This is a genomic window from Pelagimonas varians, from assembly GCF_003208435.1.
Taxonomy (GTDB): domain Bacteria; phylum Pseudomonadota; class Alphaproteobacteria; order Rhodobacterales; family Rhodobacteraceae; genus Pelagimonas; species Pelagimonas varians.
Genome location: NZ_QKMF01000005.1, coordinates 171,748 through 228,320, shown reverse-complemented (window position 1 = coordinate 228,320; position 56,573 = coordinate 171,748). Strand labels below are relative to the sequence as shown.

58 protein-coding genes (2 of these 58 only partly in view) are annotated in these 56,573 nt (G+C 55.6%); 29 read left to right on the top strand and 29 right to left on the bottom strand.

Going from position 1 to position 56,573, the window contains the following annotated elements; translation table 11 throughout:
- From C8N36_RS08890 to trmD, 8 genes are all read left to right on the top strand, one after another.
- Positions 1-20, top strand: the 3' portion of a protein-coding gene (locus C8N36_RS08890) for a GNAT family N-acetyltransferase (protein ID WP_245910771.1). The gene continues 574 nt to the left of window position 1, outside the view; only the last 20 of its 594 coding nucleotides appear in the window; the start codon falls outside the window, past its left edge; the stop codon is at positions 18-20.
- Positions 20-622 (top strand): GNAT family N-acetyltransferase, encoded by a 603-nt coding sequence (locus C8N36_RS08885; RefSeq protein ID WP_097804352.1) that lies wholly within the window; start codon positions 20-22, stop codon positions 620-622. The genes C8N36_RS08890 and C8N36_RS08885 overlap by 1 nt, the downstream gene beginning before the upstream one ends.
- Positions 615-920 (top strand): chorismate mutase, encoded by a 306-nt coding sequence (locus C8N36_RS08880; RefSeq protein ID WP_097804351.1) that lies wholly within the window; start codon positions 615-617, stop codon positions 918-920. Before C8N36_RS08885 ends, C8N36_RS08880 begins: the two co-directional genes overlap by 8 nt.
- A gap of 49 nt (positions 921-969) precedes the next feature.
- Complete coding sequence (gene rpsP / locus C8N36_RS08875) at positions 970-1,335, top strand: 30S ribosomal protein S16 (protein WP_097804350.1); 366 nt, start codon at positions 970-972, stop codon at positions 1,333-1,335.
- A gap of 73 nt (positions 1,336-1,408) precedes the next feature.
- The gene (locus C8N36_RS24130; protein WP_170125841.1) at positions 1,409-1,558 is read left to right on the top strand and encodes a hypothetical protein; all 150 of its coding nucleotides are present in this window, start codon (positions 1,409-1,411) and stop codon (positions 1,556-1,558) included.
- The gene (rimM, locus tag C8N36_RS08870) at positions 1,551-2,060 is read left to right on the top strand and encodes a ribosome maturation factor RimM (protein WP_097804349.1); all 510 of its coding nucleotides are present in this window, start codon (positions 1,551-1,553) and stop codon (positions 2,058-2,060) included. Before C8N36_RS24130 ends, rimM begins: the two co-directional genes overlap by 8 nt.
- A 405-nt stretch (positions 2,061-2,465) precedes the next feature.
- Positions 2,466-3,461, top strand: a complete 996-nt coding sequence (locus C8N36_RS08865; RefSeq protein ID WP_170125840.1) for a hypothetical protein — start codon at positions 2,466-2,468, stop codon at positions 3,459-3,461.
- 65 nt (positions 3,462-3,526) lie between these two features.
- Positions 3,527-4,327: a tRNA (guanosine(37)-N1)-methyltransferase TrmD gene (trmD, locus tag C8N36_RS08860; protein ID WP_097804347.1), complete on the top strand. Its 801-nt coding sequence runs from the start codon at positions 3,527-3,529 to the stop codon at positions 4,325-4,327.
- 133 nt (positions 4,328-4,460) lie between these two features.
- Here trmD and C8N36_RS08855 read toward each other — a convergent pair whose 3' ends face one another.
- From C8N36_RS08855 to C8N36_RS08840, 4 genes are read right to left on the bottom strand one after another with little or no spacing between them, the layout of a single operon-like run.
- Positions 4,461-5,795 (bottom strand): aspartate aminotransferase family protein, encoded by a 1,335-nt coding sequence (locus tag C8N36_RS08855; RefSeq protein ID WP_097804346.1) that lies wholly within the window; start codon positions 5,793-5,795, stop codon positions 4,461-4,463.
- A 1-nt stretch (position 5,796) separates the two neighbouring features.
- Positions 5,797-6,222 (bottom strand): GNAT family N-acetyltransferase, encoded by a 426-nt coding sequence (locus tag C8N36_RS08850; RefSeq protein WP_097804345.1) that lies wholly within the window; start codon positions 6,220-6,222, stop codon positions 5,797-5,799.
- Positions 6,219-6,977 (bottom strand): beta-keto acid cleavage family enzyme, encoded by a 759-nt coding sequence (locus tag C8N36_RS08845; RefSeq protein WP_097804344.1) that lies wholly within the window; start codon positions 6,975-6,977, stop codon positions 6,219-6,221. The genes C8N36_RS08850 and C8N36_RS08845 overlap by 4 nt, the downstream gene beginning before the upstream one ends.
- A 3-nt stretch (positions 6,978-6,980) precedes the next feature.
- Complete coding sequence (locus C8N36_RS08840) at positions 6,981-9,368, bottom strand: GcvT family protein (protein ID WP_097804343.1); 2,388 nt, start codon at positions 9,366-9,368, stop codon at positions 6,981-6,983.
- 145 nt (positions 9,369-9,513) lie between these two features.
- Here C8N36_RS08840 and C8N36_RS08835 point away from each other — a divergent pair, with 145 nt between their 5' ends.
- From C8N36_RS08835 to rpmE, 6 genes are all read left to right on the top strand, one after another.
- On the top strand, positions 9,514-10,401 hold the full coding sequence (locus tag C8N36_RS08835) for a MurR/RpiR family transcriptional regulator (RefSeq protein WP_097804342.1): 888 nt from the start codon (positions 9,514-9,516) through the stop codon (positions 10,399-10,401).
- A gap of 94 nt (positions 10,402-10,495) precedes the next feature.
- Positions 10,496-11,467, top strand: coding sequence for a TAXI family TRAP transporter solute-binding subunit (locus tag C8N36_RS08830; RefSeq protein ID WP_097804341.1), 972 nt, complete (start codon positions 10,496-10,498; stop codon positions 11,465-11,467).
- An 87-nt stretch (positions 11,468-11,554) separates the two neighbouring features.
- Complete coding sequence (locus tag C8N36_RS08825) at positions 11,555-14,155, top strand: TRAP transporter permease (protein WP_097804340.1); 2,601 nt, start codon at positions 11,555-11,557, stop codon at positions 14,153-14,155.
- Complete coding sequence (locus C8N36_RS08820) at positions 14,152-14,580, top strand: universal stress protein (RefSeq protein ID WP_097804339.1); 429 nt, start codon at positions 14,152-14,154, stop codon at positions 14,578-14,580. Before C8N36_RS08825 ends, C8N36_RS08820 begins: the two co-directional genes overlap by 4 nt.
- 290 nt (positions 14,581-14,870) lie before the next feature.
- Positions 14,871-15,251, top strand: coding sequence for a 50S ribosomal protein L19 (gene rplS / locus C8N36_RS08815; RefSeq protein ID WP_097804338.1), 381 nt, complete (start codon positions 14,871-14,873; stop codon positions 15,249-15,251).
- A gap of 11 nt (positions 15,252-15,262) precedes the next feature.
- Positions 15,263-15,484 carry a 50S ribosomal protein L31 gene (gene rpmE, locus C8N36_RS08810; protein ID WP_097804337.1) on the top strand — a complete coding sequence of 74 codons (222 nt, stop codon included), beginning with the start codon at positions 15,263-15,265 and terminating at the stop codon, positions 15,482-15,484.
- Between the two features lie 61 nt (positions 15,485-15,545).
- Here rpmE and C8N36_RS08805 read toward each other — a convergent pair whose 3' ends face one another.
- A complete protein-coding gene (locus C8N36_RS08805) occupies positions 15,546-16,850 on the bottom strand; it encodes a sensor histidine kinase (protein ID WP_170125839.1) in 1,305 nt (434 codons plus the stop codon).
- Positions 16,851-17,073: 223 nt separating this feature from the next.
- Here C8N36_RS08805 and C8N36_RS08800 point away from each other — a divergent pair, with 223 nt between their 5' ends.
- Positions 17,074-18,423, top strand: a complete 1,350-nt coding sequence (locus tag C8N36_RS08800; RefSeq protein WP_097804335.1) for an aminotransferase class III-fold pyridoxal phosphate-dependent enzyme — start codon at positions 17,074-17,076, stop codon at positions 18,421-18,423.
- Between the two features lie 125 nt (positions 18,424-18,548).
- Positions 18,549-20,303 (top strand): SulP family inorganic anion transporter, encoded by a 1,755-nt coding sequence (locus C8N36_RS08795; protein WP_097804334.1) that lies wholly within the window; start codon positions 18,549-18,551, stop codon positions 20,301-20,303.
- Here C8N36_RS08795 and C8N36_RS08790 read toward each other — a convergent pair.
- From C8N36_RS08790 to paaI, 7 genes are all read right to left on the bottom strand, one after another.
- Entirely contained in the window at positions 20,223-20,966 is a 744-nt protein-coding gene (locus C8N36_RS08790; RefSeq protein ID WP_097804333.1) for a metallophosphoesterase family protein, read from the bottom strand. The genes C8N36_RS08795 and C8N36_RS08790 overlap by 81 nt on opposite strands.
- Before the next feature lie 121 nt (positions 20,967-21,087).
- Entirely contained in the window at positions 21,088-22,683 is a 1,596-nt protein-coding gene (gene serA / locus C8N36_RS08785; protein ID WP_097804332.1) for a phosphoglycerate dehydrogenase, read from the bottom strand.
- Positions 22,684-22,754: 71 nt separating this feature from the next.
- Entirely contained in the window at positions 22,755-23,900 is a 1,146-nt protein-coding gene (locus tag C8N36_RS08780; RefSeq protein WP_097804331.1) for a phosphoserine transaminase, read from the bottom strand.
- A 173-nt stretch (positions 23,901-24,073) separates the two neighbouring features.
- Entirely contained in the window at positions 24,074-24,643 is a 570-nt protein-coding gene (locus tag C8N36_RS08775; protein ID WP_097804330.1) for a TetR/AcrR family transcriptional regulator, read from the bottom strand.
- Between the two features lie 77 nt (positions 24,644-24,720).
- Entirely contained in the window at positions 24,721-26,025 is a 1,305-nt protein-coding gene (paaK, locus tag C8N36_RS08770) for a phenylacetate--CoA ligase PaaK (protein ID WP_097804329.1), read from the bottom strand.
- A gap of 48 nt (positions 26,026-26,073) precedes the next feature.
- Complete coding sequence (gene pcaF, locus C8N36_RS08765; RefSeq protein WP_097804328.1) at positions 26,074-27,264, bottom strand: 3-oxoadipyl-CoA thiolase; 1,191 nt, start codon at positions 27,262-27,264, stop codon at positions 26,074-26,076.
- Complete coding sequence (paaI, locus tag C8N36_RS08760; RefSeq protein WP_097804327.1) at positions 27,257-27,694, bottom strand: hydroxyphenylacetyl-CoA thioesterase PaaI; 438 nt, start codon at positions 27,692-27,694, stop codon at positions 27,257-27,259. Before paaI ends, pcaF begins: the two co-directional genes overlap by 8 nt.
- A gap of 122 nt (positions 27,695-27,816) precedes the next feature.
- Between paaI and paaZ the strand changes: the two genes are divergently transcribed.
- From paaZ to C8N36_RS08745, 3 genes are read left to right on the top strand one after another with little or no spacing between them, the layout of a single operon-like run.
- Positions 27,817-29,835: a phenylacetic acid degradation bifunctional protein PaaZ gene (paaZ, locus tag C8N36_RS08755; protein ID WP_097804457.1), complete on the top strand. Its 2,019-nt coding sequence runs from the start codon at positions 27,817-27,819 to the stop codon at positions 29,833-29,835.
- Positions 29,836-29,874: 39 nt separating this feature from the next.
- A complete protein-coding gene (locus tag C8N36_RS08750) occupies positions 29,875-30,666 on the top strand; it encodes a PaaX family transcriptional regulator C-terminal domain-containing protein (RefSeq protein ID WP_097804326.1) in 792 nt (263 codons plus the stop codon).
- 39 nt (positions 30,667-30,705) lie between these two features.
- Positions 30,706-31,047 (top strand): DUF2794 domain-containing protein, encoded by a 342-nt coding sequence (locus tag C8N36_RS08745; protein WP_097804325.1) that lies wholly within the window; start codon positions 30,706-30,708, stop codon positions 31,045-31,047.
- Positions 31,048-31,050: 3 nt separating this feature from the next.
- Here C8N36_RS08745 and speB read toward each other — a convergent pair whose 3' ends face one another.
- From speB to C8N36_RS08725, 4 genes are all read right to left on the bottom strand, one after another.
- Positions 31,051-32,007, bottom strand: coding sequence for an agmatinase (gene speB, locus C8N36_RS08740; RefSeq protein WP_097804324.1), 957 nt, complete (start codon positions 32,005-32,007; stop codon positions 31,051-31,053).
- Positions 32,008-32,100: 93 nt separating this feature from the next.
- On the bottom strand, positions 32,101-32,964 hold the full coding sequence (locus C8N36_RS08735; protein WP_097804323.1) for a C40 family peptidase: 864 nt from the start codon (positions 32,962-32,964) through the stop codon (positions 32,101-32,103).
- Positions 32,961-34,346, bottom strand: a complete 1,386-nt coding sequence (locus C8N36_RS08730; RefSeq protein ID WP_097804322.1) for a leucyl aminopeptidase family protein — start codon at positions 34,344-34,346, stop codon at positions 32,961-32,963. The genes C8N36_RS08735 and C8N36_RS08730 overlap by 4 nt, the downstream gene beginning before the upstream one ends.
- 63 nt (positions 34,347-34,409) lie before the next feature.
- Positions 34,410-34,790: a hypothetical protein gene (locus tag C8N36_RS08725; RefSeq protein ID WP_245910770.1), complete on the bottom strand. Its 381-nt coding sequence runs from the start codon at positions 34,788-34,790 to the stop codon at positions 34,410-34,412.
- Positions 34,791-34,947: 157 nt separating this feature from the next.
- Between C8N36_RS08725 and C8N36_RS08720 the strand changes: the two genes are divergently transcribed.
- Positions 34,948-35,595 carry a carbonic anhydrase gene (locus C8N36_RS08720; protein ID WP_097804320.1) on the top strand — a complete coding sequence of 216 codons (648 nt, stop codon included), beginning with the start codon at positions 34,948-34,950 and terminating at the stop codon, positions 35,593-35,595.
- A gap of 102 nt (positions 35,596-35,697) precedes the next feature.
- Here the strand turns inward: C8N36_RS08720 and C8N36_RS08715 are convergent, their stop codons facing one another.
- A complete protein-coding gene (locus C8N36_RS08715) occupies positions 35,698-36,027 on the bottom strand; it encodes a hypothetical protein (protein ID WP_245910769.1) in 330 nt (109 codons plus the stop codon).
- A 212-nt stretch (positions 36,028-36,239) separates the two neighbouring features.
- On the opposite strand from C8N36_RS08715, the gene C8N36_RS08710 reads away from it, so the two are divergent.
- A complete protein-coding gene (locus C8N36_RS08710) occupies positions 36,240-36,638 on the top strand; it encodes a hypothetical protein (RefSeq protein ID WP_141468019.1) in 399 nt (132 codons plus the stop codon).
- 566 nt (positions 36,639-37,204) lie between these two features.
- Here C8N36_RS08710 and C8N36_RS08705 read toward each other — a convergent pair.
- Positions 37,205-38,227, bottom strand: a complete 1,023-nt coding sequence (locus tag C8N36_RS08705; protein WP_097804318.1) for an aspartate-semialdehyde dehydrogenase — start codon at positions 38,225-38,227, stop codon at positions 37,205-37,207.
- Positions 38,228-38,558: 331 nt separating this feature from the next.
- Here C8N36_RS08705 and C8N36_RS08700 point away from each other — a divergent pair, with 331 nt between their 5' ends.
- Entirely contained in the window at positions 38,559-40,433 is a 1,875-nt protein-coding gene (locus tag C8N36_RS08700; protein ID WP_097804317.1) for a polysaccharide biosynthesis protein, read from the top strand.
- Positions 40,434-40,452: 19 nt separating this feature from the next.
- On the opposite strand, the gene C8N36_RS08695 is transcribed toward C8N36_RS08700, so the two are convergent.
- Positions 40,453-41,295: an LOG family protein gene (locus C8N36_RS08695; RefSeq protein WP_097804316.1), complete on the bottom strand. Its 843-nt coding sequence runs from the start codon at positions 41,293-41,295 to the stop codon at positions 40,453-40,455.
- A gap of 123 nt (positions 41,296-41,418) precedes the next feature.
- On the opposite strand from C8N36_RS08695, the gene dapD reads away from it, so the two are divergent.
- Both dapD and C8N36_RS08685 read left to right on the top strand, forming a co-directional pair.
- Positions 41,419-42,246: a 2,3,4,5-tetrahydropyridine-2,6-dicarboxylate N-succinyltransferase gene (gene dapD, locus C8N36_RS08690; RefSeq protein ID WP_097804315.1), complete on the top strand. Its 828-nt coding sequence runs from the start codon at positions 41,419-41,421 to the stop codon at positions 42,244-42,246.
- A 151-nt stretch (positions 42,247-42,397) separates the two neighbouring features.
- The gene (locus C8N36_RS08685) at positions 42,398-42,748 is read left to right on the top strand and encodes a hypothetical protein (RefSeq protein ID WP_097804314.1); all 351 of its coding nucleotides are present in this window, start codon (positions 42,398-42,400) and stop codon (positions 42,746-42,748) included.
- Here the strand turns inward: C8N36_RS08685 and C8N36_RS08680 are convergent.
- Positions 42,745-43,818 carry a Hint domain-containing protein gene (locus C8N36_RS08680; protein ID WP_097804313.1) on the bottom strand — a complete coding sequence of 358 codons (1,074 nt, stop codon included), beginning with the start codon at positions 43,816-43,818 and terminating at the stop codon, positions 42,745-42,747. The two genes, C8N36_RS08685 and C8N36_RS08680, sit on opposite strands and share 4 nt — an antisense overlap.
- A 207-nt stretch (positions 43,819-44,025) precedes the next feature.
- On the opposite strand from C8N36_RS08680, the gene dapE reads away from it, so the two are divergent.
- From dapE to C8N36_RS08655, 5 genes are all read left to right on the top strand, one after another.
- Positions 44,026-45,171: a succinyl-diaminopimelate desuccinylase gene (gene dapE, locus C8N36_RS08675; protein ID WP_097804312.1), complete on the top strand. Its 1,146-nt coding sequence runs from the start codon at positions 44,026-44,028 to the stop codon at positions 45,169-45,171.
- Positions 45,168-45,593, top strand: a complete 426-nt coding sequence (locus tag C8N36_RS08670; protein WP_097804311.1) for a GNAT family N-acetyltransferase — start codon at positions 45,168-45,170, stop codon at positions 45,591-45,593. Before dapE ends, C8N36_RS08670 begins: the two co-directional genes overlap by 4 nt.
- Positions 45,590-46,168, top strand: a complete 579-nt coding sequence (locus C8N36_RS08665) for a TIGR04282 family arsenosugar biosynthesis glycosyltransferase (protein ID WP_097804310.1) — start codon at positions 45,590-45,592, stop codon at positions 46,166-46,168. Before C8N36_RS08670 ends, C8N36_RS08665 begins: the two co-directional genes overlap by 4 nt.
- Positions 46,169-46,225: 57 nt before the next feature.
- Positions 46,226-48,517 (top strand): ribonuclease R, encoded by a 2,292-nt coding sequence (gene rnr / locus C8N36_RS08660; protein WP_097804309.1) that lies wholly within the window; start codon positions 46,226-46,228, stop codon positions 48,515-48,517.
- Positions 48,518-48,598: 81 nt separating this feature from the next.
- Positions 48,599-49,297, top strand: a complete 699-nt coding sequence (locus tag C8N36_RS08655; RefSeq protein WP_097804308.1) for a helix-turn-helix transcriptional regulator — start codon at positions 48,599-48,601, stop codon at positions 49,295-49,297.
- Between the two features lie 71 nt (positions 49,298-49,368).
- Here the strand turns inward: C8N36_RS08655 and C8N36_RS08650 are convergent, their stop codons facing one another.
- From C8N36_RS08650 to C8N36_RS08610, 9 genes are all read right to left on the bottom strand, one after another.
- Positions 49,369-49,851, bottom strand: coding sequence for a hypothetical protein (locus C8N36_RS08650; protein WP_097804307.1), 483 nt, complete (start codon positions 49,849-49,851; stop codon positions 49,369-49,371).
- Positions 49,851-50,333, bottom strand: a complete 483-nt coding sequence (locus C8N36_RS08645; RefSeq protein WP_097804306.1) for an RNA pyrophosphohydrolase — start codon at positions 50,331-50,333, stop codon at positions 49,851-49,853. Before C8N36_RS08645 ends, C8N36_RS08650 begins: the two co-directional genes overlap by 1 nt.
- Before the next feature lie 131 nt (positions 50,334-50,464).
- Positions 50,465-51,802, bottom strand: a complete 1,338-nt coding sequence (locus C8N36_RS08640) for a S41 family peptidase (protein WP_097804305.1) — start codon at positions 51,800-51,802, stop codon at positions 50,465-50,467.
- A gap of 6 nt (positions 51,803-51,808) precedes the next feature.
- Complete coding sequence (locus C8N36_RS08635) at positions 51,809-52,924, bottom strand: murein hydrolase activator EnvC family protein (protein WP_097804304.1); 1,116 nt, start codon at positions 52,922-52,924, stop codon at positions 51,809-51,811.
- Positions 52,921-54,429: a 2,3-bisphosphoglycerate-independent phosphoglycerate mutase gene (gene gpmI / locus C8N36_RS08630; protein WP_097804303.1), complete on the bottom strand. Its 1,509-nt coding sequence runs from the start codon at positions 54,427-54,429 to the stop codon at positions 52,921-52,923. The genes C8N36_RS08635 and gpmI overlap by 4 nt, the downstream gene beginning before the upstream one ends.
- Positions 54,430-54,577: 148 nt before the next feature.
- A complete protein-coding gene (locus C8N36_RS08625; protein WP_097804302.1) occupies positions 54,578-55,195 on the bottom strand; it encodes a hypothetical protein in 618 nt (205 codons plus the stop codon).
- Complete coding sequence (locus C8N36_RS08620; protein WP_245910768.1) at positions 55,195-55,488, bottom strand: hypothetical protein; 294 nt, start codon at positions 55,486-55,488, stop codon at positions 55,195-55,197. Before C8N36_RS08620 ends, C8N36_RS08625 begins: the two co-directional genes overlap by 1 nt.
- 281 nt (positions 55,489-55,769) lie before the next feature.
- A complete protein-coding gene (locus C8N36_RS08615) occupies positions 55,770-56,378 on the bottom strand; it encodes a pyridoxamine 5'-phosphate oxidase family protein (RefSeq protein WP_097804301.1) in 609 nt (202 codons plus the stop codon).
- Positions 56,379-56,406: 28 nt separating this feature from the next.
- Positions 56,407-56,573, bottom strand: the 3' portion of a protein-coding gene (locus C8N36_RS08610; RefSeq protein ID WP_097804300.1) for a nuclear transport factor 2 family protein. It continues 301 nt past the right edge of the window; 167 of the gene's 468 nt are visible here — the last part of the coding sequence; the start codon falls outside the window, past its right edge — the gene reads right to left on this strand; the stop codon is at positions 56,407-56,409.

Here is a 56,573-nt window from a genome sequence, read left to right as displayed (position 1 = left end):
ACGCACAAGGAGCCGCCTGATGGGACATCGCGATATTCCAACCCTCGAAAGCCGCCGATTGGTCTTGCGCGGCCCCGATCCCGAGGACTACCCGGATTTCAAAGCTACATTTTCGTCTTACCGGTCCCGTTACATGGGGGGGCCGCTCAATGCCTATGAAACATGGATGCTCTACGCCGCAGAAATCGGCCATTGGGAAATCCGTGGCTATGGCATGTGGATGATCCACCTGAAAGACACAGACGAAACCGTTGGTATGGCCGGTGGCTGGTTCCCGGCCAAATGGCCTGAACGTGAAATCGCATGGATCATCTGGCCTGACCAGTCGGGCCATGGATACGCACTTGAAGCCGCTGACTGCGTGCGCCGCCATTTCTACCACGATCTCGGCTGGACAACCGCCGTGAGCTATATCGATCCCAAGAACCTCGACAGTATCCGGTTGGCCGAACGTCTTGGCTGTACCAAAGACCACAATGCTGCGACGGTTGACGGCCATGACGCCGTCTATCGCCACCCCACGCTGGAACAACTGCAAAGCCAGTTGGGCCATGGCATCGATATGGAAATCGCGCATTACGCCGATCCTCTCTTTAAACCGAAAGGTTGGGCTCTTGACTGATACAACTGACACCGTCGCCCGCGCCGCCGAGGTGCTCAAGGAGCACCGCGATAGCATTGACCGGCTTGACGCCATTCTTGTCTATACCTTGGGCGAGCGTTTCAAACACACTCAGGCTGTGGGGGTGCTGAAGGCAACTCATGACCTCCCGCCCTCCGACCCCGCGCGCGAAGCCAATCAGATCGCGCGGCTAGAAGACCTTGCGGACCAGGCCAATCTTGACCCGGAATTCGCTAAGAAATTCCTGAATTTCATCATTCAGGAAGTCATCCAACACCACAAACAACACCAATCTTGAATTCGGGCTGCGCCCTATGCAGCCCAAACGCCATCTAAGGAGATCAACAATGGCTATTAAAATTCGTCTCGCCCGCGGCGGTTCCAAAAAGCGCCCCTTTTACCGGATCGTTGCTGCGGACAGCCGCATGCCACGTGACGGCCGCTTTGTAGAAAAGCTGGGCACATACAACCCCCTGCTGCCAAAAGACAGCGAAGAGCGTGTGAAAATGAACGTTGAGCGCATCCAGTACTGGCTCGGCGAAGGCGCTCAGACCACTGACCGCGTATCGCGCTTCCTCGAAGCGGCTGGCGTTGTTGCCAAAAAAGAGCGTTCCAACCTGAAAAAAGGCGAGCCAGGCAAAAAAGCCAAAGAGCGCGCCGAAGAAAAAGCATCCAAAGCTGCTGACGCCGCTGAAGCTGCTGCCGAGGCATAAGCCTCACTCGATTTGTGTACCGGCGGGACATTCTCGCCGGTACATCAATAGGTTTGCCTGAAGGGGGCGTTTCATGTTCCGCCTGATCCGGCTTGTGGTCTTTGTGATGCTGGCATTTCTTGCCGGAATCTTATTTGAACGTGACAATCAAAAAACCATTTGCGATCAAGCAGGCGGGTCTTGGACCCGAGGGCTTTGCAATGTTGGAGGCAACAATGGCTGATATGATCTGCGTAGGAACAATCTCTGGTGCATTTGGCGTCCACGGAGAAGTGCGCATCAAAAGTTTTACCGCAGACCCCCAAGCTATCGCCAGCTATACGCCCCTGTTCACCAAGGACGGATCGCACAGCTTTGACGCCATTCAAATCACGCGGTCGTTGAAAAACGGTTTTGCAGCCCGCATGTCGGGTGTCGGAACCAAGGAAGAGGCCGACGCCCTGAGCGGAACAGAATTGCACGTTCCGCGCGAAGTCCTCCCCAGCCTACCCGACGATGAATACTATTATACAGATCTGATGGGGCTTGAGGTGGTCGACACCGGCGGCAACATTCTGGGCCGCGTGCATGCCGTCCACAATCACGGGGCCACAGACCTACTGGAACTGACCGTTCCAAGCCAAAGCAAAACTGTTTTGCTCCCTTTCACAATGGCCGTGGTGCCGACGGTTGACTTGTCGGTGGGCCGTATTGTCTGCGATCCTCCTGAGGGTCTGTTCGACTAAAACCCCGACCCTAGTCTGCAAAATTTGGACCGTCATGTTTTGGCGCGCTGCATACGAACACCAACATCCAATTGCCGCATAGATTCCTTAGTTGCGCCCTGACTCCAATGCGCGTGAGCCCTATTGACCCGACTATGGGAAACAATAGGCGGCGATACCCGCGTATTTTCCACGCCTCAGCTTCATAATCGTGAAAATTGGAAGTTTCCTACCAACATAGCGCCACAATTTTAGTCCAATTTTAGCCGTAATCGAGAAATCGAATTATTGGTAAGTGGACGTAAAGTGTATCGGATTTTATTGACAGGAATGGCCCTAGGCCCCGCCCTTGCTGCGGCACTCCCTCTCTCCGGGATTGCCGTCGCGGTGAGTGGCCTTGGAAGCGCATATGCACTGATGGCATCAATGCGCCTTGAACCAATCCGCATCCGTAAGTTCACATCTGGGGGGCGGCGCGCCGAAACTTTGCTACAATCCGATTTGTCGAATGCACAAAAGAGAAAGCTTCCCAACCAGGATTTCATGTTGCGTGAGTTGTTGCGGGTCATGTCTGTTGGGAGAGAGTTCCAGCCGCCGGGTGCTCCTCCGTGCCGTGACAACGTCATCGCACTTACCCTACGCGGTTTGATGCTGGGCTGGAAAACCAAGGATTTGACAAAACTTAGCGAACTTCAGCGCTGCGAGTTGTATTTGATCAATACTTTGCTCCGCTCCGATCCCGGCGAAGCGGGGCGCATTGCACAGCTGTTTGCCCGCCCTGAAACTATGCTGGACCTGCGTGATGAAATCGACGCAATCGCCCTGCGCCGCACAGCTTTTGATCGTGACTATGGTGCCTTTGTTGCCACGCGGGACCTGTGGACAAACGGTGCGGATACGGCCCGACCTATGATCGCTCTACTTCAGGGGCTGGGGGCTGCGGACATAGATCTTTGGCACCATGTTGTGACCCGTCACGACCTGTCGAACCCCGATCAGCGCCGCGCCGCAGTGTGGTGTTTGCAGCAAAAGGACGTGAACAGGTCCACCGTCGCCGCATTTTTCGGACGCCTCGCAAAAGAACAGGCACTGCGCACGGCTTTGGCCCAAGGCGATACAGAATTTTTGACCGCGGTTCAGGGTTTGATCGGCGCATGGAATGACAGTTTTTATAAACTGTCCGAGTTGGCTTTAAGTCCGGCTCTGGATGTCCGAACACTAAAACCGCTCTTTGAAGATGAGCTTGAGTACATGCAAGAACACGCGGGCGGTGGCGGTTGGATTGCGCCGCATTGCCTGTTTGTCGAATATGATGGTCGGGCCCCGCGCAATCGCGACCTGTGGGATTTGCACAGGTCGTGCCTGACACAGCCGCCACGCCAAGCGGATTGTTTTGAGGCTGCGTTTGAATCCCTATCATGACAGCGGCGATCTGCTTGCCCCAACCCCGACTTGCGCGGTAGGACAGGCGCAAAGCAAGGCACCCTATGTCAGATCAGAATCCTTCGAAGCACACCAAAAGCCATGGCCGTAAAACCATGCGCCCGACCTTAAAGCCACGCGAGTTGATGACCCATCAACCCGATCTTGCCCGTGCATGGCAGGCGCAGGTCATTACCCTGTTCCCCGGCGCATTTCCCGGTGTCTTAGGCGAAAGCCTGACAGGCAAAGCCCATAAGGAAGGCAAATGGCAGCTATCAACTGTTGATTTGCGTATTTTCGGCGAAGGCAAGCATCGCAATGTAGATGACACGCCAGCGGGTGGCGGGGCTGGAATGGTCATGCGTCCGGATGTTATGGGCCACGCGATTGAGCACGCTTTGCGTCGCGCGCCCGGTCCGTTGGTGTACCTGTCACCACGCGGCAAACGATTTGATCAGCAGATGGCACGCGACTGGGCCGAACTGCCCGGCATCACGATGATTTGCGGCCGGTTTGAAGGCGTCGACCAACGGGTTCTCGACCACTACAATATTGCCGAAGTGTCACTGGGAGACTTTGTTTTGACCGGCGGTGAAATCGCGGCCCAAGCGATGCTGGACGCCACCGTTCGCCTCCTACCCGGCGTGCTCGGAAATGCAGAAAGCACAGTCGACGAAAGCCATTCAGACGGGCTTTTGGAGCATCCTCAATATACCCGTCCCGCAGATTGGGAAGGGCATGAGATTCCTCCGGTTTTGATGTCTGGTCATCACGGAAAGATCGCCGAATGGCGTCGAGAGAAGAGCGAAGAGCTTACTCAACAGCGTCGTCCGGACCTTTGGGCCAAACACAAAGACCAAGAGTGACCGAAACCAGTCAAATGCCACAACCCAGTTCAAGATCTATAATCAGGAACAACATATCAGAAACCTAGACTGTCGCCGCTGCATATAACGCCCCCATCCCTGCCCCAATAACGCAGGGATGGGGCTTCTTTCCCTAAGTCTGGATGGCTTCCAAAGTCTTTTCCAAAGCGCTTTGCAACATGTCCAATGCTTGGTCCAACTCGGCCTCACTAGCTATAAAGGGCGGTGCCAGCAGGATATGATCCCCCACACGGCCATCGCGCGTGCCAGGCATCGGGTAGCAAATCAACCCTTCGGCAAAGGCTGCTTTTTTAAGCTTCCCGGCCAGTCCCAAGGATGGATCAAAAGGCGCTTTGGTCTGGCGATCCGCAACCAATTCCACCCCCCAAAACAACCCGCGCCCCCGAACATCGCCAACATGTGCGTGTTGTCCAAAGCGGTGTCGTAGCTGCGTCTCCAAATACGCGCCCCGACTGTTGACCTGTGCAATAAGGTCGTGATCCAGCATTTCTCGAACCACTGCCAGCGCAGCGGCGGCAGCAACCGGATGACCCAGATAGGTATGGCCATGCTGAAAGAACCCTGACCCCTGCGCAATCGCATCATAGATCGATTTGCTACAGAGCATCGCGCCAATCGGCTGATATCCGGCCCCCAACCCTTTGGCGACACAGAGGATATCCGGTTGGACATTGTCTGCATTGCAAGCAAACAAATGCCCCGTCCGGCCCATGCCACACATCACCTCATCCAAGATCAACAGCACGCCGTATTTATCGCAAATCTCGCGGATACGGGCGAAATAGCCGGGGGCGGCGGGCACAGCACCAAGGGTCGCGCCGACAACCGGTTCGGCAATAAAGCCCATGACGGTCTCTGGACCCAGACGCAAGATTTCGTCCTCTAGCTCTTGGGCGACACGTTGGCCGTAATCTTCCAGACTTTCCGTCTCCAACCGCTCTGCATATTCATAGCATGGTGCGATATGGCTCATCTCTACCAACAAAGGTGCAAATTGCTGGCGCCGCCATGCATTGCCACCGGCGGACAGCGCCCCAAGCGTATTGCCGTGATAACTTTGACGGCGGGCAATCAAGTGACGGCGCTGCGGCTCTCCGTTTTCCAAGTGGTATTGGCGCGCCAGTTTTATCGCGCTTTCCACGGCTTCGGATCCCCCTGAGACAAAATACACCCGATCCAGATCGCCTGGTGCGTGTTCGATAAGCAAATCGGCCAAAGCCTCGGCCGGTTCCGAGGTCAAAAAACCGGTATGCGCAAAGGCCAGTTTATCGACTTGGTCCTTGATCGCTTGGCGGACGCGCGCATTGGAATGACCCAGACAAGAAACAGCCGCACCGCCGGAGCCGTCAAAATAGCGTTTGCCATCGGCGTCAATGAGATAGCACCCATCACCGGCGACGGCGGTTGGCAATTCGGAATGACAGTGGCGGGGAAAGACGTGGCTCATGTTATTGGCCTCCGTTAAGGGCGAGAACAAATTGTTTGCTGAATCCGGTCATACCGTGAGCTTCATAAAACCGATGAGCATCCACACGGGTCAGGCCGCTGCACAGGCGGATGTGATCGCATTCCAGTTGATGGGCGGTTTGGGTGGCGTGACCAAGCAAAGCCCCGCCAACCCCGTGGCCACGTCCCAAAGCAGTGACCACGAGATCATCGATGAAAAACGTTTGGCCCCAGCAGATGTCATGCACAATTCTGTATCCCAGAACGCCAACAACATCCTCGGCCTGAAACGCCGCCATCATCTGATATCCAGCCTTTTGGGCTGCCTGTAGACGGGTTTGAAACGTCTTTTCTCCAATTGTGCCGCGCAATTCTCGAAGAACTGGCAAAGCCGGTGTAGGATCCTCAAGCGTTTCGATACGGATCATGCCGCAATTCCTTGTAGTCGACGGTTCAGGGCCGCGACCGAAGCCCCATTATCTGAATAAATCAGACCGTCTGTTCCGTTAAGACTGTTTTCAAACCCCACCCTCAGATCACCGCTAAAAGCCGCCGCAGCCAATAGGCATTGGTGTTCATACCGGCCAAAAGCGCAGACCATCCAGCTTTCCCGACCTTCATCCGCATCTAGAAAGGGCATCAAGTCGGCAGGATCGGATGCCTGCCCTTTTGAATATCGCCCAAGCACATAAATCACCCCGGTCTGGTCAGGCCGAACGATGCCTTGTGCCTGCCAGCTTTTCAGTAGCTCGACATCCTGAGTGTCATACAAAATATGTTGTACCGCTGTCCCGTTTGCGGCGCAGGTGCCGTAGATGCGATCCGCCAATGCAGGATTGCGCGCGATTTCGCGAATCGAGACCGAAGCCCAGTCAGGGCGCACCTGCTCTAAACAGGCAAGCTGCTGCGACGTGTCAAACAAATTCGCAGATTCAGTGGTAATCTGCACCCGAAGGTCAGGCACGGCCGAATTCAGTTCCCCAAGCGCCTCAAGATAGCGGCCGGAATCCAACGAATGCCTGCCCGCCTCATCGCGAATGTGTAAATGGATGCCCTGCGCACCCGCAGCATAGCAAGCCACAGCCGTGTCCACCGTCTCGGAGATCGAGATCGGTATTTCGGTGTGATCTGCCTTGCTGCGGCGGGCACCATTCGGGGCCACCATGATAAACGGATTTGCCATCGTTTAGGTCTTCATCCGGCTGCCCGCCGGATCAAACAGCGGCCCCAGCGTGACGGTTGCAGAATACAATTGGCGGGCGATATCCAGTTGGACAGTAGTCCCGTCCGCAACCGGCAATGACACATGACCCAAAGCAATCGGTTTTCCAACGCGATATCCAAAGGCACAGGTGCTGGTCTGACCAACTATCTTGCCGTCCAGATAGATCGGTTCATGCCCGACCGGAACCGCCTGATCATCGTCCAGAACCAAGGAAATCACCCGATTGATCGCCCTCTCTGCACGCCGCGCTTCCAGGGCCTCGAAACCGGTAAATCCGCCCTTTTTCCGCGTCGCAAAATCCAGACCGCATTCGATCGGATTGATGTCACTGTCCAGTTCGTGCCCCATCGCGCAAAAGCCCTTTTCGACCCGCATGGATGTCTGCGCGAACAAGCCCGCAGGACGTGCGCCCAGCTGCGTCATGGCGGCGTAAAGCACCGACGCTTCGCTGGCCTTACAGGTGATTTCCCAGCCCGCTTCGCCAACGTAAGACAAACGCGCGGCCCGCACCGCGATACCCGCCAATTGGCCCTCGGCATGTTTGAAGTAACCGATTCCATCCAAATCACCGCCCAGCTCTTTGGCGATAGCCGCAGCCTTGGGTCCCATCAGTCCTAAAACCGCCCAATCTTCGGTCACGTCGGTCAATAATACATCAAAGCCGTGAGAGGCGCGCTTGAACCATGACAGGTCGCGCTTGATCGCATTTGTCCCGACAAACAGGCGGTAGTGGTCCGCTGCCAAGCGGTGAACCGTGATGTCGCTTTCAAAGGTGCCGCGGTCATTCAAGACAGCGCTATAGATTACTGACCCCGGTGCCCGGCCCATGTAGCCTGCACAAGTTTTAAGCAAAAACGCTTCTGCATCTTTGCCTGTGACATCAATCTTACCAAAAGGAGACGCATCAAAAATCGCGGCCTCTTCATGCGCTGCCTTTACTTCAGCCCCCACGTTTTCAAACCAGTCGGGGCGGCCAAACTTCAAAACAGGCTCGCTTGTCTTGCCGAAATAGAGCGGCCGCTCCCAGCCATAAACCTGCCCCATATGTGCTGCCGCTTCGCGGTATTCACTGTCCAGAGGCAGTCCGCGCATATTCCGGCCTGTCGCAAGTTGCTTGCCCGGGTAGGCAATATCATAGTGCGTTCCCAAGATTTCCGGCGCGCGGGCCATCAAATGCTCGACCGAATTGAACACAGGTGCAAACCGCTTTGCATCTGCTTCGGACAAATCATAGGCCGTGTGACCGTGGACAATGCAATGCGCAAGGTTCATCCCCGCGCCGCCGCCCGATGCCATTCCGACCGAATTCATGCCACATCCAAGAAACAGCCCGCGTGTTTCAGCAGTTTCGCCCAGCATGAATGTTCCGTCCGGAGTAAAACTTTCAGGGCCGTTCAGCAGCATTTTAACCTCGGCTGTTTCCAGCGCGGGAAGCCGGTGCAAAGCCAGCTCCATCATCGGTTCAAAATGATCCCAGTCCTCGGACAGCAGGCCAAATTCAAAGGCTTCGTCCAGAATGCCGGGGGCAATCGGTTTGCCCATGGGTTCAAAGCAGCCAACCAGCAAACCGCCGCTATCATCCCGAACATAAAGATGATTATCGTGGTCACTGAGTGTCGGCATGTTGCCAGTTATGCCGTCAATCGGCTTGGTCAATAAATAGAAATGCTCGCACGCCAAAGCAGGAACTTCGGCACCGGCCATTGCCCCGACTTCGCGGGACCACAATCCGGTGCACAGCGCTATGGCATCACACATGACTGTGCCTTGCGATGTCTCTACGCCAGTAATCTTGCCATTTTCTGTCAGAATGCCGGTGACCCCGGTGTTTTCAAACAGTTTCGCGCCCAGCCCTTTGGCCGCTTTAACCAAGGCCGCACACACATCAGACGGTGACACGCGGCCATCTTCCGGCGACCAAACCGCGCCCAACACGTCCTCCGCATACATCAGCGGCCAGCGCTCCTTGGCCTCACCGACGCTGATGGATTTCGCGTCAATACCGTAAGCATGGGCCAATGCCTCTTGGCGTTTGATATGCGTAAGGCGATCGGGATTGGTCGCAATCGACAGAGATCCTTTTTGGATCCAGCCAACGTTCTGACCCGTTTCTTGCTCAAGCTGGCTGTACAGGTCGACGGAATACTGGATCATCCGCGTCAGGTTGTGCGAATGCCGCAAAGCCCGCACCTGCGCTGCAGAATGCCAAGTGGTTCCTGATGTCAGCTTGTTGCGTTCCAGCAAAATCGCATCCGACACCCCCATTTTTGCAAGGTGATATAGCGTTGAGCATCCCATGATGCCGCCCCCGATAACCACTACCGAAGCCTGCGCTGGAAGATTGGACATTGTGTTTCCTAAACGTCTTTGGCCGAAATAGGCCGATATAGTTTTTTATTTCCCGTCAGAAGTTTCCATAATTACAAAGTTAGTCAATACTCAGAAAAAATAACATTTGTTTTGCACCTCGACGATTTGAAGGAATCGATTCAGAATGGACCCGACGCTAAAAAACAAAACAATATCAGCGCTTAAGGACGGTTATTCATCCATGCCGCCCCGCCTGCAGCGTGTTGCCAAATACGTTCTCGACCAACCGTCCGACTTTGGACTGGATTCGATTCGGGAGACGGCTCGCAAATGCGAGGTCAGCACCTACACCCTTGTGCGCATGGCAAAAACACTCGGTTTTGACGGTTTTGAAGATCTCCGCACGCCGTTTCGACAAGCGCTGGTTGCCTCCTCCCCCATGGATGCGCAGCCCGAATGGATCGATGCGCTGCGCAGCAAGGGGCAGATTGGCGAAGTGCTCGCAGACGCCGGAACAAATGCCATCGGACTGGTACACAAATCATTGGAACGGCAAACACTGGAGAAAATGGAACGGGTCGCCGACTTGTTGCTGTCCGCCCCCAACGTCTATTTGACCGCTGTACGCGCCAGCTATGCGATGGCCTACTATTTCCACTACGTTGGCCGTATGGCATTGCCATCATTGCAATTAATCCCGCGACACATGAACAGCGCAGTCGATGAGTTGAACACAGCCAGCGACGGCGACGTAATGATCGCTATCACCTTTTCCCCCTATTCGCGCGAAACAATCGAGGCCTGCAAATTCGCGCGGGCACGTGGTGTCAAAGTCATTTTGATTTCAGACAGTGACGTGGTGTCAACTGAGTTCACGGCTGAGGAAACGCTCATCGCTTCTGTTATCAGTACCCACCACTTTGGTTGCTATGCTGGCGTAATGGCAATATTAGAGAACCTGTTAGCGCTACTTGTCCGCCTTGGCGGCGATGCAGCAAAGACAAGAATCAAATCGTATGAAGACTTACGCAAAGACAACAACGCGTACTGGACTGCTAATAAAAAACATTAGTTTTTGAGTGACATCCAAGAAAACATCTTCATGCTTCGGTTCACACTCAAAAGCGCGTTAAGCGCGAAATATCAGTCTGGGGAGACTTACTAGTATGGCTTTCAAACAAAACATGTTCGCAGCAATTGCCCTTGCTAGCATGGGCTTTGCAGGTGCTGCATCAGCTGCAGACCAACAGTTCATCACAATCGGTACCGGCGGCGTAACCGGCGTATACTATCCCACCGGCGGCGCGATCTGCCGTTTGGTCAACAAAGGCCGCAAAGAGCACAACATCCGGTGCTCGGTCGAATCCACTGGTGGTTCGGTTTACAACACGCGGACCATCCGCGCCGGTGAACTTGATTTCGGCGTAGTGCAGTCAGACGTTCAGGCCGCTGGCTTGGCAGGTACCGGTGCCTTCGAAGCAGACGGCCCATTCCCCGAGCTGCGCGCCCTGTTCTCGGTCCACCCTGAGCCAATGCACGTCATGGCCCGCATGGACAGCGGTATCACAGATGTTGCCAGCATGGCCGGCAAAAAAGTGAACATCGCGAACCCCGGTTCCGGCACCCGCGTTCTGGCCGAAACACTGCTAAACTACAGCGGTCTATCGTCCGACGATTTCGCCCTTGCGGCCGAGCTGAAATCATCCGAGCAGTCCGCTGCTCTGTGTGATGGCAAAATCGACGCGACAATCTGGGCCGCTGGCCTGCCAAACGGTTCCAGCCAAGAAGCAACATCGTCTTGCGATGTGAAAATTCTTGCCTTGACCGGTGAAGGCATCGACAAGCTGCTGGCCGAAAACAAAGCCTATGCGGCGGCGACGATCCCCGGCGGCATGTACCCTAACAACCCTGATGACATCGCATCATGGGGTCCAAAGGCGACATTCGTTACCTCAGCCAACACACCCGACGAAGTTGTCTATGCGGTTGTATCAGCCGTTTTCGAAAACTTTGACGACTTCAAGAAACTGCACCCTGCCTTTGCCCGCCTGAAAGAAAGCGAAATGATCGTTGACGGTCTTTCCGCTGACATTCACCCCGGCGCAATGAAGTACTACGCCGAGCGCGGTTGGAAGTAATCCTGTCTGACTAGGAACAAATATAGCCTCCGGCGGTCCACGAACCGGCGGAGGCGTTTTTTTTAGTAGAAACATTCAGGGGGCGTCATGACACAACCGGATACTACCGAACCTAACGACAGCAGTCTTGAGGACTTTGTCGCCGACAGCGATACGGGCGGACGGCTTCCTAAAGATGCATTTGGGCGCAACGCGCTTTGGTACATTCCATTGTTTTGGTCGCTGTATCAGCTTTGGATCGCGTCTCCTTTGCCGTTCATTCTGGGCGTCGGCGTTTGGAACGATACACAAACGCGCGCGATTCACTTGGGCTTTGCTGTATTGCTGGCATTCATTGCGTTCCCCGGTTTGAAAAACAGCCCCCGGCACCACATTCCAATCGCCACTTGGGTGATTGCAATCATCGGCGCGCTTGCGTCTTCCTATTTGTTTTATGCCTATAGCGGCGTCGCGGCGCGGTCTGGTGCGCCCAACACCCTTGATGTTGCGGTCGCCGCCGTCGGGATTGTGCTGCTGATGGAGGCCGCACGTCGGTCCCTTGGCTTCCCGCTGATGGGTGTCGCGCTCTTCTTCCTTGCGTATGTTTTCTTTGGATCATGGTCAGGGCTTCCTGACGTTGTTCAATGGAAAGGCGCTTCGCTGAACAAAGCCATGAGCCACATGTGGCTGACAACCGAAGGTGTTTTTGGTGTCGCTCTTGGGGTGTCATCGGGTTTTGTCTTTTTGTTTGTGTTGTTTGGTGCCCTGCTCAATCAGGCAGGCGCGGGCAACTATTTCCTCAAACTGGCGTTTGCATCTTTGGGCCACCTACGCGGCGGGCCAGCCAAAGCTGCGGTTATCGCAAGTGCGGCTACGGGCCTGATTTCCGGTTCTTCCATTGCCAACGTGGTGACCACCGGTACGTTCACCATTCCGCTTATGAAAAAGGTGGGCTTCCCATCCAGCAAGGCGGGCGCGATCGAAGTGTCCTCGTCCATCAACGGGGTTCTGACCCCACCTGTAATGGGCGCTGTTGCGTTTTTGATGACTGAATATGTCGGCATTTCCTATGTCGAGGTGGTCAAAACTGCCATCGTTCCGGCTGCGATTTCCTATATCGCACTGGTTTATATCGTTCACCTCGAAGCGTTAAAGATGAACATGCCCGGCACAAGCCGCATGCATCCGGTCAAATTCATGCTGGGCGCGATTTTCATCATCGCGATTTCCATTGTGATCGCTGGCGGAACCCTGTTCCTGTGCGGTGTGATCGTTGACACAGCCCAATCGCTCTTGGGGGGCGCAGCCACCTGGACCATCGTTTTGGGCATGGCCATTGCATATGTTGCTGCGGTGCGGTTTGCCGCCAAAGGTCCGGATCTGGAAATGAGCCTGGATAGCATGCAGCATCTACCGCCAACCCGTGAGATCTTCAAAACCGGTATTCACTACCTGATGCCGATCTTGCTCTTGATGTATCTGCTGATGATCGAACGCAAATCGCCGGGGCTTTCGGCCTTTTGGTCGACCATCGCGATGCTGGTCATTCTAGCCACGCAAAACCCGCTCAAGGCATTCTTTCGCGGCCAAACGGATGTGGCGGCCCAGTTGCGTAGCGGCTTTGCCGACATCGCCGAAGGCCTGATCATCGGCGCGCGCAACATGATTGGCCTTGCCGCCGCGATGGGCGTCGCGGGTATCATCGTTGGCGCTGTTACACTGACAGGTATCGGTCAGGTCATGGCGGAATTTGTCGAATTCCTCTCTGGCGGCAATCTCTTGGCTATGCTGTTCTTTGTGGCCGTTATCTCGATCATTTTGGGGATGGGTTTGCCGACAACTGCAAACTACATCGTCGTAAGCTCACTTATGGCGGGCGTTGTGGTTGAGCTTGGCGCGCAAAACGGCCTGATCGTGCCTTTGGTCGCGGTACACATGTTTGTCTTCTACTTCGGCATTATGGCAGATGTGACACCGCCTGTTGGATTGGCCAGCTTTGCGGCTGCGGCGATCTCAAAGGGCGATCCGCTGAAAACCGGTTTCCAAGCGTTCTTTTATTCGATCCGCACCGCGTTGCTGCCGTTCTTGTTCATCTTCAACACGGATCTGTTGTTGATCGATGTGGGACCTTATCAAGCAGTCTTTATCTTTATCATCGCCACCATTGCGATGCTGCTGTTTGCGGCAGGAACGATGAATTACTTCATGGTCAAATCCCGCCTTTGGGAAAGCGCCGCTCTCTTGCTTGTTGCCTTCACACTCTTCCAACCTGCGTTCTTCCTTGATCGTCTGCAGCCAGAGTTTGAAACCCGTGCATCCACCGAAATCTTTGACCTTGCAAAATCCGCACCTGAAAATGGATCTGTTAGGGTCCGCCTGACAGGGGAAAACCTGAATGGGGACCCGATTGATGCCCGTTATCTTTTGCCCTTGGGTGAAGTTGGAGCGGAAGGCGTTGATCGGCTTTATGACGGGGCCGGAATCGAATTTCGCAGCGAAGACGGTGCGCTATTCGTCGACAACCTGAACTTTGGTGGCCCGTCAGAGCAACTTGGCATCGATTTTGACTGGGAGCTGGTCGAAGTAGAAGTCGCATCAGAACGGATGCCAAAAGAGCTGTTCTACCTTCCCGCCTTCCTTCTCCTTGGCTTTGTCTACATGCTTCAGATGCGCCGCAAACGTAAAACGACGGAAGGGGTTCCAGCATGACCAAGCACATTTTATGCGCAGTTGATCTGTCCCATTTGGAAACAGAGGTCAGCATTCTCAGAACCGCCGCTGAACTGGCGAAATTCCACGGGGCCTCGCTCAGCGTTGTCACGGTGGTGCCCGACTATGGGATGACGATTGTCGGTTCATTCTTCAAAGAAGGCACCATGAAGTCCGCAGTCAAAGCGGCAAACGACAAGCTGCATGAATTTGTGGCCGAGACCCTTAAAGACTTTGGAAAGGTCCAACATATCGTTGAAATCGGCACCCCGTATGAAATGATCTTGGAGGCAATCAATGTCTCCAAAGCCGATTTGGTCATTTTGGGGGCTCACAAACCGGATCTGGTGGACCGGCTTCAGGGACCGAATTCAGCCCGAGTTGCCCGATACGCACCCTGCTCGGTTCTTGTCGTACGTGACTGAATTTGGGCGATGGCCAGCGCTGCCGTTCAGGCGGCTCGCTGGCCATCTAATCTCCGCTTGAGTTTTGGGGAGCCCGCCGTCGTTTCACCCTTGCTTTTAAGGGGTTTGCGCCCTAGAAGGGCGCATCTTACTGGCACTGGGGCGACTCAGTGCCTTTGGGTATGCAGCGATCGTTTCGGGGGTCATGCAAACAACAAAGAATAGCTGGTGTATCTTTTATCCTTTTGGATCAAAGCTCTGACTAGAAATTATCCGCGGGCAAACCGCGACGTACATGAAGGAGAGATCAGATGAACCTGATCGCACAGCTCGAAGCGGAGCAAATTGCTGCGCTGGGGAAAGACATCCCCGACTTCAAAGCCGGCGACACCATTCGCGTAGGCTTTAAGGTGACCGAAGGTACACGTAGCCGTGTACAGAACTACGAAGGTGTTTGCATCAGCCGTAAAAACGGCAAGGGCATCTCGGGTTCGTTCACCGTTCGCAAGATTTCCTTTGGTGAAGGCGTGGAACGTGTGTTCCCACTGCATTCCACCAACATCGAATACATTGAAGTTGTTCGCCGTGGCCGTGTGCGCCGCGCCAAGCTTTACTATCTGCGTTCGCGTCGTGGCAAATCTGCCCGTATCGCAGAAGATTCAACCTACAAGCCCCTCAAGGCCAAGTCATAAGGACCGACGAGATGAAAAAAGATCTGCATCCCGAGTACCACCTCGTCACCGTCAAAATGACCGACGGTTCCACCTTCGAAACCCGCACCACATGGGGCAAAGAAGGCGACACATTGGTGTTGGACATTGATCCCACCGTGCACCCTGCATGGACCGGCGGCAACTCGCGTCTGCTCGACCAAGGCGGCCGTGTTTCCAAGTTCAAAAAGAAATACGAAGGCCTGGGCTTCTAAGAACCCTTGCTTTTACACGTTTCGAAACGCCGTCCTTTTGGGCGGCGTTTTTCGTTTGAGGTCAAGCCCGCGCGCCCAAGCAAGGCAGCCAGACTGCGGCCTCCGTTCCCGACGGGGAGCTGACAAGTTGTAGTGCCCCGCCGTGGTCACGTGCAAAGCCCAAAACCATCGACAAGCCCAACCCTGTTCCTTTGCCTGTGGGTTTGGTGCTGTAGAACGGCTGCACCACCTTGTGCAAATCCTGCTCTGAAATCCCCATGCCAGTGTCGCACACTCGGATCACTGCGTAGTCGCCGACTGGCAAAACGCCGCCGTCTGCCATGCTGTTTCCCGTTTTGGCCCTTTCGAGGCTGGTCACAATCCGAAGTGTCCCTCCCTCGGGCATCGCGTCCACTGCATTTACTACCAGATTAATAAGGGCAGTCATCAATTGCGAATCGTCCACCCGCACCCCAAGCGAGGATTGAGGGGACTTCAAGACGACTGTCACAGATGCAGGGATCAACCGCTGCGCCAACCCCATCATCCTCGCAACGGCGACGTTTATATCCATGTCTGTGTGGAATGCCGGGGCCTTTCTGGAATAGATCAGCAACTGTTTCACAACAGCTTCCGCCCGCTTGGCAGAATTATGGGCTTCGTTCAAAACCGTTTGCCGCTCATCCTCATCTGGCAACTCGCGAGCCAATTCCAAATTGCCGATTATGGCGGTCAGCATATTGTTGAAATCATGTGCGACCCCACCAGCGAGTGCGCCCACCGCCGACATTTTTTGCTCTTGCATGGCCCGTTCAGTTGCGGCGACGGCCCGCAGTCTGGATCTTCGCGAAATCAACAAAGCCTGTGCCAGATATCCAACCAAAACCAGATTTGCGATGAGCACACCCCATGTCGCTACGGGATCCGCGCCATCAAATGGTCGAAACCAAAACACTGCCAGATACATGCAACAAACGACCAGAACCCCGCCCAGCACAAAAGGCCAGGCTGTATCGCCACGCCTCACCAAAAAAACCATCGCAGTTGCCATCAACGTGGAGCCTGCGAACACCAATACAGTGTCGTTCTGGCTTGCCATTACAGCCGGCATCCAAAGAAACGAGGTTAAGATTAGTAAAAACAGCCCTGCGGCGATCTTGCAGTCGCCTTCTGTACAGATCTCGTTGCGGGTTTTCAAAAACCCGTAGTACTGCGCCTGTGCAACAAAAAAACCCAATGGCCAGAGCCAAGCTATCGCCCAACCGGTATACAAAAAAAGCAATACAGATCCAAAGCACAGACCAAGGAACCGCAAAACCAGTTCGGCTGTTTCCCCGTATTCGATCCGGATCAAACGATCGATTTCCTGCCTGTACTCGCTACTCATTCTTGTACCCAAAACGGTTTTTTCTGGAACACATGGCGGGCGTTCCATTGCACTGTCTCACCCCAATGACATAGAGCACTAGCTTTACGTGTAAAGCCCTACCTCCACACACCATTATCGTGCGCAATAATCCGATCAAAACGATAGAGCACGGTGCGCTGCGTCTGGACAGAACCGCAAACCGGTGCCAAAATTTGATCAAATTTTTGCAGGGAGTCGCAAAATGAATGATCAAAACTTTCTAAAGGAAAACAACGCGCGTCAGCTTTGGCATCCCATGGGGCATCCGGCCGAAGCGCAGGCGAATCCGCCAAAAATCATCACCAAGGCACAAGGCACCAAGATTACGGATATCGACGGCCACGAAGTAGTCGATGCCGTTGGTGGGCTTTGGTGCGTGAACTTGGGGTATTCCAATGACCCGATCAAAGATGCCATCAGCAGCCAGTTACAAGAATTACCCTATTATTCTGCCTTTGCGGGGACGTCCAACCCGCCCGCAATCGAAGCGGGTTTCAAGGTTCAGGAGTTCTTTGCAGAAGACGGGATCGAACGGGTCTTCTTTACGTCCGGCGGCTCCGACAGTGTCGAAACATGTCTACGGTTGGCACGCCAGTATCATCGGCTTCGCGGAGAACCAAACCGGACCAAGTTCTTTAGCCTGAAAAAGGGCTATCATGGAACACATTTTGGCGGGGCTTCGGTCAATGGGAACAACCGGTTCCGCGTCAATTACGAACCGCTTTTGGCAGGCTGTTTTCACTTGCCCGCCCCTTACCCATACCGAAATCCATTTAACGAAACCGATCCGGCAAAGCTGGCGCAACTGATCGCACAGGCCTTTGAGGACGAGATTGACTTTCAAGGGGCAGGATCAATTGCGGCATTGATTATGGAACCCATTTTGGGTGCCGGCGGCGTGATCGTCCCTCATGCCAGCTTTATGCCAATGATGCGTGATATTTGTGATCGCCATGGTATTTTGCTCATTTCCGACGAGGTTATCACCGGCTTTGGCCGCACTGGAGACTGGAGCGGGGCACGGCACTGGGGGGTCAAACCCGATATGATGTGTACAGCCAAGGGCATCACATCCGGCTACTTCCCGGTTGGTGCCGCTCTGATCTCGGGCAAGGTGGCGGAGGTCTTTGAAACCGCAGGCCCCGATGGCGGAATTTATCACGGCTATACCTATTCGGCTCATCCTGTCGGCGCGGCTGCGGTCAGTGCCTGTCTAGACGAAACAGTGCGGCTGGATACAAAAACCAATGCAGCGGCGCGCGGTACACAGCTTTATGAAGGTGTTCTGGCTTTGGCAAAGAAACACGCCATCATCGGTGATGTGCGCGGCGGGCATGGATTGATGACCGGGATCGAGCTTGTGTCAAACCGTGAGGCCAAGACGCCCATGGACATGGATACGATGAAACGTGTCCACCAGACCGCCTACGAAGCTGGGGCTATGGTGCGTTTGGGCGCACATAACGTTTTGATGTCGCCTCCCCTGACCATTACCGAAGCGGAGGTGGATGTCATCTTGTCCGCTTTGGACGCGGGGTTTTCCGCTGCATAACAATCTTTGGCCCGACCTCTGTGTTGGGCCATTTTTCCTGTTGATCAGAAAAGCCCTTCACAAATTCATCTTTTAGAATATATGTAGTGCAACTCGAGGCCCAATGGCCCCCAAAGGATTGCACAATGCATCAGATCAAACGCTATTTGCCTATTCTATTCTGGGCCAAGACCTATAACCGCCAAACTGCGACTTCGGATCTTGTTGCTGCGTTGATCGTCACGATCATGCTTATTCCACAATCATTGGCCTATGCGCTATTGGCCGGTCTTCCGGCTGAAATGGGGCTCTACGCATCCATCCTGCCTTTGGTTGCCTATGCAATTTTTGGTACCAGCCGCGCCCTATCAGTTGGGCCGGTCGCGGTTGTGTCATTGATGACCGCCGCCGCGATTGCGAACCTCGGACTTAGTGATCCGGTGGAAATCGCAATGGCCGCAGTAACCTTAGCCTTTATTTCAGGATTAATTTTGCTGGCTATGGGGTTTTTCCGCCTCGGATTTTTGGCCAATTTTCTGAGCCACCCGGTAATCGCAGGCTTTATCACCGCCTCCGGCATCCTGATTGCCGCCTCTCAGCTGAAACACATTTTTGGTGTTCAAATGCACGGCCATACCCTGCCTCAAGTATTGGGCGATCTGGTTGCGCATATCGGCCAGACAAATCTAATCACTGTGGCAATTGGCATTTTTGCCGTCTCGGTTCTATTCTGGGTCCGCAAAGGGCTGAAACCCTTGTTGCTTTCCTTTGGTCTTACCCCGCGAAACGCCGATATTCTGGCCAAAGCCGGGCCGGTGGCCGTCATAGTTGTCACCACATTGATCACATGGCTTTTCAACCTAGGTGAGCACGGCGTAAAAATTGTCGGCCAAGTGCCAACCGGCCTGCCGCCGCTGACCCTTCCAAATTTCAACCCCGGCCTTTGGAACCAGTTGTTTGTGTCTGCTCTCCTGATTTCCATAATCGGATTTGTCGAATCCGTGTCCGTGGCGCAAACGCTGGCTGCCAAAAAGCGCCAGCGCATTGAACCCGACCAAGAGCTGATCGGCCTGGGTGCATCGAATGTGGCCGCCGCTGTCAGTGGCGGGTATCCGGTCACAGGCGGGTTTTCCCGCTCCGTGGTCAATTATGACGCTGGCGCAGAAACACCCGCTGCTGGGGCCTTTACTGCTGTGGGGATCGCTGTTGCCACACTGTTCATGACACCCTTGCTGCATTTCTTGCCAAAAGCGACCCTTGCCGCAACAATCATTGTGGCCGTTTTGTCTTTGGTCGATTTCTCGATTCTAAAAAAGGCTTGGGGCTATTCCAAGGTTGATTTCGCAGCGGTCGCCGCAACAATTGTGCTGACCTTGGCCTTTGGCGTCGAAGTCGGCGTTTCTGCCGGGGTGATTTTGTCCATCGCATTGCATCTTTACAAGACATCGCGGCCCCATGTCGCCGAAGTGGGTCTGGTTCCGGACACCCAGCATTTCCGCAACATCCTGCGCCATGACGTTGAAACACACCCCCATTTGGTTACGTTGCGGGTCGACGAAAGCCTGTATTTCGCCAACGCACGATTCCTTGAGGACTATGTCTTGAATCGTGTGACCTGCGACCAACCCATCGAGCATGTCATTTTAATGTTCCCAGCCGTGAACGAAGTCGACATGAGCGCGCTTGAAACCCTAGAGGAGCTGAACCGCCGCCTGACGGATATGGGAATCGCACTTCACCTGTCCGAAGTCAAAGGCCCTGTAATGGACCGCCTCAAACGTTCTCATCTGCTGACTGATCTGAGCGGGCAGGTCTTCTTGTCACAGTACGAGGCTTGGCAGTGGCTCAAGGTGCCTACGCCCGAAAGGACCGAGCAAGAAAGCATCGCGACCGATCAATAGGACGGGATACAAAGGCCGACCAAAGCCCGCTCCACCGTCAACATTGACCCGGTTGCCACGGTGTTCGGGCACCTTGATCGCGGTGTGTCCATGCACGACCAAACGCCCGTGATCGCGCGGATCGTTCAAAAACTCCTGACGGATCCAGATCAGATCTTCAGGGTCTTGTGCGCCCAACTCCACACCCGGGCGAATACCTGCATGGGCAAAAATGTGATCCTCAGTTTCGTACAGGCGTGGCAGGCCTGACAGCCAAGTCACATGTTCCTCAGGGATCGCTTGCAATGCCTTGGCGCGAAGGGTTTCGTTGTCATCTTGCGCTGTGACATCGACCCCATAAGAAGCGAGCGTTTCAAAGCCGCCGATTTGGGGCAACAACCAACGGGTATGGCTTCCATCCTCGGGAAAGTTCGGGGTTGGCCCCACAAAACGCACCAGATAGTCGTCATGGTTACCCAGCAGACAGGTCCAATTCTTGCCCTCCGCCTGCCCGCGCATCAATGTCTCGATCACTGCACCGCTATCAGGCCCTCGGTCGATATAATCCCCAACAAAAACCACCGGTGCACCGGCACAGTCATCGCGATCAATCATCTCTAGCGCGCTGGACAGCTGATCCAACTGCCCATGAATATCGCCGACAACAAAAACTGGTTCGGGCATGGGAATATCCTTAAACAAAACGATTGATATGAGGCTGTAATCTTGGGCCAGCCTTTATGCAAAGAAAAACGCCGCCCGAAAAACGGGCGGCGTTCAAATTCTAGCATGCAACGAGCAGCGTTTAGGAAACGTCGAATTGCAGTGGCTTAACCTGCTTGAACATGTTGGTTGTTGTCAGCTTGGCAATCACCTCAGATGCAACAGGAGCATCTACATACAGCAAGGCAATGGCACCGCCGCCAACTTCGGAGCGGCCAAGGGTAAAGTTGGCGATGTTCACGCCGTTTTCACCCATTGTCTGACCCAACGTCCCGATAATACCCGGTACGTCTTTGTTGGTGGTGTACAGCATATGCGCGCCAACTTCGGCGTCGATGTTGATGCCTTTGATCTGGATAAAGCGTGGCTTGCCATCACTGAACACAGTGCCCGCAACCGAACGTTCCTGCTTGTCGGTCACAACCGTGATCTTGATATATCCATCAAAGCTGCCAGCTTTGTCCTGATTGGTCGTGCTGATCTGAATGCCGCGTTCTTTGGCGACAACAGGGGCAGAAACCATGTTCACATCAGGATTGGCCTTTTTCATGATCCCGGCGATAGCACTGCAGTTCAGCGCCTCAAGGTTCATTTCGGCGGCCGCACCGTCGTACAAGATGTTGATGGCTTTGATTGGCTCGTCGGTCATTTGACCGGCGAATGCGCCCAAGTGATCGGCCAGCTTGATCCATGGCCCCATCACTTTGGCCTCTTCGGCTGTCACAGACGGCATGTTCAACGCGTTCTCAACAGCGCCGGTCAACAGATAGTTGGACATCTGTTCGGCCACCTGCAAGGCAACGTTTTCTTGGGCTTCTGTTGTAGAAGCGCCCAAATGCGGTGTGCAAACCACGTTGGGCAAGTTGAACAGAACGTTTTCTTTAGCAGGCTCAACCGCGAATACATCAAGCGCCGCACCAGCAACGTGACCAGACTGAAGCATTTCGGCCAGCGCTTCTTCGTCGATCAAACCACCACGGGCACAGTTGACAATGCGCACACCTTTTTTGGTCTTGGCCAGGTTTTCGCGGCTTAGAATGTTACGAGTGCCATCCGTCAGCGGCACATGCAGCGTGATGAAATCAGCGCGGGCCAGCAGGTCTTCCAGCTCGACTTTTTCAACATGCATTGCAGCGGCTTTTTCTTCGGACAAGAAGGGGTCAAACGCGATGACCTTCATCTTCAGGCCGCGCGCACGATCACAAACGATCCCGCCGATGTTGCCTGCGCCGATAACGCCCAATGTTTTATTGGTCAGCTCGGTGCCCATGAACTTGGACTTTTCCCATTTGCCAGCATGGGTCGACGCCGACGCTTCGGGGATCTGGCGTGCCACTGCAAACATCATTGCGATGGCATGTTCGGCTGTGGTGATCATATTGCCGAAAGGCGTGTTCATGACGATCACACCCTTTTTGGATGCGGCTTCTTTGTCGACGTTGTCGGTGCCAATACCTGCACGCGCCACAACTTTGAGGTTGGTCGCGGCTTCAAGGATGGTTGGCGTGACTTTTGTCGCCGAGCGAATAGCCAGACCGTCATACTGACCAATCAATTCGGCCAGTTTGTCTTTGTCTTTGCCAAGGTCGGGCATGAAATCTACGTCAATTCCACGGTCGCGGAAAATCTGAACAGCTGTTTCGGAGAGTTTGTCGGAGACGAGTACTTTGGGCGCCATGATAGAGGTCCTTAGAATATAGGGAGGGAACGGGGCCGCACGTGGGGCCCCGCGTTTTCACCAAAATGTGCTTAGGCTTGCGCGTCGATCTCGGCGTCAAAGGCCCATTCAAGCCACGGCAGCATCGCCTGCAAATCTGCAGTTTCAACTGTACCACCACACCAGATCCGCAGACCGGCAGGCGCATCGCGGTAAGCGCCAACGTCCAGTGCAACACCTTCTGCCTCAAGACGTTTTGCAATCGCTTTAGCGAAGGCTGCGCCGTCTTTGATGCGGTCGTCGGTAAACTTAAGGCAGACACTTGTGTTCGAACGAGTCGCCGGATCAACCGCGAGGTTGGCAATCCAGTCATGCGCGTCGCAGAAATCCCAAACAGCTTGGGCGTTGGCTTCGGCGCGGGCGATTATGCCCTTCAGGCCACCTTCGGAACGGGCCCAGTCAAGCGCAACCAGATAGTCCTCAACGCAGAGCATTGATGGCGTGTTGATCGTTGCACCGGTAAAGATACCGTCGATCAGCTTCCCACCTTTGGTCAGGCGAAAGATTTTTGGCAGCGGCCATGCAGGTGTATAGCTTTCCAGACGCGCAACGGCACGCGGGCTCAGGATCAGCACGCCATGCGCCGCTTCTCCGCCCAGAACCTTCTGCCAAGAGAAAGTCGTTACGTCCAGTTTGTCCCATGGCAGATCCATCGCAAAGGCTGCCGATGTGGCATCGCACAGCGTCAGACCATCACGGTCAGCGGGGATCGCGTCGCCGTTTGGAACCCGCACACCCGAGGTGGTGCCATTCCAGGTAAAGACAACGTCGTTGTTAAAATCGATCTCGGCGAAGTCAACAATCTCGCCATAATCGGCGGTCTTGACCTCGGCGTCGATCTTGAGCTGCTTGACCACATCAGTGACCCAGCCGGACCCGAAGCTTTCCCAAGCAACCATCTCGGCCTTACGTTCGCCCAGCATCGACCACATCGCCATTTCCATCGCGCCAGTGTCAGACGCAGGAACGATACCGATTTTATAGTCAGCGGGGATGCCTAGCAGGTCGCGCGTCTCTTCGATCGCGGCTTTCAGCTTGGATTTGCCGACAGCGGCACGGTGCGAACGGCCCAACGGCGCATCTGCAAGTTTATCCAGCGAAAATGTGGGGATTTTGGCGCAGGGGCCGGAAGAAAAACGCGGGTTTGCGGGCCGCGTTGCGGGTTTAGTCATAGCCATTGATGCTATCCTTACAGATAATCGCCCTTCGTTGGGGAAGGGTGTCCCGCCGCTGGATCTATCCGTAGCGCTGACTTCTCACAAGTCGTAAAATGGGGGCAGATGGCCGTTTTTTGATTGTTACGGCACCCGCTTTGGAGCGCATCGGAAACAAGAGCTGCGCTTGCACGGGGTTAAATCCGCTCCAATCCCCCTTCGACAAAATCCGCCGCCAACTCTGCATATGCTTGACGTGACATACCTTTTCCAGGCCGGTGCCACATATAATACCAGTTCAAAATGCCATAGATTGTCATGGTCGCGGCTCTCAGCCGTTCAGGCTCCAAACCGGGTTTAACCGCCTCTATCGCGGTGCTCATCGCCTCTACCAGATACCGCTGGGCTGCCAACAAGGGTGCCTGCATGTCCATTGGCAAGGCAGACAACGATTCGAGCTGCAGCTTATGTTCGGCGTCCGCATCTTCATAGGAATCCAGAACCGCAGCGATCAGGGCACGCAAACCCTTGGGCGCGCTTTCCTCCACAACTGCGACCAGCTCTGTTAAATGCCCCTCAAGAATATCGAACAACAACGCCTCTTTGCTGTCGTGGTAGTGATAGATCAACGCCTTTGACACGCCAATTTCCCGCGCAGCCCCGCTCATCGATGCACGGTCAAACCCGTGCCGCGCAAAATAGACCGCAGCGCCTTTGCGCAACGCTTCTCGTTTTTCATCATGGTTCCGGCCAATTCCGCGCGGCATAATCAGCCCTCTCTAAACAGCACCCCGATGGGACGGTGGGTGGGGCGAAGGCGCAGCCCAGCGCCAGCCCCGTTCCATCAATCCTTGGGCCGGTTATCGACAATCCGGACAGCTTTGCCTTGGCTACGCACCACACCACCCGGCGAACTGACATCCACCTTGATAGAAATCCCGACCACCTGCTTAACCTTTGCAGCCAGTTCCTTACCAGCCATATCGCCAAGTTCCACGGTATCTTGCAAGGTTTCGACCCTGACCCGCATCTCGTCTTTGTGACCCACACGGTTCAATTCCAGTTGGAAATGCGGGGCCAGTGCAGCCACCTTCATCAACTGCTCTTCAATTTGCGTCGGGAAAACATTCACACCGCGCAAAATGATCATATCATCGCTGCGTCCAGTCACCTTTTCCATCCGCCGCATCGACCGTGCCGTGCCGGGCAAAAGCCGCGTCAAATCCCGCGTGCGATAGCGAATGATTGGAAAGGCCTGCTTGGTCAGAGAAGTAAAGACCAGCTCCCCCATTTCCCCGTCCTCAACAACCTCACCCGTCTCCGGATTGATGATTTCCGGATAGAAATGATCTTCCCAAATGTGTAGGCCGTCTTTGGTCTCCACGCATTCGTTGGCAACGCCGGGACCAATCACTTCGGACAAGCCATAGATATCCACCGCGTGCATATCAAAGGCCTCTTCGATCTCCAGCCGCATGGCATTTGTCCACGGCTCCGCCCCGAAAATCCCGACTTTGAGCGGACTTTTACGTGGATCGAGCCCCTGCGCCGCATATTCATCGATAATCGAGAGCGCATAAGACGGCGTAACCGTCATGCCAGTCGCACCGAAATCCTCGATCAGACGCACCTGTCTTTGCGTCATCCCGCCGGACACCGGCACTGTGGTCAGCCCCAGCTTTTCCGATCCGCCATGAATTCCCAAACCGCCGGTGAACAAGCCATACCCATAGGCATTGTGCAACACATCTCCGGGCCGCAGGCCCGACGCCCGCAGGCAGCGCGCCACAACTGATGACCACATATCCAGATCATCGCGGGTATAGCCAACAACTGTCGGCTGGCCGGTGGTGCCCGATGACGCATGGACGCGGATCACTTTTGATCGCGGGACTGCAAACATTCCGAACGGATAATTCGCCCTTAAATCCCCCTTCACCGTAAACGGGAACTTCGCCAGATCCGACAATGTGTGCAGGTCATCGGGGTGAACCCCGGCCGCATCAAAGCTGGCTTTGTAATGTGGAACGTTGTCATAGGCATGACGCAGCGACCACTTCATCCGCTGCAATTGCAGTGCTGAAATTTCATCACGCGATGCAATTTCAATTGGGTCCAGATCCTCTTTACGAGGTGTCAGATCCTCCATGGCGCGTCCTCCTCCGACTTGCCGTTATTCCAAATGATTGGCCGGAACTCAGCCAAGCCGTTCCATTACCAAGGCAATCCCCTGCCCCACACCGATACACATTGTGCACAGCGCGTATTTTCCACCCGTTTCGGTCAGCGTGTGCCCTGCAGTCAGCGCCAAACGCGCGCCAGACATGCCCAAGGGGTGCCCCAGCGCAATGGCCCCGCCGTTGGGGTTCACATGCGCCGCATCATCCGCCAATCCAAGATCGCGAGTCACCGCCAGCCCTTGTGCAGCAAAGGCCTCGTTCAGCTCGATCGTGTCCATCTGCCCGATCTTCAATCCCAGTCGGTCCAACAGCTTTTTGGACGCGGGGGCCGGACCAAATCCCATGATCCGTGGCGGTAAACCTGCCGTGGCCCCACCCAAAATACGTGCGACGGGTGTTAGCCCATGTTTTTCGGCCGCCTGAGGCGAGGCGACAATCAGCGCCGCCGCTCCATCATTCACCCCAGAAGCATTGCCCGCTGTCACACTGCCGCCTTCACGGAAAGGCGCGCGTAGACTGGCCAGTTTCTCAATCGATGTCAGTCGTGGATGTTCGTCCGTATCAAAGGCAAGGGCATCCCCTTTGCGCTGCGGGATCAACACAGGCGTGATTTCGCGCGCCAAACGCCCCGAAGCAATGGCCGCAGCGGCCCGCTCTTGCGATCTGAACGCAAAGGCATCTTGGTCGGTACGGGAAATGTTGAAATCTTCGGCAACGTTTTCAGCCGTGTCAGGCATCGAATCCACGCCGTATTGCGCCTTCATCTGCCGGTTCACAAAGCGCCAGCCGATGGTTGTATCATACATCTCGACCTTGCGGGAAAACGCGCTGTCGGCTTTGCCTTGGACAAATGGCGCGCGCGACATGCTTTCGACACCGCCCGCAACCACGATTTCGGCTTCGCCGCACTTAATCGCCCGTGCTGCCATCATCACCGCATCCAAACCCGAACCACATAACCGGTTTACCGTCACGCCTGGAACGTCATCGCCCAAACCCGCCAGCAGAGCAGACATACGCGCCACGTTGCGATTGTCTTCGCCTGCCTGATTGGCGCAGCCCATGATTACCTCGTCCACAGGCAGTCCTTCGGGCACGACCGCCCGCATCACACCGGCCAGCAGATCATCAGGCCTAACGCCGGACAATGCACCGCCATAGCGGCCAATTGGTGTTCTACTGCCTTGGCAAAGCCATGCTTCACGCATCTGCATTCTCCTCAAAGAGCTGTCCTTTAATGGTGCGAGACAGGCCCCGCATCAGCGCCACCTTACGCCCGTCTGCGCCGGTGATTGTCACATCATAAACTCCGGATCGTCCGGGTCTGGCTTGTTCAATCGCCGTTGCAACCAACCGTTCGCCCACCAGTCCCGGTGCGAGATAGGTCACCTGACACTCCTGAGCGACGGTCACCGCGTTGTAACTGTTGCACGCAAAGGCAAAGGCGCTGTCCGCCAGTGTGAAGATGAAGCCGCCGTGGCAACTGCCATGTCCGTTCAAGTGACGCGGTTGAACCTCCATCGACAGCACAGCACGACCCGGACCGATATCATCAATCCGCATTCCCATCTCTTGGCTGGCTGTGTCTGTGGCCCACATCGCCTCGGCTGATCGGCGTGCACGGTCTTGTGGTGTCATGAAGCGTCCTCCTGTCCCTTACGATGCACAAAACCGACCGGTCGGTCAAGTATGTTGATTTTCGTTTTTATCTGTACCATGGTGCCACACAACCATGGCCGCCATCGGCCAAAACCGGAGGAATCATCATGCTGGAACCACATAGCTTTGCCCATGGGCGCTGGATTGCACCGGGTGCGAATGCCAAAACCATCGCCAGCCCGGTAACCGGTGCTGCCATTGCCCGCGCCGGCGGTAGCGATCTCGACTTTGGCGCGATGGTATCCCATGCCGTTCAAACCGGTGGCCCGGCTTTGCGCGCCATGACATTCCATCAACGCGCAAAAATGCTCAAAGCCCTCGCCGTTTATTTGGACACACGCAAGGAGGGGCTGTATGCGATCAACCCCCTGACAGGGGCAACGCGGCGCGACGGCGGCATCGACATAGATGGCGGAATCATCACCATGATGGTCATTGCCTCAAAGGGGCGGCGCGAAATGCCCGACGGGCATGTCTATATTGACGGGGACATCGAACAGACAAGCCGCAAGGGAACCTTTCTGGCCCAGCATATTGCGACGCCTTTGCAAGGGGTTGCGGTTCATATCAACGCCTTCAATTTTCCGGTTTGGGGTATGTTGGAGAAACTGGCCCCTACATTGCTGGCCGGTGTCCCTGCCATTGTGAAACCCGCCACCCAGACCTGCTTTTTAACCGAAGCCTGTCTTCGAATGATGATCGAATCCGGACTTTTGCCGGAGGGTGCCATCCAGTTGATCGTCGGCGGCACCGGTGATCTTCTTGACCGGCTCGGGGCGCAAGATGTGGTTGCCTTTACCGGCTCAGCCGATACGGCGCTGATGCTGCGCAGCAACCCCCACATCATGCGCAATTCCACCCGTTTCACTGCCGAACAAGACAGCCTGAATGCATCGATCCTAGGTCCGGACGCGGCCCCCGGCACGCCTGAATTTGATTTGTTCATCAAGCAAGCCGCCAGCGAAATGACCGTTAAAGCAGGGCAGAAATGTACGGCAATCCGCCGGATGATCGTGCCGCAAGCCCAACTTGATACCGTGTCAGAGGCACTGACAGAACGCCTTAGGAAAACCACCATTGGCGATCCGGCAGATGACCCGCGGATGGGGGCCTTGGTGTCCGCCGGCCAAAAAGCCGACGTGTTGGAAAAGGCCGCCATGATTGGCATCGAAGCAGAGCAAATCCTTGACGCAAGCGCCTTTGATTTGCCGGACGGCCCCGGTTTTGTTGCGCCGATGCTGTTTCGCTGCAACGATCCGGATGCCGCGCAAAATATTCATGCGGTCGAGGCTTTTGGTCCGGTTTCCACGCTGCTGCCTTACCGCGATACGGCACATGCGGCCGAACTGGCCAATCGTGGGCAAGGCTCTCTTGTCGCCTCGCTGATCACCCATGATCCTCAGGTCGCGCGCGAGGTTACGCTCGCCAGTGCCGCGTGGCATGGCCGCTTGTATATATCGGATCGCGACAGCATGGCCGAAGGCACCGGCCATGGTTCCCCCCTGCCCCATCTGGTCCACGGCGGCCCCGGCCGCGCGGGTGGCGGCGAAGAATTGGGCGGCGTGCGCGGCGTCTTGCACTATATGCAGCGCACTGCAATCCAAGGCAGCCCGGATGTTTTAACCGCAATCACCGGCCAATGGGTGCCGGGGGCGACAGAAAAGCCAGCGCCGCAACATCCGTTTCAACGCACCTTCCGCGAGATCGAGATTGGCGAAACGATCACCACCGATCCACGCGAAGTCACCTTGGCGGATATCGAACACTTTGCACATTTCACCGGCGATACATTCTATGCCCATATGGATGACGACGCCGCCAAGGCGAACCCGTTCTTTCCGGGCCGTGTCGCGCATGGTTATTTGCTGCTTAGCTTTGCGGCAGGTCTATTTGTTCAGCCCGACCCCGGTCCGGTTCTGGCCAACACCGGCTTGAACAGCCTGAGCTTTCAAAAACCCGTCAGCCCCGGTGACAAAATCACTGTCCGGCTGACCGCGAAACGCAAAACGCAGCGTACCGACGATTACGGAGAGGTCGCTTGGAATGTCACCCTCTACAACCAGGACGCCGATCAGGTTGCCCAATATGAACTGCTAACGATGGTTTCATATGAGCGCTGACACTTTGCCTTTGCACGAATAGCCATTTATGACAGGGGCATGGACCCGCTTTTACCCCTGATCACCAATTTGAACGCCGACGGGCGGCCCCGCGTCTGGTCGCTGGTCATAACGGTGTTTGGTGATCTTGTGCAGCACCGCGGTGGCCGTGTCCAAACGGTTCGCCTCAATCAACTTTTGGGACGGGTTGGCATAGAATCCGGGGCGCTGCGCACCGCATTGTCGCGGTTGTCGCGTGACGGATGGGTTGAGGGCCGCAAAACCGGCCGTACCAGCAGCTATAAACTGACCCCGTCAGGCGTACAGGAATTCGGACCGGCAACGGCGCGGATATATGCACCGCCTAGAAAAGGTCCAGTACAAACATGGTGCTTTTCTTTGGCCGATGCGCCAGGTGCCTTACGGGTTGCAGGCGGCTGGCTGCATATCAACGGGGCAGTGTCATCCAAAGGGTTCGAGATCACTGGAACCCTCGGCAAACATAGCGGTACAGCGATTTGGGATGGCTTGGCCACTGAACACAAAGAAGCCCTCAATCGGCTGGCTTTGGACCTGCTCGCCCTGACCAACGCAGACCTTCCTTTGATCGACGCCGCCGCGGCCCGCATTTTACTGATTCATCGTTGGCGCAGAATTGTTCTACGCTACCCCGAAGTACCAGCCGAGTTTTTCCCAAAGGATTTTCCGGTCCAAGCGCTGCACCAACAAGTTGCGGCGACCTATCACCGGCTGACCCCACAAACCGAAACCTGGCTCGACACTGCAGCGGGTGAAATGCCGGCCATGCCCAGCGCAAAAACAGCACAAGCCAATCGTTTCGGATTGTCGTAAAACGCTTGATCACGCGGGAAAACGGCGCAATTCTAAGCTATGAATAGTATTACCCCCTTCTCTGGCAGCCCGCATTCCAGCGACGTCGTTGCCTTTCAACGCCCTGAACTGGGTGTGATAATGTCGCTCTATGGCCGGATGGTGGCCGCAGGCGAATGGCGCGATTACGGCATTTCCAACCTACGCGATGTCGCTGTATTTTCAGTGTTTCAGCGGACCGCCGAACACCCGCTCTACCGGATCGAAAAGCGGCCAAAACTGCGGGCACGCCAAGGCGAATACGCAGTCTTTGGTACCGACGGACAGGTCTTGAAACGCGGACACGACCTAAAAACCGTTTTGCGCGTGCTGGAACGTAAATTGATCCGCGCCGTAAAGTAGCCTTTAGCGGGCTAGCATCGCACAAAGCAGTTCAAACATAATCGAAGCGCCCAAGAACGCAGTCCCGCCGCTTTCATCAAAGGGCGGCGACACTTCGACCATATCAGCCCCTACAATATTCAGCCCGTAAAGCTCCCGGCAGACCTGCAAAGCCTGAAAACTGTTTGGGCCACCGACTTCGGGCGTTCCGGTGCCGGGCGCAAAGGTTGGATCGACGAAATCAATGTCATAGCTGACATAGGTTGGAGCAGAGCCGACAATCTCGCGGGCCTCGATCATGACGTCGGGGATACCGCGTGCAAAAAACTCTTCTATCGGGATGATTCGAATGCCCGTGGCCGCAGCAAAATCGCGATCTTCACTGTCGTACATCGTGCCCCGAATGCCAATCTGTACAATGCGTTTGGGGTCCAAAAGCCCCTCTTCCACGGCGCGGCGAAAGGGGGTGCCATGGGTAAACATCGTGCCGCCGAAATAGGAATTGAACAGGTCGGTGTGGCTGTCGAAATGCACCATGCCCAACGCCGAGTCTTTGGCCAAAGCCCGCAACACAGGCAGGGACGTCAAATGATCTCCGCCCGCTGTTAGGGGCCGCATCCCCGCCGCATGTAAAGTGGTGTAAAAATCCGTAATCCGAGTCATAGAATCCTGAATATCCGCCGGATTTGGCCCAACATCCCCCAGATCTGCGCAATTGACCTGCTCAAACGGGCGCATCCCCGACACAGGGTGCTGCGCGCGGATCATTGTAGATGCATCGCGCAACTGGCGAGGCCCATGGCGCGGTCCCGGACGGTTTGTGGTTCCACTGTCCCAAGGCACCCCGACAAGGCCCACATCAACATCACTGAAACGAGGGTGATCAGGAGCCACATGCGGCAAGCGCATGAATGTCGGCACACCTGCAAAGCGCGGCAAATCAAACCCGGAAACGGGGTGGAAAAACGGATCGGAAGTCATGGATCACCTATCGGCTGGTTCAGGTTATGATTGCAGGTTCTACGCGTGCAGCAACATTTAAACACGGCGCAACGCCTAAAAGCGTCGTTTGCGTCACGGCTTGTCCCAGTTAATCCGAGCATGCCGCGTCACAGGCCCATCCCCCTGTTCCTCGATCCGCAAGATCGCATCAGAGATTGGTTCATACGACACAGACATATGATGGGCGTTAGCATGGATCATCGTTTCGCTGTCGACGGCCATTGCCACATGCCCCCTCCAAAAAAACAAGTCTCCGGATTGCGCCTGCGTCCCTTCGGGAACCGTCTCCCCAAGCGCCGCTTCTTGCAAATCGCTGTCACCGGGGCATGGGACACCGCACGCATGGCACGCCGCCTGAACCAGACCTGAACAATCGATACCAAACCCTGAATTGCCCGCCCACACATAAGGTGTCCCAAGAAACTGAGCGGCAACCGCGACCGGATCAACACGGCGATCTGCGATCGGGGCCAGATGGGCAACAGGAACAAATGCCCGATGGGCCGCAATCAATTCCCCTCCCGCAACTGAAATCTGCGCCCACTTTCCATCATGATCCACCACACAAACAAAGCTATTGAAATGCAGTTCATGCAGAGCGGGCTGTTTGAAACCAGCCACCGGATAGGCCCAAGTCGTGCGCACATCGACACGGTGCGTGAGCGTCTGTGGTTCAGTCAGAGGATGGTGCACATACCCGACATAGCCGTCCTTTAGGGACTGTCCGAACACCCAATCATTGCCTTGATCATAGACCCGAAATGCATCCCCCCATAGCAGTTGCCGATCACGGGAACCGCGGGGTTCACGATGTAAAAACGGCGCGTCAATGACCTGCTGCAAAACCCCATCGACAAACCGTTCCGCCTGAATCTGCCCGCGCAAACCAGTCGCCGCCACCCGCCCGTTGGCCGGTGTAAGACGCCTGTCGTTCACAGTCCAAGCGCCTTGGGCAAGGCTTCGAAAATTGCGCGTGTGCCTTGTCCAAAACCGCCCTTGGTACGTGCAGGTGCAGGTTTCGGTTGCCAGCCGTAAATGTCGAAATGCACGTAGCGCGGGGTTTCGGTGACAAAGCGGCGCAAAAATAGCGCAGCGGTGATACTTCCAGCAAAACCGCCTGCCGGTGCGTTATCAAGATCGGCAATGCCGGGCTCGATCATTGCCTCATAAGGCTCCCAAAATGGCATACGCCAAAGCGGATCAGCGACCACCCCTCCTCCAGCAGACAATTGAGCAGCCAGTTCGTCGTCATCACAATAGAATGGCGACAGGTCAGGCCCAACTGCAACCCGCGCCGCGCCGGTCAACGTCGCCATTGAGACTATCATATCAGGGTTGTCTTCATCCCCAAGCGCCAATGCGTCCGCCAAAACCAAACGCCCCTCTGCGTCTGTATTGTTGATTTCCACGGTCAAACCCTTGCGAGACATCAAAATGTCGCCCGGGCGAAAGCTATTACCGGAAACGGCGTTTTCAACGGCCGGTATCAAAACGCGCAACTGTACAGCCAAGCCCGCCTGCATGATCATCCGCGCCAAAGCAATCACATTCGCCGCGCCGCCCATGTCCTTTTTCATCAAGCCCATGGATGCGCCGGGTTTCAAATTTAGCCCCCCAGTGTCAAAGCAAACACCCTTGCCCACTAACGTCAGCTTGGGTCCCACTTCCCCCCAACGCAGATCAAGCAAACGCGGGGCTTGCTGTGCCGCTCGGCCAACCGCGTGAATCATCGGCAAGTTGCTTTCCAACAGATCATCACCTTTGGTCACTGTGATCTGTGCCCCAAATTGACTGGCCAACGTCTGAACCGCATTTTCCAAGGCATCCGGCCCCATATCCGCGGCCGGGGTGTTGATAAGGTCGCGGGTTAACGCCTCGGAGATGGCAAAAGATTGGATGCGCTCAGCATCGACACCTTTGGGTGCGATCAATTGACGAAGCTTTCCGGATTGTTTGCGATACGTCTCAAACTGATAGGATTCGAGCAGCCACCCCAAACACTCTGTTTCCAGATCATCGTCTGCAACGCCACCTGCCAATGCATAAACCCCCGGAGCCAGCTTTGGCACCGAGGCTGCCAGATTAAACCGCCCCCGTTTTCTAGATGCAGCTGCCCCATACCCCACGACCGCAGCGACGGCTTGACCATCGGCCCCCGGCAGCATCAAGGCAGAGCCGAGAGACGCGGTAAACCCATTGGTTTCGATCCATGCCCGAACCTGATCGCTTTGATTTTGCAGCCACCCGTCCAGCCTGTCGGACGACAAAACGTGAAGAGGGATGGCTGGCGTATCTGGAGTGGCAAAAGTCAGTGTCATTGAGGGCGTCCTTGTAAACAGCACACCCAGCCTAAACCTCAAATTGCCAACCGCAAGGGGGATTTACCCCATCAGATCATTGTGATCCCACATCGAGGTTAGCGATTTCTCGCCTGTTCTTGCCAAACGGGCCAATGTCGCCGCCTCTGCAATGACATCCCCCAATTCAACACAATTTATCACATCGCGGGCCACACTGGACAAACCGTTCATTCCAATCTGCTCAGCAATTGCGCTCAGGGCACGCAGCCCTTTGTGCAGGTCCTTTCGCGGGCCATGCACAGCAATTTCCTGGATATGGCACAGCCTTTGCGCCAATTCTTCCATTGCCCGACACACAACATCTTCGGCGGCATGAGGCCCCAAATCTGCGCATAGCGTTTCAATTTGGTCGGCGTCCATGCTCGGACGCTCCACCGGTGCAAGGTACGTTACCTGGTTCACATCTCACCCCATTCTTATTGCCCCCACGGCTTGGCCAATTTGTCAGATCAGGGTTGGCAAAAGGTTATTCCCAAAGAACGTTTTATCTGCCTTTTCTCTCGAATTTCAGACGAATCCCCACTAGTAATTTCAGAGCATCATCTAATCGGAGGTTCGGATGGATCACGTTCACCCTTTACCCGCGTATCTTGTCCAGCGTTACAAAGGCTGGAAGGCAACCAAGTATGAGGAAAACAGCGCTTGGTATCGCCGTTTGGCCGACGAAGGGCAGCGTCCGCGCGCCATGGTGATCAGCTGCTGCGATTCCCGCGTGCACGTGACATCGATCTTCGGAGCCGATCAGGGTGAGTTTTTCATCCACCGCAACATCGCCAATCTCGTGCCGTCGTATGAACCAGACGGAAATCAGCACGGTACGTCAGCGGCCATCGAGTACGCTGTAACCGCTTTGAATGTGGCCCATGTTATCGTTTTGGGGCATTCCCAATGCGGCGGCGTCCAAGGCTGTCTCGATATGTGCCACGGGCGCGCGCCTGCATTAGAGGAAACCACATCGTTTGTTGGCCGCTGGATGGATATCCTTCGCCCGGGCTTCGATCTGGTCAAAGACGTGCCAGAAGAAAATCAAGCGCGTGCGCTGGAGAAAGAGGCCGTCGTTGTTTCGCTGAAAAATCTAATGACTTTTCCATTTGTTCAAAGCGCCGTCGAAGCCAAGCAACTGTCTTTGCACGGCCTATGGACAGACATCGGAGAAGGTGGGTTGGAAAGCTATGAACCCGCCACGAACTCGTTCGTCAAAGTTTAAGCAGCCACAACGAAAGGCACCTGTTCCAATAAGAATCGGGTGCCTTTTTTACAACATTGAGATGCAATTGGGACAAGCTGTTGGGCCTGTGCCTTTTCCAATTCAACCAAGTTCTCCGGATATGCCATCAATCTGGGCACGAATGCTTGGGCGGCCAATGCGTTCAGCAATTGCTGCCAATGGAACACCCAGACCGCGCCCGGTGCTGACGGCATCGCCGTGTTCGTTGAGAATGACCAACCGCCCTAATCGAAAGCTGATTCTGTAACCTTTTTTGCCAAGCCGGTCTGAGATCTCTCGCCAATTGGAGGCGGTTTCAAGAATTGGACTGAGGAACAAACGCAACAAGGCTTGTGTTTCACAATCGAGCGGGGCGGGCATCGCATTTTGCGCGCTGGTCCAGGTGGCTGGTGGGTCTTTGTGATACGTCATGGATAAATTTCCTTGCCTAATATCACTACGCTGGCCGCAAAATTGGGCGAAAATTGGGCCGAACCGGATGGAAACATGACCTGTGTCCAAGAACACACACGCCTAATGGGATGTTAACTTGATCACTGCACCATAGGTGCATGACGCACCGCACACTCACGCTTACTTTGCCCAAGCACATTTGGAGCGCGTTGAACCAAGGGGATTGCCCGGTGGAGGACGCCATCGCAATGGCTGTGCAAGCCTATTGCTCAAGTGGGGCTGTGATTGCGACTGCCCCTCAATCACACTCAGCAGTGCCTGCGCTGTCCGACGATTTAGAGCGCGCCAAAAGTTGGCCAGAGCTCCAAGGGCGGCTCAAACTGGCAGGCTATTTGCTTCGACATGGTCAAAACGGTCTAGTGATTTGCGACGCCCGAACCCGTCAACGTGTTTGTAGCCTTTCCCAAACAGGCCACACGGAGACTGAACTGGCCTCTCGCTTTGGTCGTGCCTTCCCAGCATCCGGTCTTCGGTGGGATATCGACAACCAGCTGGAGACAGGTCAAACGAAAGAGGTGACCACATTACACCGCGAACAAACTCTTCGAACCGTTCCGCGGCAGGGTTGAAAACAACCGGGTCCTGTTTGGCCGGTCACTGCGAGGACGTGTCAGGGCGTCCAAAGCGCGAATGCGACGGGCCCGAGCTGTTTCAATCAAACTGCTGATCATTTTCTGGTCCTTTTCAGCCTAATTTTTCGGGTCACCCGAATGGCGGTCCTAAGCCGCTTGAGTTCACGCTAGTGGCGATTCAAGGCAGAAAGCGGACAAATAGATGAAATTTTGAGGGATTCCGGTTCTGGCCAGACGAATACGACTGCGATCCAATTTGAGAGAGATGAGAGAGTGGACCGCAGTCGCTATGTCTGCATTGGACTTTTTCAGCACCCAATGCGGCGTATAGCCATGCGCAGGTGATCTGCGCACAAGAGAATATCCAACCAAAGAGTAACCACTCACGCGGTCGGGACATACCCTGAATTTCTTAAAGCTGTTATAGCACCCGCCTTGATTTCGCCACAGTGTTTCGAGGCATAGGATTTCAGCCCTTTGGAACAGCAACGCCTATCCTAAGGAATAGGCCAAAAAAAACGGCAGGGAAAACCCCGCCGCTTTTGTTTCTCAATGTGAAAAAGTTAGCCCTTTTTCAGGGCTTTCTGCCCCAAAACTTCCGCAATCTGCACTGCGTTCAAGGCAGCGCCCTTGCGAAGGTTATCGGACACGCACCACAGGTTCAGACCATTATCAATGGTGCTGTCCTGGCGGATTCGGCTGATGAAGGTTGCAAAATCACCCACACATTCCTTGGGAGTGACATACCCACCGTCTTCGCGCTTATCGATAACCATGATGCCTGGCGCTTCGCGCAAGATGTCACGGGCTTCGTCTTCGTCCAGAAACTCTTCGAATTCGATATTGATCGATTCCGAATGACCAACGAAAACCGGAACACGCACACAGGTCGCAGTAACCTTGATCGACTTGTCGATGATTTTTTTGGTTTCAGCGACCATCTTCCATTCTTCCTTGGTCGATCCGTCTTCCATGAAGACATCGATGTGCGGAATAACGTTAAAGGCGATTTCCTTGGGGTATACCTTGGCGGGAACCTCATTGATGGGGTTATAGACCGCCTTGGTCTGCTCCCACAGCTCTTCCATCGCTTCTTTGCCCGAGCCAGAAACAGATTGATAGGTCGACACAACAACGCGTTTGATCTTGGCACGGTCATGCAGAGGCTTGAGCGCAACAACCATCTGAGCTGTCGAACAGTTCGGATTCGCGATGATGTTTTTCTTGGTATAGCCCATTACCGCGTCTGCATTGCACTCGGGCACGATCAACGGAACATCCGGATCATAACGGTAGAGCGAGCTGTTATCGATGACCACACAGCCTTGCGACGCGGCAATCGGGGCAAATTCCTTGGTGGCTTCGGAGCCAACAGCGAACAGCGCCATATCCCAACCAGTGAAATCAAACGTGGCCAAATCTTTGGTCTTTAACGTCGTATCGCCGAAAGTCACCTCAGTTCCCAGCGACCGACGCGATGCCAGCACTGCGATTTCGTCGACGGGGAATTCCCGCTCAGCGAGGATGTTCAGCATTTCGCGGCCCACATTACCTGTGGCACCAACGACAACGACCCTATAGCCCATTTGGCCCTCCTTAGGATTCAGTCCCGCACAAGGATCAGCCCTGCGCAGATAGCGCTCATTATCGCAGCAGCTGACCTTGGGAAAGGGTTTAAACGTTTGAATTTCGAGCGATGTGTTCCTGAGCAACAACGTTTTGGTCAATTTTGCACCGTTTGACTGAAAAAATGGCGGATTTCCGCGATATTATGAATGGCAGCTTGCCTGCCAATCGTTCCTTAAATTAAGCAGGGACCATGCAGACTATTGAAACAGCTATTGGTTGCAAAAGCTGGGGAAGTAATCTAGCCGCACAATAAATTGCAAAGAGGCTAAGCCTCTGGGGACTGGAACAATGTTTTTTGAACTCGTGACAACCATGTCTCGCACACAAAAGTCATTGTTGTTTGCGGCAATTGACGCTGCGGTCATCCCGGTTGCTCTTATGATGTCTTTTTTGCTGGCGTTGCCCAGCTCTTACGACGGTGTATCGTTTGCAGCCCTTGCACCACTTGTCGCGACCCTCGTTGCCGTTTCTATTGGAACAGGGTGGTGGCTTGGCCTGCCTCAGACGACGCTGAACGCCTATGAAATGCGCGGCGTCATCCGCACCGTACCCCAATCAATCTTTCTGGGTGTCGCCTGTTTTCTCCTGTCCACGACCACAGGCTCTGCCATTCCGGTGGGCGTTTGTATCATTTTCAGCCTTCTGTATTTGGTGATGAGCGCGTCTTGGCGGGTGGTCTTGCGGCAAGTCACACTCGAGATCTACCGGCGCGGCTCTGATCGCATGCGGGTTCTGGTCTACGGTGCAGGCAAAACAGGCCAACAGCTGGTGGCGGCACTTCGGCAGGACAGTCTGGTTGTTCCCATTGCCTTCATTGACGACAACCCGACGCTGCAAAGCAGTGTGATCGCAGGCATGCGTGTTTACGCTCCATCCAATATCCCAGATCTGGCGAAAAAACAGCCGGTCGACCGGATCGTCTTGGCCATGCCTTCGCTCAACCAGCCCGCTTTGGCCCGAAAAGCCCACGCATTACGTCAGTTCGGTTGCGAAGTGCACGCCCTTCCATCCTTCGCCTCGCTCGTTGGGAACGGCCCCCTGAAAAAGAGCGTGTCCGCAGTATCACTTGATGATCTTTTGGGCCGAAACCAACTTGAAGACGAACTGCCCAGCGTCAGCGAAGCCTACAGTGGCCGGCGAATTCTGGTCACCGGTGCCGGAGGCTCGATCGGTTCTGAACTTTGCCGGCAGTTGATTGCCTGCAAACCGGCCTGTGTTGTGTTGGTCGATCATTCGGAATTGGCCCTTTACAGCATCGACAAAGAACTGCGTGAGCTGAGTGAGGGTCTACACATTGCGCCCGTTCTCGGATCTGTCTTGAACGAAGACCTGATGAAAGACGTGCTGCGCGACCACAAGATTGAAGTTGTCTTGCATGCAGCTGCCTACAAACATTTACCGCTGGTCGAATGCAATCCGATTGCCGGACTGACCAACAATGTGATCGGGACCAAGGTCATTGCCGACGCCGCCCGCGAGGCCAATGTTGAACGCTTCATTCTGGTCTCGTCGGACAAAGCAGTCCGGCCAACCAATGTTATGGGCGCATCCAAGCGACTTGCTGAACTGGCGATTCAAGATTTGGCCACGCGCAACTGCGGCACCCAATACGCCATGGTCCGGTTTGGAAATGTACTTGGGTCCAGCGGTTCGGTGATTCCGTTGTTCGAAGAACAAATCGCACGCGGCGGGCCCGTGACACTGACAGATACAGCTGTCACCCGATATTTTATGACAATTTCCGAAGCGGCCCGCTTGGTTCTTTTAGCCGGATCATTTTCGCGCGGTGGCGATGTCTTTGTGCTGGATATGGGCGAACCTATTCCAATTCGGAAATTGGCGCGCCAGATGATCGAAGCCGCCGGATACACGGTGCGCAGCGAACAGACGCCCGACGGTGACATCGAGATTGCCGTTACAGGTCTGCGCAAAGGCGAAAAGCTGCATGAAGAACTGCTGATTGCCCCTGATATGCTGACCACACCGCACCCAAAGATCCTGCGCGCCCAAGAAGGGTATTTGTCCGAGTTCGAGATCGCGACAGCCCTGCGCGAATTGCGTCTTGCCATCGCGGCGCGGGATGAAGACGCCGCGCGACTCGTCATTTCGCGCTGGGTTGAACGCAAGAAAGAGCATGAACCGGTTCAAGACGGCTTGGCCTGAACCGGCTCGGGAACTTACCCTAGCGGCCCGGAATATCACTTCTTGCCGGAGCAGGCTGCCAGTTCTCAATAATCTCTGCAGCCTCTTCGCCCGTTTCTACGAAACGAAACAGGTCCAAATCTTCTGCGCTGATGGTGCCTGCATCTGACAATGCCTCCCAATTGATGATCTTTTCCCAAAACGCCCGTCCAAACAGCAAGAATGGCACCCGCTGCATGCGGCCGGTTTGTATCAGGGTCAGCGCCTCGAACATCTCATCCAGCGTTCCAAACCCGCCGGGGAACACACAGATGGCCCGCGCCCGCATCAAGAAATGCATTTTGCGGATCGCGAAGTAGTGAAAGTTGAACGCCAATTCAGGCGTCACATAGGGGTTCGGGGCCTGCTCGTGCGGCAGGACGATGTTCAACCCGATTGAAACGCCGCCTTCGTCTTGCGCTCCGCGATTGCCTGCTTCCATAACGCCGGGTCCGCCGCCGGTAACCACCACAAAGTCACGGTTCTGGGTGGCCAGCGCCTTGCGGGTCATCAAACGGGCGAATGCGCGCGCTTCTTCGTAAAAATGCGACAGCTCACCCAAGGTTTTGGTCCGCGCTGACTCTTTGTTTGCCGGAGACGGAATGCGCGCCCCGCCAAACAGAACGATCGTCGATTCAATCCCATGCTCATCCAGAATCAGTTCGGTTTTAAGCAATTCGAGCTGCAATCGCACCGGCCGCAAAGCATCCCGACACAAGAATTCTTCGTCGGCAAAGGCCAAGCGGTAAGACGGTGACCGCGTTTGCGGTGTATCTGGAATATGCTCTACGGTGTCCCGATCTGTATGGGCATCGCGGAACCGGCTAAGGCGGTCTTCTGTCATCACTCATTCCTCATAGTGCAATCTACAGGAGTAGCCTTTTGCAAAAGGATACACCAGCGACGTGACACGGGCCCGGACTTTAGGTATCACGCTGCAAAATCTATGAAACCGGAGCGTTCCCCCATGTCTAATGCACAGCTTGAAACAGCCATCGAAGCCGCGTGGGATGCCCGCGACACCATCACGCCTGCGACCACCGGCGAATCCCGTGACGCCATCGAAGATACGCTAGCAGCGCTGGACAGCGGCAGCCTGCGGGTTGCTGAAAAACAAGATGATGGCAGCTGGCATGTAAACCAGTGGGCCAAAAAAGCGGTCCTGCTGGGCTTCCGTATCAAGGACATGGAACAGCAAGACGGCGGCCCACAAGGCGGCGGCTGGTGGGACAAGGTCGACAGCAAGTTCAAGGGCTGGGGCGACAACCAGTGGCGCGCTGCGGGTTTCCGCGCGGTACCAAACGCAGTTGTGCGCAAATCGGCCTTTATCGCCCCCGGCGTTGTTCTGATGCCCTCTTTTGTCAACCTCGGCGCTTATGTTGACGAAGGCACGATGGTCGACACATGGGCAACCGTTGGCAGCTGTGCGCAAATCGGCAAGAACGTACATCTGTCCGGCGGTGTCGGCATTGGCGGCGTTCTGGAACCCATGCAGGCTGGCCCGACCATCATCGAAGACAACTGCTTTATCGGTGCACGTTCAGAAGTTGTTGAAGGCTGTATCGTCCGCGAAGGCTCTGTTTTGGGCATGGGCGTGTTTATCGGCCAGTCGACCAAGATCCTGGACCGCGAAACCGGCGAAGTGATGTATGGCGAAGTGCCGCCCTATTCGGTTGTTGTGGCCGGTTCGATGCCTTCCAAAAATGGTGTGCATCTGTATTGCGCAGTGATCGTTAAACGCGTCGATGAAAGAACCCGCTCCAAGACCGGCATCAACGAACTGCTGCGGGACTAACCCGCAGGCTTTCGCAAAAGCCCTACAGTTTGGGAACAAGGGCATCGGTCACCGGTGCCCTTGTTTCATTTTGGACAGGTCGACCGTCATTTCCAAGCCTACGCGCAACGATCCCCTTGATCCCGCGCCCGCTGCGGCTTATGGCCGGTTTATGACCAATGACAGCGCCCCCAAAAAGAAAAAACCCAAGAACCAAAAGGTCTATACCCTATTGGTTGAGATTGGACGCAAAGATGGTGATGGCCTGCCCAAGGGCAGCACCGGAGCCGCCTTGATGTGCTATGCCTCTGGCGTAGACGAAGCCGAGGCCGTGCGCGAAACCGTTGCGATCTTGAAGCAGGCTGACACAGCCCCTTTGGACGTGACAGGCTATGGCACAATTGAAGAACGCCGCGAACAGGGCCACGACATCGCGGACGACGAAATTGAACTGATGGATCGGGCTTTGCGCGAAAACTCGGTCATCGTCGCACAGGTCACCCCGTTTTTCGACAAGGCCTAAGCCGCGCGGGCATCGGCCAACGTCATCGCTTCAAAAGCGCCAAGCACCTTTAATCCGGTGCTCGTGTGTTCGGGCACAAGGTTGCGCGGCACCTGCGACAGCAAGGATTGCCTTAACGGGCCCGCACGCCTGCGCAATTGCCCAACGTAAAGGCTCTCTAATTCGGTGCCCGCAGCGATCACGGGTTCGTTGCCCGGGAGCAAAAGCTGATGGTATTCGACCATTTGCAGGCCGTCTTCGAAAGCGGCGGCAAACCCGTTTACCAAGCTCATCGCAGGTACCAAAACAGCATCACGTCCAAAAATGTATTCGACATCAGACCCACCGATCACCAATCGTTGATGCGGGGCCACCAGTACATCGCGCTTCAAGCCAAAGTAAGGAGCCCGCAGGCGCACGGGTTGAAACGAACCAAGCGCAGGAACCACCCGCGACACACGGTGCAGCACCGGAACCACACCACTTGTGCGGGTTTTCACTGTATCGCCGCATTGTAAATCTGCCACCGGTCTATACCCCGTCGGGGTCAGCACGGGCACCTGCGCCAATAGCGACGGCATCGGACCGACAGGCTCTATCGCATCCGAAACAGCAAAGAAGGCCACGTCCGGATCGATCGAAACCAAATGTCGCCTCTGTACCAGATTGCGAAGGTCCTCAAGCAGCATCGGCGGCGGCGCCGTTGTGGTTGTAACCTCAACGGTTTGGCCCGTTGGTCGCTCTACCGCGATCTGGCCAAAGCCTCTTGCGCAGTCCCAACTAAAGGTCACCCGTACTGCTTCATCCTGTGCCAGCGGATTGTACTTGGCGGCGGCTTCAAACACCTTGGCACCCTGCGTGACGTTCACGCCTATTGCTCCGCCGGAAAGGACCTGAATGGAAATTCCACCAACCCATGGTTCGCTGCGCGCATATGACAGCAAACTGTGTGGCCGGTCATCCGGACCACTGCGGGTTTCAATCACGATGGATCCACGCGATACCAAAGACGCGTGCAGTTTTACACTGCCATCGAACGTTCGGGGGCACACCCAGGATTTACCCTGACCGGACAACGCGATCCAACTCATGTCTATTGCTCCTGCTCAGAGGTACCGCTTCGTGTCTTGTGCAGAATGCAGCGCCTGCCTTAACCCTAGCTTGATCCGGTAGACGGGTCCAGCTTTGGAAAGCGCCCTCTCGGCCAGGCCAACCAGTATGGACGATGTATTTTCGCCACATTTGCGCCTGCCGCCTGACTGCGCTAGCCATCCGGTAACAACCGACAGGAGACCGCCATGACCAGCATTGACCCCGCAACACTGACCGCTCAGCTTGTCCAATGCCCGTCAGTGACCCCAATCGAAGGTGGTGCGCTGGTTTTGCTGCAAGACTTGCTTGAAACATCGGGTTTTGCATGTACCCGCGTTGACCGCGGTGACACCAGCAACCTTTATGCGCGTTGGGGCGACAAGGGGCATACGCGCAGCTTTGGTTTTAACGGCCACACTGATGTCGTCCCGATCGGCAACCGGGAAGATTGGCAGTTTGATCCCTTTGGGGCCGAAATCAAAGACGGCTTTATGTATGGGCGCGGCACCACCGACATGAAATCCGGCGTTGCGGCCTTTGCTGCTGCGGCCATCGATTTTGTGCGCGAAACACCCCCGGACGGTGCCGTAATTCTGACCATCACAGGCGACGAAGAAGGCGATGCCACCGATGGGACCGTCGCGCTTTTGGACTGGATGGATGCCGAACAGGAGGCGATGTCAGTTTGCTTGGTGGGCGAACCAACTTCGCCTGATTTCATGGGCCAGATGATGAAAATCGGCCGCCGTGGGTCGCTGTCGGCATGGTTCGAGATCGAGGGCAAGCAAGGCCATTCAGCCTATCCAAACCGCGCTTTGAACCCGCTACCCGCCATGGCCCGTCTGATGGATCGCCTTGCTAGCCACGAGCTGGATCAAGGGACCGAGCATTTCGATGCCTCCACCTTGGCTGTGGTTACAATCGACACAGGCAACCCGGCGACCAACGTCATTCCGGCTAAAACCACGGCTTGCGTTAACATCCGTTTCAACGACACGCACACCGGAGCCGCGCTGAGCAACTGGCTGCGCGAAGAGGCTGCCAAGGTCGACGCCGAAATTGGCACCAAAACACAGGTCACCATCAAGATTTCGGGCGAAAGCTTTCTCACACCTCCGGGGGCTTTGTCCGATTTGATTGGTAAAGCGGTAGAAGCTGAAACAGGCAAGGTGGCAGACCTGTCGACAACCGGCGGCACATCAGACGCGCGTTTCGTCAAGAACCACTGCCCTGTGGTCGAATTCGGCTTGGTTGGCAAAACCATGCATGCTGTGGACGAACGTGTAGAGGTCGCGCAAATTCACCAACTGAAGGCTATCTATGGCCGAATTTTGAAAGACTACTTCGCATGACTGTGCGCGTGGCCGCTGCGGCTGATTTCGAAACATGTCTGGCGCTGCGATACACTGTGTTTGTCGATGAACAAAACGTTCCAATCGAATTGGAACGCGATGAATATGACGACACCGCGCTACATCTGCTTGGCGAAATTAAGGGTGCTCCGATGGGCACTGCCCGAATTGTCTTCAACGACGACTATGCCAAAATCGGCCGCGTGTGCGTGACCAAAGAAGCAAGGGGAACAGGGCTCGGCAAGGCTCTGATGCTTGAGGCAATCGCTCAGGCCAAAGCCAAAGACGGCACCCGACGGATGATCTTGCAGGCGCAGCTACCCGCCCTAGGGTTTTACGAATCTCTTGGGTTTGTCGCCCATGGCGGCATCGTAATGGACGCCGGAATCGAACACCGGGATATGGAACTGATCCTGCCATGATGCGCACCTTGGTTGTCATGGTCAAAGAGCCCCGTGCGGGCCGCGTCAAAACCCGTCTTGGGCGTGATATCGGTCTGACAACGTCTGCTTGGTGGTTTCGCCATCAATCCGCCGCCTTGTTGCGCCGCGTCCAAGATCCGCGCTGGCAAGTTGTGCTGGCCGTTTCCCCCGATCGCGAAGGCAAGAACAGCCGCGTTTGGCCTGCGCATTTGCCGCGCTGGCCGCAGGGGCTCGGCAATCTGGGGGATCGCATGGCGCGGATGATGGCCAATGCCCCGCCCGGACCAGTCTGCGTGATCGGGGCCGATATTCCCGGCATCACAAGCGCCACCGTCTGGCGGGCTTTTCAAGCACTTGGCAATCACGATGCGGTTTTTGGCCCGGCGTTTGACGGCGGTTATTGGCTGGTGGGGCTGCACAATGGCGGGCATGTCCCGCACGGGTTGTTCGACGGGGTGCGCTGGTCCAGCGAGCACACCCTGACTGACAGCATTGCGTCCCTGTCCGGCGCATCAGTGGCGCTGGTCGACCAATTGGCTGATGTTGACACCGTCACTGACCTTGAGCGGATTTAAGCGCGTCTTTGGCGAATAGACCATGACGCAGTTTGCAACCCGTGCTACGGGAAGATCATGAGCAAACTGCCTGATAAACCCGCGATCCTTGAATGGATCACCGCAAACCCGACACTCACCTCAAAGCGCGACATCGCCAAAGCTTTTGGGATCAAGGGCGCAGCCCGTATTGATCTTAAACGCATGCTCAAAGAGCTTGAGGCCGAAGGGCATTTGCAAAAGCGCAGCAAAACCTACCGCGACCCCGACCAATTACCACCGGTAAGCGTGTTGCAGGTCCGTGCGCCCAACAGCGATGGCGATCTATATGCACGCCCCTTGGAATGGCACGGCGAAGGGGCTCAGCCGATCATTCTGGTTGTGACGCGCACCTCGGACCCCGCGCTTGGCGAAGGCGACCGCATTTTGGCGCGTCTGACTGTTGTCCACGGCGAAGACCATAACTACGAAGCCCGCCTGATCCGCCAGATTGGCGCGACACAGCGCAAGGTCGTTGGCATCTTTCGCAAGGGCACCGAAGGCGGGCGCATTATGCCCATCGACAAAGGCAGCGACAAAGAATGGATTGTGGCCGCCGATGCAACGGACGGAGCCAAAGATGGCGAGTTGGTAGAGGCGGAACAAGCCGGACCCAAAGGGCGTTTCGGATTGCCCCGCGCACGCATTGTGATGCGGTTGGGCGATCCGACCGAACCGCGTGCAGTTTCACTGATCGCGATCCATCAGCATGGCATCCCTGATGATTTCCCCGCTGACGTGCTGGCCGAAGCTGACGCTATTGAGCCCGCAGACTTGTCCGGCCGCACGGATTTGCGCGACATGCACCTGGTCACAATCGACCCTGTAGATGCGCGCGACCGCGATGATGCTGTCTATGCCGAGGCAGATGACGATCCTAAAAACCCCGGCGGCCACATTCTTTGGGTGGCGATTGCAGATGTCGCACATTACGTCCGGTCGGGGTCCAAACTGGACCGCGAGGCGCGCAAGCGCGGCAACTCCAGCTATTTTCCTGACCGGGTGGTTCCAATGCTGCCAGACCGCTTGTCCGGTGATCTATGCAGCCTCCACGAAAACGTACCGCGCGCCTGTGTCGCTGTACGGATAGTTCTGGACGCCCAAGGAAACAAACGCAGTCACCAGTTTGTGCGCGGCCTTATGCGGTCCTCAGCATCCTTGAACTACCGCGAAGTTCAGGCCGCTATGGATGGCGAGCCGTCAGACCGCACCGAACCGCTGATCCACAACGTGATCCGCCCGCTTTATGCGGCCTATGCAGCATTACGGTCCGCCCGCGAGCGTCGCCAGCCGCTGGATTTGGACCTACCCGAACGCAAGATCGTTCTGGATGACAATGGCAAAGTCTCTTCTGTGAATTTCACCGAACGCTTGGATGCCCATCGCCTGATCGAAGAATGCATGGTGCTGGCCAACGTCGCTGCCGCCGAAACCCTGATTGCCAAACAAACCCCGCAGCTGTTCCGGGTTCACGAAGAGCCACCGGTAGACAAGCTTGAAAGCCTGCGTGAAACCGCATCCAGCGCCGGTTTGATGCTGGCCAAAGGGCAAGTTCTTCAAACCCGACATCTGAACAAGCTGTTGCATGATGCGGCAGGCACCGATGACGCAGAACTGATCAACCTGTCGACCCTACGGTCGATGACGCAGGCCTATTATTCGCCCAAGAACTTTGGGCACTTTGGCCTCGCCTTGACAAACTACGCTCATTTCACCTCGCCCATTCGGCGCTATTCAGACTTGATTGTGCATCGCGGGCTGGTATCGGCCCATGGCTGGGGTGACGATGGATTGTCCCCGATAGATCTTGAGACCTTGGAAGACACCTCCAAGCACATCAGCGATACCGAACGCCGGTCGATGATGGCTGAACGCGACACAACGGACCGTTACCTTGCAGCCTTCCTAAGTGACCGCATTGGCGCTGAATTCACCGGGAAAATCAGCGGAATTGCAAAATTCGGTGTCTTTGTGAGGCTAGATGAAACCCGCGCGGATGGGCTTGTCCCCATTTCGACCCTTGGCAATGAGTATTTCAACTTTGACCATGACGCCGGCACCTTGCGGGGGGCTGATTCCGGGCGGATCATCTCTTTGGGGCTAAAGGCTCGCGTCCGCTTGGTCGAAGCGGCACCGATCACCGGCGGCATCGCCTTTGAACTGATCGAGCTTGAAGACGACGAAATGGAAGTTTCGCGTGGTGGGCGTCAGCGCAATGGGTTCGGGCGCGGAAAACGCAAATCAGGGCCGAACCCTCGACGCAAGGCCACCAAGGCCAAAGCCAAAAGCGCCAAGACCAAACGCAAGGTCACCCGCCAGCGCAAGTCGTAAGGCACAAGGCTGGGAGGCAGTTTTTTCCACTGGATCGCTGCCCCTGTCATAAACTGTCATGATCTGGCAGTATCAGTCACTATGTCTCGGACCGAACGCCTTTTTCAACTGATGGATAGCCTGCGGCGTCTGCCGTCGCCGGTCACGGCTGCGCAACTGGCGCAAGAAACCGATGTCTCGGAACGCACCTTGTACCGCGACATCGATTCCTTGCGCGGCCTTGGTGCTGTCATCGATGGGGCTGCGGGCTTTGGCTACACCTTGATCGAAGACGCACATTTGCCGCCTCTCAGTTTTGATGACGAAGAGTTAGAAGCGCTGGTGTTGGGGCTTCGCGAAGTGGAAGCAGTGGGTGATCCGGCCTTGGCCAAAGCGGCTTCGCGTGCGTTGGCACGATTGCAAGCCAGATTGCCGGACAGTCAAGCCAACCGATTGAAACACGCTGTTCTGAGCGCGCACCGCTTTGTTCAAATCCCCGAGCCCGGCATTGATGCCAGCGCGCTGCGCAAAGCCTGCTGGGAAGAACGGCATGTCAGTTTTGACTATGTCGATCAACACGGGGCCCCGACACGGCGCGAAGTGCAGCCCCTGTCCGTCGTCTTTTTCGATCGTAGCCATTGCTTGATCGCAAAATGCTTGCTGCGCGATGCGTTTCGGACATTCCGTTTAGACCGGATGGCTGAATTGGCCGTATCCAACCAGTTTTTTCGTCCGCGTCGGGTTTCAATGCTGCGCGATGCGCTGGCCGCATACAAGATCGATACGGGGAAACACCCCTAGCGGACCATAGAATTGCATGCACCCGCAATCGGAGCCCCTTGTGCAGGGAGGGCCGGCTCTTGGAAACCGGATCAATCCTCATCTTCGTCGGGATCACAATACCCGCCGCGATAGCAGCGTTCCAAACGTTCTAACGTTCTGGGGCGGGGGTTTTCAAACAACCAGGATTCACATGGATCGGCGATGGCGTAGTGCCGCACCCCTTCGCGTTTGACGAAAACAAGGTAGAATCCACCCGATCTGGCCTGACCACACCATGATCCGGTGCAAACCACGCGTAGTGTGATCCCGCCTTGAAACGGATCCTCAAATCCGTTTGGCCCAAGCGATTCCCCGACCAACTGCCCGCGCAGTTCCACGTCCTTGCGGCCATCCTGACCAACAACATCTGGCAGGCGGCTTTCATCAAAATGCAACCGGCCCACGACCGCGCCCCAACGATCCTCCGAGGCATTCGCCTCAAGGTAACTGCGCACAGCGCTGGGTTTAAGGCAGCTAAGTGCCATCGCGGGGGACGACGCCAAAAGCGTCAGGGCCAGCAGCAAAACACGCACTAAAGATGCCCCCGAAAAGCTGCGATCACCTGTTCATAAACGCCGCGTTTGAATGGAACGATCTGTGCAACAACCTCATCCGCGTCCAACCATCGCCATTTGGAAAACTCGGGATGCGGCAAATCTATGTTGATGTGATCGTCAGAGCCGTGAAAGCGCAGCAAAAACCACTTTTGCTCTTGCCCTTTATAGCGGCCTTTCCAGATCTTCGGCACGATGTCATGCGGCAAATCATAGGCGATCCAGCCATCCGTCTGCGCCTCGACCGTTACCAGATCCGGTGATACGCCCGTCTCTTCTTCGAGTTCGCGCAGGGCGGCGGCTTGGGCATCTTCGCCTTTGTCGATGCCGCCTTGGGGCATCTGCCACGCAGGCACCTCGCTATCAAGACGTTGGCCCACCCAAGCGTGGCCATCCGCATTGATCAGCATAACGCCTACGTTTTGACGATAGGGAAGTTTGGCAATCTCTTCAGGTGTCATAGGGACCTCATATTTAGCTGCCCCAGAGCTATACCGTTCCAGCCGCGCAAGCCAGATATGACACAAAAACCGTTACCAGAAAGAAAAAGGGCGGGGTAATCCCCCGCCCTTTTTCTTTTGATACGTGTCTTTTAGTCTTTCGCGCCCAGCACTGACAATCCACGCAGAATGTCGATGGCATAAGCCAGCTGGTAGTCTTCTTCGCGCAGCTTTGCAGCGGCTTCGACCTTTTCGCGATCTTCTTCGATCTGGCGAATTTCATCTTCGGACAAAGAGTCGTTGTCGAGGCTGCCGCGCAGATCCGCTTCGGAGCGGGAGAAACGGTTTGGTGTTTCTTCCTCTTCCTCATCGGTCGGGCTGCGGCGGGGTTGATCGACGATCAGGTCAGGTGAAACACCCAGCGCTTGGATCGAACGACCCGACGGTGTGTAATACCGCGCTGTGGTCAGGCGCATTGCGCCTTCGCCGCGCAATGGCATGACTGTTTGAACCGACCCCTTGCCAAAGGACTTTGTGCCCACAACAATTCCGCGACGGTGGTCTTGCAACGCGCCTGCCACAATTTCCGACGCCGAAGCAGAGCCGCCGTTGATCAAAACAACAAGCGGTTTGCCCATTGCCAGATCGCCCGGCGTCGCGTTGAACCGGTCGCCGTCAGCTGGATTGCGGCCACGGGTCGAGACAATTTCACCTTCTTCAAGGAAAGCATCCGAAACGCGGATCGCTTGGGTCAACAAGCCACCCGGATTGTTGCGCAAGTCCAGAACAAAGCCGTTCACGTTGTCCATGCCGCCAGCAGCTTCGACCTGCTCGGCTAGGCCATCTGCAAGGTTAGGAAACGTCTGGTCGTTAAAGGTTGTGACCCGCAGGACAACGGTTTGCCCTTCAAGACGGGACCGTACGGCCGTCAGTTTGATGGTGTCGCGGATGATCGAAACGTCAAAGGGCTCTTCTTCGCCTTCGCGGACCACGGTAATCACGATTTCGGATCCAACCGGACCGCGCATCAAATCAACCGCTTCGTCCAGTTTCAGGCCCAAAACGGACTCGCCATCAACATGGGTGATGAAATCGCCCGATTCCATCCCTGCGGCGTCCGCAGGCGTGCCATCAATGGGCGAGACAACTTTGACAAAACCGTCTTCTTGCGTGACTTCGATGCCAAGACCGCCAAATTCACCGCGCGTTTGCACACGCATATCTTCGGCGTCTTGGGGGGGCAGATAGCTGGAATGCGGATCCAGCGAAGTCAGCATGCCATTGATCGCGGCTTCGATCAGGTCTGCTTCGTCAACTTCGGACACATATTGCGCACGAATACGTTCGAAAATATCACCGAATAAGTCCAGCTGTTCATAAACGCTGGCGGGGCGGTTTGCCTCTTGGGCAAGAACCGGGCCTACGAATTGCGTGGTCGCCAATACTGAGGCAATAGTGCCGCCCAGCGCGGCCATCACGAATTTCTTCATACTCAATTATCCCTTGTCGGTTGCGAACCACATAAGTGGATCGACGGGCGCATCGCCCTCTCTTACCTCTATATAGAGCGTTTCAGAGCGCTCGGCGCCACCCCCTTCACTAGAAGGTGACGAATTATTCATTTTTAATGATCCACCCATCGTGCCCACCGGGCTGCCTTCGGGCAGAACCTGACCAATCTCTCCATAGACGGTATCCAGCCCCGCCAACACAAGCAAAAGATCGGCTTGTGGTTCCAAAATGGTCACCAGACCATAGTCCAAAAGCGGGCCATTATAGCGGATCGTGGCCGCCACCGGAGTCGTTACCAAGGCCTGTGGTTGCGTGGCCATCACGATTCCCGGACGCGTGATCCCGGCCGCATCCGGATCACCCGCTTTGCGCAAAACAACCCCACGCACCGGCAATTGTAGCAGGCCCATACGGTCATCAATGCGGGTTGTGGTGCTTGGGGCGTCACCTTCGGAAATCTGCGACAACCCGCTGGCAAACCCCTGAAGCGTTTCCGTGGCGGAAATCAAAATGGCGGTGCGGATCGGGTCTTGGGTAAAGCGGCGCGGCAGATCGGTGCGATCCGCAATCGCTTTGGAAAGAGCCGTTCGCGCGTCCTGAACACCGGTCAGCCCCTTCTCCAAGGTTTGCGCGGCGCTTTGTTGAAGCATTCGCAAATCGGACACCTCTTTTAGGTCAGTACGCAAATCCGCCGCCTTTTTGGCCAAACCCGGAGTGACGGCGGCCACCAGCATTCCGGATCGCGCCATTCCCAAAGGCCCTTGTGGGTGCAACAAGGTCTGTGGCTGGCCACTGTTGCCAAGGGCCGTCAAGACACTCAGCAGCTCTTGCACTTCGGCCTCTTGAGACCGCAGTTTCAGGCTCAGTTCCGTTTCGCGGATCGCAGCCGCGCGCAGACCTTCGCGCATCGCCGTCAATCCGTCTTCGTAGGCACGCACCGTATCAGTGAGCGCCGCAACCCGATCCCGTGCCGTTTCCGCCTGATCCAACCCGATGGAGGCCACGTCCAACGCATCCGCGGCGGCGCGGGCTGCCGCGCCGCCGTCTTGCGCCGCCAAAGGGCCAGCCCAAAGGGCCAGAATCAGGCAAAACCGTTTCACGAAATCAGGCTCTCTCCGGTCATCTCAGCCGGTTGTGGCAGGTCCATGATCTGCAGCAAGGTCGGGGCAACATCCGCCAAACGGCCGGCCCGTAGCGATGCGCCGTCGGGTCCGCCAAACAGCACAACCGGAACCAGATTGGTTGTATGCGCTGTGTGCGGCCCGCCGGTTTCCGGGTCCACCATGGTTTCGCAATTGCCATGGTCGGCGATGACCAACATCGCGCCGCCCACGTCCTCTAACTTTGCTATGACCTGCGCCAATCCGGCATCCACAGCTTCGCAGGCCTTGATTGCGGCATCAAGGTCGCCGGTGTGGCCGACCATATCAGGGTTCGCATAATTCACGACAATCAGGTCATAGCCATGATCGATGGCACCAAGGAATTGCTCGGTCACTTCGCCCGCGCTCATCTCCGGTTGCAGGTCATAGGTCGCCACCTTGGGCGATTTCGGCATAAAACGATCTTCATGCGGCTCTGGCACCTCGACACCACCGTTCAAAAAGAAGGTCACATGCGGGTATTTCTCAGTCTCGGCCAAACGAAACTGTGTCTTGCCTTGTAGCGCTACCCAATGGCCCAGCGTGTTATCGATCTGGCGCTTTGGGAAGACCGTAGTCATGTACGCGTCATGGGCATCCGAATATTTCACCATACCCAATAGGGCCGAGAGCTCTACCTGACTACGGGCAAAGCCATCGAAATCCGGTGCACCAATCGCCGCAAGAATTTCACGTGCCCGATCAGACCGGAAGTTCAGACAAAAGAAGCCATCCCCCGCCTCCACGCCCTCATAGCCGTCAATCACGGTCGCGGGCATGAATTCGTCTGTAATGTCCTTGGTATAGTTCTGGGAAATTGCTGCCTCGGCACTGGGCGCAGTTACCCCCTGCCCCAAGATCATCGCGTTATACGCAGTTTCGACACGTTCCCAACGGTTGTCGCGATCCAAGGCATAATAGCGGCCAGTCACAGATCCAATCACCGCCTGCGCAGGTAAATCCGAGACCAGATCCGCGATGTATTTATCCGCCGAATTCGGGGCAACATCGCGGCCATCCGTGATGGCATGAAAAACGACCTCAAGACCCTGATCCACCAAGGCTTTGATCGCGGCTTTTATGTGCTGGATATGTCCGTGCACACCGCCATCAGACACCAAGCCCATTAAATGCGCCCGCCCGCCTGCAGTCTTGACCGCGGTGCCAAATTGCAAAACTGCTTCGTTCTTGAAAAAGGAGCCATCTTCGATCGACAGGTCAATTTGCCCCAAATCCATCGCCACCACGCGGCCCGCGCCAATATTGGTGTGGCCGACTTCGGAATTGCCCATTTGTCCGGTTGGCAACCCTACATCAGGACCATGGGTGATCAGTGTCGCGTTGGGACAAGTCGCCATTAGCCGGTCCATTGTCGGCGTCTTGGCCAAATATGGGGCGTTGGCGGCGGTGTCGTCGGACAGGCCCCAACCGTCGAGAATGGTCAGAATTACGGGTTTGGTCATAAAAAGCGCCCTTGCTTGCGGGGAGATAGGCGTTGTTTAGCAGGGGCGATCAAGGATGCGAAGGGGAACACACACCCGCAGGCGGAATTCTGACCGCGCCGGACATGGCTGGAATTTGACCCGTCTCAGATGTCACTTAATCCAAGGATCAATCAATGCCGATGCCGATATCGAAAGAAACAGGCTGGGCACCTGCGTTCAGCACTTCGATCACATGGTCGCCCGATTGCCAGAGCTGGCCTTTGTACGGCTGGTCAGATGCAATAAAATCAAGCAGCGCAGATCCGTCGGGGTTCAAAATCTGATAATCCAGTGCCCCACCTCGTGACTGCACATCAACGTTCAGGAACTGCCCGTCCTTGGCACCAATAACGTAGGAGATGGAACTGTTCGCTGCCAAAGACCCGGATATTGCTGTACCGCTTGTACCGGGTGCAAACTGAACACGTTGCGGTCCGGACATTGCTGCGCTTGGCATCGCGCCGCCGTCATCCATCGCCTGATCGACCGATAACTCGCCTATCGCACCGTCGCTATAGGCGATGCAACGCCAAGTCGTGCCGCCAGCATCTTTCATCATGACCAAAGTTCCGGCTTCGGAAAAGCTGGAGCTCAGGATTTCGCCGCCTTGGGCATCTGGCGTACCAGTCGCGCGCAGTGCATCGATGCAGGCATTATCGGCATCGGTCATCGCCATCGCAGGCGCTGCGACGACAGCCAGCATCGCGGCGGTGCTCAAGCATTTCAAGTGGATAAGACAAGACATCAGCAATCTCCTGAAGGTAGCATGGTTACATCGGAATAGCGGCCATTTGACGTGGTGATGCGCGAACATGCACCCGTGTCGCGGTTGAACCAGTATGTGGTCAACCCCTCTGAGCGGACAGGCTCAAATCCAAGGTTTTGAATACCCATCTCGGCTTGTCCCGCCTTGGCACCCTCAAAGGACGACAGATCAGAGGTATTCCCGACAGCGGGCGGCGAAACCGCGCCCGCATCCTGGATACAGGCAGAAAGCGATATAGCCGCCCCCAAAAATGCTAAATATTTTATGAGCACGAACGTTACCCCTCTCGTATCAACTTGGTCTAGATCCCAATCTAGCTATAGCGGAGTATCATATAATCCAGCCATTTTTACCACCCGCATAAAAATAGGCAGGCCCCGCCCGATGATTTTGGGTGCCGCTATTCGGCGGTTGGTGCGGCAGCAAGCAATGACTGCGACCGTCCCGAGAGACCGATAACCGCAGCGGACCTTGCCGGATACGAATCCGCAACTTCATTACAAAACCTGAACCGGTCAGGCCGGATAACTCAATGGTCCCAAGGCCTTCAGTATCATGTGGAGCGCTGAGCGAGTTTTGCTTCAAGATCACTGATGGTTGTCTTGAGCGACATGACAGCAAGATCGACTTCTGCCTGCGTATAACGCGGTGTGATATGTTGCGGGCAATTCCAGTCAAAGGCTTCGACAGTAATCAGCAGTCCGCGTTCTGCTTTTGCCCGATAGCCGCGGTCAAAAGACAAGTTCTGCGGGATGCCTTGTTCCATGAGATCAACCGAGCGCACCCTGCCCAGCACTTTCAGGCGCGTCTTGTTTGGATAATCCATAAAGAAGAGGGACACGCGGTCATTTTGGCTTAGATTTCCGACGCTTATGTATTGCCGGTTGCCCCGAAAGTCCGCAAATCCCAGCGTCTTTTCATCGATGATGTTCACGAAACCCGCTGGCCCGCCTCGGTGTTGCACATAGGGCCAGCCGGTTTCACCGACCGTCGCCATGTAAAAGCTGTCTCGCGCGGCGATGAACTGGGCCTCGTTGGGGCCAAGAACGTTGTTATAGTCGGACCCTTCGTCCATTCTGGCATAAGACCTGCGTGATCCTTCGTTCGATTGGATGTCCCTCACAGCGTCGGTAAAGGCAAGTTCGGCGAATTTGTGTCCCATGTTTGGACCTCTTTGTTGATATAGATTTTTACAGCCCGAGCTCGGATAATCCGGGGTGATCGATTGGACGCAGCCCTTGCGACCAGTGGAATTTGCGATCCTTTTTCTGAATGGGAAGGTCATTGATGCTGGCAAAACGTGTCCGCATCAGACCATTTTCGTCAAATTCCCAGTTCTCGTTTCCGTAGGACCGCA

Excerpts from the sequence above, each read along its gene's own strand:
- C8N36_RS08885 (WP_097804352.1), top strand. The coding sequence starts at position 20 with ATGGGACATCGCGATATTCCAACCCTCGAAAGCCGCCGATTGGTCTTG.
- rpsP (WP_097804350.1), top strand. The coding sequence starts at position 970 with ATGGCTATTAAAATTCGTCTCGCCCGCGGCGGTTCCAAAAAGCGCCCC.
- C8N36_RS24130 (WP_170125841.1), top strand. The coding sequence starts at position 1,409 with ATGTTCCGCCTGATCCGGCTTGTGGTCTTTGTGATGCTGGCATTTCTT.
- rimM (WP_097804349.1), top strand. The coding sequence starts at position 1,551 with ATGGCTGATATGATCTGCGTAGGAACAATCTCTGGTGCATTTGGCGTC.
- C8N36_RS08865 (WP_170125840.1), top strand. The coding sequence starts at position 2,466 with ATGCGCCTTGAACCAATCCGCATCCGTAAGTTCACATCTGGGGGGCGG.
- trmD (WP_097804347.1), top strand. The coding sequence starts at position 3,527 with ATGTCAGATCAGAATCCTTCGAAGCACACCAAAAGCCATGGCCGTAAA.
- C8N36_RS08855 (WP_097804346.1), bottom strand. The coding sequence starts at position 5,795 with ATGAGCCACGTCTTTCCCCGCCACTGTCATTCCGAATTGCCAACCGCC.
- C8N36_RS08850 (WP_097804345.1), bottom strand. The coding sequence starts at position 6,222 with ATGATCCGTATCGAAACGCTTGAGGATCCTACACCGGCTTTGCCAGTT.
- C8N36_RS08845 (WP_097804344.1), bottom strand. The coding sequence starts at position 6,977 with ATGGCAAATCCGTTTATCATGGTGGCCCCGAATGGTGCCCGCCGCAGC.
- C8N36_RS08840 (WP_097804343.1), bottom strand. The coding sequence starts at position 9,368 with ATGTCCAATCTTCCAGCGCAGGCTTCGGTAGTGGTTATCGGGGGCGGC.
- C8N36_RS08835 (WP_097804342.1), top strand. The coding sequence starts at position 9,514 with ATGGACCCGACGCTAAAAAACAAAACAATATCAGCGCTTAAGGACGGT.
- C8N36_RS08830 (WP_097804341.1), top strand. The coding sequence starts at position 10,496 with ATGGCTTTCAAACAAAACATGTTCGCAGCAATTGCCCTTGCTAGCATG.
- C8N36_RS08825 (WP_097804340.1), top strand. The coding sequence starts at position 11,555 with ATGACACAACCGGATACTACCGAACCTAACGACAGCAGTCTTGAGGAC.
- C8N36_RS08820 (WP_097804339.1), top strand. The coding sequence starts at position 14,152 with ATGACCAAGCACATTTTATGCGCAGTTGATCTGTCCCATTTGGAAACA.
- rplS (WP_097804338.1), top strand. The coding sequence starts at position 14,871 with ATGAACCTGATCGCACAGCTCGAAGCGGAGCAAATTGCTGCGCTGGGG.
- rpmE (WP_097804337.1), top strand. The coding sequence starts at position 15,263 with ATGAAAAAAGATCTGCATCCCGAGTACCACCTCGTCACCGTCAAAATG.
- C8N36_RS08805 (WP_170125839.1), bottom strand. The coding sequence starts at position 16,850 with ATGAGTAGCGAGTACAGGCAGGAAATCGATCGTTTGATCCGGATCGAA.
- C8N36_RS08800 (WP_097804335.1), top strand. The coding sequence starts at position 17,074 with ATGAATGATCAAAACTTTCTAAAGGAAAACAACGCGCGTCAGCTTTGG.
- C8N36_RS08795 (WP_097804334.1), top strand. The coding sequence starts at position 18,549 with ATGCATCAGATCAAACGCTATTTGCCTATTCTATTCTGGGCCAAGACC.
- C8N36_RS08790 (WP_097804333.1), bottom strand. The coding sequence starts at position 20,966 with ATGCCCGAACCAGTTTTTGTTGTCGGCGATATTCATGGGCAGTTGGAT.
- serA (WP_097804332.1), bottom strand. The coding sequence starts at position 22,683 with ATGGCGCCCAAAGTACTCGTCTCCGACAAACTCTCCGAAACAGCTGTT.
- C8N36_RS08780 (WP_097804331.1), bottom strand. The coding sequence starts at position 23,900 with ATGGCTATGACTAAACCCGCAACGCGGCCCGCAAACCCGCGTTTTTCT.
- C8N36_RS08775 (WP_097804330.1), bottom strand. The coding sequence starts at position 24,643 with ATGCCGCGCGGAATTGGCCGGAACCATGATGAAAAACGAGAAGCGTTG.
- paaK (WP_097804329.1), bottom strand. The coding sequence starts at position 26,025 with ATGGAGGATCTGACACCTCGTAAAGAGGATCTGGACCCAATTGAAATT.
- pcaF (WP_097804328.1), bottom strand. The coding sequence starts at position 27,264 with ATGCGTGAAGCATGGCTTTGCCAAGGCAGTAGAACACCAATTGGCCGC.
- paaI (WP_097804327.1), bottom strand. The coding sequence starts at position 27,694 with ATGACACCACAAGACCGTGCACGCCGATCAGCCGAGGCGATGTGGGCC.
- C8N36_RS08750 (WP_097804326.1), top strand. The coding sequence starts at position 29,875 with ATGGACCCGCTTTTACCCCTGATCACCAATTTGAACGCCGACGGGCGG.
- C8N36_RS08745 (WP_097804325.1), top strand. The coding sequence starts at position 30,706 with ATGAATAGTATTACCCCCTTCTCTGGCAGCCCGCATTCCAGCGACGTC.
- speB (WP_097804324.1), bottom strand. The coding sequence starts at position 32,007 with ATGACTTCCGATCCGTTTTTCCACCCCGTTTCCGGGTTTGATTTGCCG.
- C8N36_RS08730 (WP_097804322.1), bottom strand. The coding sequence starts at position 34,346 with ATGACACTGACTTTTGCCACTCCAGATACGCCAGCCATCCCTCTTCAC.
- C8N36_RS08720 (WP_097804320.1), top strand. The coding sequence starts at position 34,948 with ATGGATCACGTTCACCCTTTACCCGCGTATCTTGTCCAGCGTTACAAA.
- C8N36_RS08715 (WP_245910769.1), bottom strand. The coding sequence starts at position 36,027 with ATGACGTATCACAAAGACCCACCAGCCACCTGGACCAGCGCGCAAAAT.
- C8N36_RS08705 (WP_097804318.1), bottom strand. The coding sequence starts at position 38,227 with ATGGGCTATAGGGTCGTTGTCGTTGGTGCCACAGGTAATGTGGGCCGC.
- C8N36_RS08700 (WP_097804317.1), top strand. The coding sequence starts at position 38,559 with ATGTTTTTTGAACTCGTGACAACCATGTCTCGCACACAAAAGTCATTG.
- C8N36_RS08695 (WP_097804316.1), bottom strand. The coding sequence starts at position 41,295 with ATGACAGAAGACCGCCTTAGCCGGTTCCGCGATGCCCATACAGATCGG.
- dapD (WP_097804315.1), top strand. The coding sequence starts at position 41,419 with ATGTCTAATGCACAGCTTGAAACAGCCATCGAAGCCGCGTGGGATGCC.
- C8N36_RS08685 (WP_097804314.1), top strand. The coding sequence starts at position 42,398 with ATGACCAATGACAGCGCCCCCAAAAAGAAAAAACCCAAGAACCAAAAG.
- C8N36_RS08680 (WP_097804313.1), bottom strand. The coding sequence starts at position 43,818 with ATGAGTTGGATCGCGTTGTCCGGTCAGGGTAAATCCTGGGTGTGCCCC.
- dapE (WP_097804312.1), top strand. The coding sequence starts at position 44,026 with ATGACCAGCATTGACCCCGCAACACTGACCGCTCAGCTTGTCCAATGC.
- C8N36_RS08670 (WP_097804311.1), top strand. The coding sequence starts at position 45,168 with ATGACTGTGCGCGTGGCCGCTGCGGCTGATTTCGAAACATGTCTGGCG.
- C8N36_RS08665 (WP_097804310.1), top strand. The coding sequence starts at position 45,590 with ATGATGCGCACCTTGGTTGTCATGGTCAAAGAGCCCCGTGCGGGCCGC.
- rnr (WP_097804309.1), top strand. The coding sequence starts at position 46,226 with ATGAGCAAACTGCCTGATAAACCCGCGATCCTTGAATGGATCACCGCA.
- C8N36_RS08655 (WP_097804308.1), top strand. The coding sequence starts at position 48,599 with ATGTCTCGGACCGAACGCCTTTTTCAACTGATGGATAGCCTGCGGCGT.
- C8N36_RS08645 (WP_097804306.1), bottom strand. The coding sequence starts at position 50,333 with ATGACACCTGAAGAGATTGCCAAACTTCCCTATCGTCAAAACGTAGGC.
- C8N36_RS08640 (WP_097804305.1), bottom strand. The coding sequence starts at position 51,802 with ATGAAGAAATTCGTGATGGCCGCGCTGGGCGGCACTATTGCCTCAGTA.
- gpmI (WP_097804303.1), bottom strand. The coding sequence starts at position 54,429 with ATGACCAAACCCGTAATTCTGACCATTCTCGACGGTTGGGGCCTGTCC.
- C8N36_RS08625 (WP_097804302.1), bottom strand. The coding sequence starts at position 55,195 with ATGTCTTGTCTTATCCACTTGAAATGCTTGAGCACCGCCGCGATGCTG.
- C8N36_RS08615 (WP_097804301.1), bottom strand. The coding sequence starts at position 56,378 with ATGGGACACAAATTCGCCGAACTTGCCTTTACCGACGCTGTGAGGGAC.